The sequence below is a fragment of the Mucilaginibacter sp. 3215 genome, assembly GCF_050433785.1.
Taxonomy (GTDB): domain Bacteria; phylum Bacteroidota; class Bacteroidia; order Sphingobacteriales; family Sphingobacteriaceae; genus Mucilaginibacter.
On record NZ_JBNPWO010000006.1, the window covers coordinates 57,672 to 115,342 of the forward strand.

The 57,671-nt window shown below is 44.9% G+C and carries 38 protein-coding genes (2 of these 38 cut by a window edge); 26 read left to right on the forward strand and 12 right to left on the reverse strand.

From position 1 onward, the window contains the following. The 8 genes from ABIC84_RS12800 to ABIC84_RS12835 all read right to left on the reverse strand — a co-directional run. Window positions 1-9, reverse strand: partial view of a DUF4998 domain-containing protein gene (locus ABIC84_RS12800; RefSeq protein ID WP_429263781.1) — the 5' portion only. 1,221 nt of this gene lie to the left of the window's left edge; 9 of the gene's 1,230 nt are visible here — the first part of the coding sequence; it begins with the start codon at window positions 7-9; its stop codon lies beyond the left edge, outside the window. Window positions 10-36: 27 nt separating this feature from the next. Next, a complete protein-coding gene (locus ABIC84_RS12805; RefSeq protein ID WP_426589520.1) occupies window positions 37-1,275 on the reverse strand; it encodes a DUF5000 domain-containing lipoprotein in 1,239 nt (412 codons plus the stop codon). 48 nt (window positions 1,276-1,323) lie between these two features. Then, window positions 1,324-3,234, reverse strand: a complete 1,911-nt coding sequence (locus ABIC84_RS12810; RefSeq protein ID WP_426589518.1) for a RagB/SusD family nutrient uptake outer membrane protein — start codon at window positions 3,232-3,234, stop codon at window positions 1,324-1,326. A gap of 25 nt (window positions 3,235-3,259) precedes the next feature. Then, window positions 3,260-6,577, reverse strand: a complete 3,318-nt coding sequence (locus ABIC84_RS12815; protein WP_426589516.1) for a SusC/RagA family TonB-linked outer membrane protein — start codon at window positions 6,575-6,577, stop codon at window positions 3,260-3,262. Between the two features lie 193 nt (window positions 6,578-6,770). After that, the gene (locus ABIC84_RS12820; protein WP_429263782.1) at window positions 6,771-8,759 is read right to left on the reverse strand and encodes a GDSL-type esterase/lipase family protein; all 1,989 of its coding nucleotides are present in this window, start codon (window positions 8,757-8,759) and stop codon (window positions 6,771-6,773) included. Window positions 8,760-9,150: 391 nt separating this feature from the next. Further along, window positions 9,151-10,449 carry an L-fucose:H+ symporter permease gene (fucP, locus tag ABIC84_RS12825; RefSeq protein WP_429263783.1) on the reverse strand — a complete coding sequence of 433 codons (1,299 nt, stop codon included), beginning with the start codon at window positions 10,447-10,449 and terminating at the stop codon, window positions 9,151-9,153. Window positions 10,450-10,464: 15 nt separating this feature from the next. Continuing rightward, window positions 10,465-11,229: an SDR family NAD(P)-dependent oxidoreductase gene (locus tag ABIC84_RS12830; RefSeq protein WP_426589512.1), complete on the reverse strand. Its 765-nt coding sequence runs from the start codon at window positions 11,227-11,229 to the stop codon at window positions 10,465-10,467. Between the two features lie 9 nt (window positions 11,230-11,238). Further along, entirely contained in the window at window positions 11,239-12,468 is a 1,230-nt protein-coding gene (locus ABIC84_RS12835; protein ID WP_426589510.1) for an enolase C-terminal domain-like protein, read from the reverse strand. Between the two features lie 219 nt (window positions 12,469-12,687). On the opposite strand from ABIC84_RS12835, the gene ABIC84_RS12840 reads away from it, so the two are divergent. From ABIC84_RS12840 to ABIC84_RS12855, 4 genes are all read left to right on the forward strand, one after another. Continuing rightward, the gene (locus ABIC84_RS12840; protein ID WP_354481593.1) at window positions 12,688-13,563 is read left to right on the forward strand and encodes an AraC family transcriptional regulator; all 876 of its coding nucleotides are present in this window, start codon (window positions 12,688-12,690) and stop codon (window positions 13,561-13,563) included. A gap of 382 nt (window positions 13,564-13,945) precedes the next feature. After that, window positions 13,946-17,386 (forward strand): ThuA domain-containing protein, encoded by a 3,441-nt coding sequence (locus ABIC84_RS12845; protein ID WP_429263784.1) that lies wholly within the window; start codon window positions 13,946-13,948, stop codon window positions 17,384-17,386. A gap of 126 nt (window positions 17,387-17,512) precedes the next feature. Next, window positions 17,513-18,370 (forward strand): sugar phosphate isomerase/epimerase family protein, encoded by an 858-nt coding sequence (locus tag ABIC84_RS12850; protein WP_429263785.1) that lies wholly within the window; start codon window positions 17,513-17,515, stop codon window positions 18,368-18,370. A gap of 3 nt (window positions 18,371-18,373) precedes the next feature. Further along, on the forward strand, window positions 18,374-19,309 hold the full coding sequence (locus tag ABIC84_RS12855; RefSeq protein WP_429263786.1) for a sugar phosphate isomerase/epimerase family protein: 936 nt from the start codon (window positions 18,374-18,376) through the stop codon (window positions 19,307-19,309). 134 nt (window positions 19,310-19,443) lie between these two features. Here the strand turns inward: ABIC84_RS12855 and ABIC84_RS12860 are convergent, their stop codons facing one another. Then, entirely contained in the window at window positions 19,444-19,965 is a 522-nt protein-coding gene (locus ABIC84_RS12860) for a protease (protein WP_429263787.1), read from the reverse strand. Between the two features lie 114 nt (window positions 19,966-20,079). On the opposite strand from ABIC84_RS12860, the gene ABIC84_RS12865 reads away from it, so the two are divergent. Continuing rightward, a complete protein-coding gene (locus ABIC84_RS12865) occupies window positions 20,080-21,222 on the forward strand; it encodes a metallophosphoesterase family protein (protein WP_429263788.1) in 1,143 nt (380 codons plus the stop codon). Between the two features lie 276 nt (window positions 21,223-21,498). Here ABIC84_RS12865 and ABIC84_RS12870 read toward each other — a convergent pair whose 3' ends face one another. Continuing rightward, entirely contained in the window at window positions 21,499-22,095 is a 597-nt protein-coding gene (locus ABIC84_RS12870; RefSeq protein ID WP_426589495.1) for an FMN-dependent NADH-azoreductase, read from the reverse strand. 408 nt (window positions 22,096-22,503) lie between these two features. Here ABIC84_RS12870 and ABIC84_RS12875 point away from each other — a divergent pair, with 408 nt between their 5' ends. The 21 genes from ABIC84_RS12875 to ABIC84_RS12975 all read left to right on the forward strand — a co-directional run bounded on the left by ABIC84_RS12875 (window position 22,504) and on the right by ABIC84_RS12975 (window position 55,268). Beyond that, the gene (locus tag ABIC84_RS12875; protein WP_090524152.1) at window positions 22,504-23,088 is read left to right on the forward strand and encodes a DUF4255 domain-containing protein; all 585 of its coding nucleotides are present in this window, start codon (window positions 22,504-22,506) and stop codon (window positions 23,086-23,088) included. 39 nt (window positions 23,089-23,127) lie between these two features. Further along, window positions 23,128-24,312 carry a hypothetical protein gene (locus ABIC84_RS12880; RefSeq protein WP_429263789.1) on the forward strand — a complete coding sequence of 395 codons (1,185 nt, stop codon included), beginning with the start codon at window positions 23,128-23,130 and terminating at the stop codon, window positions 24,310-24,312. A gap of 18 nt (window positions 24,313-24,330) precedes the next feature. Continuing rightward, window positions 24,331-25,785: a phage tail sheath family protein gene (locus tag ABIC84_RS12885; RefSeq protein ID WP_090524157.1), complete on the forward strand. Its 1,455-nt coding sequence runs from the start codon at window positions 24,331-24,333 to the stop codon at window positions 25,783-25,785. Window positions 25,786-25,796: 11 nt separating this feature from the next. Next, the gene (locus ABIC84_RS12890) at window positions 25,797-27,788 is read left to right on the forward strand and encodes a phage tail sheath C-terminal domain-containing protein (RefSeq protein WP_429263790.1); all 1,992 of its coding nucleotides are present in this window, start codon (window positions 25,797-25,799) and stop codon (window positions 27,786-27,788) included. Between the two features lie 112 nt (window positions 27,789-27,900). Beyond that, window positions 27,901-28,332 carry a phage tail protein gene (locus ABIC84_RS12895; protein ID WP_090524162.1) on the forward strand — a complete coding sequence of 144 codons (432 nt, stop codon included), beginning with the start codon at window positions 27,901-27,903 and terminating at the stop codon, window positions 28,330-28,332. A gap of 2 nt (window positions 28,333-28,334) precedes the next feature. After that, window positions 28,335-28,793 carry a phage tail protein gene (locus ABIC84_RS12900; RefSeq protein WP_091171169.1) on the forward strand — a complete coding sequence of 153 codons (459 nt, stop codon included), beginning with the start codon at window positions 28,335-28,337 and terminating at the stop codon, window positions 28,791-28,793. A gap of 4 nt (window positions 28,794-28,797) precedes the next feature. Continuing rightward, window positions 28,798-28,980, forward strand: coding sequence for a DUF5908 family protein (locus tag ABIC84_RS12905; RefSeq protein ID WP_274989442.1), 183 nt, complete (start codon window positions 28,798-28,800; stop codon window positions 28,978-28,980). Next, window positions 28,980-29,651, forward strand: coding sequence for a CIS tube protein (locus ABIC84_RS12910; protein ID WP_090524172.1), 672 nt, complete (start codon window positions 28,980-28,982; stop codon window positions 29,649-29,651). Before ABIC84_RS12905 ends, ABIC84_RS12910 begins: the two co-directional genes overlap by 1 nt. A 6-nt stretch (window positions 29,652-29,657) precedes the next feature. Next, window positions 29,658-31,409 carry a type VI secretion system tip protein VgrG gene (vgrG, locus tag ABIC84_RS12915; protein ID WP_429263791.1) on the forward strand — a complete coding sequence of 584 codons (1,752 nt, stop codon included), beginning with the start codon at window positions 29,658-29,660 and terminating at the stop codon, window positions 31,407-31,409. Between the two features lie 9 nt (window positions 31,410-31,418). Next, window positions 31,419-31,709 carry a PAAR domain-containing protein gene (locus tag ABIC84_RS12920; RefSeq protein WP_426589481.1) on the forward strand — a complete coding sequence of 97 codons (291 nt, stop codon included), beginning with the start codon at window positions 31,419-31,421 and terminating at the stop codon, window positions 31,707-31,709. 3 nt (window positions 31,710-31,712) lie between these two features. After that, window positions 31,713-32,135, forward strand: a complete 423-nt coding sequence (locus ABIC84_RS12925; RefSeq protein WP_426589479.1) for a GPW/gp25 family protein — start codon at window positions 31,713-31,715, stop codon at window positions 32,133-32,135. Window positions 32,136-32,144: 9 nt separating this feature from the next. After that, complete coding sequence (locus ABIC84_RS12930) at window positions 32,145-35,441, forward strand: baseplate J/gp47 family protein (protein WP_429263792.1); 3,297 nt, start codon at window positions 32,145-32,147, stop codon at window positions 35,439-35,441. Then, window positions 35,438-38,149: a hypothetical protein gene (locus ABIC84_RS12935; protein ID WP_429263793.1), complete on the forward strand. Its 2,712-nt coding sequence runs from the start codon at window positions 35,438-35,440 to the stop codon at window positions 38,147-38,149. The genes ABIC84_RS12930 and ABIC84_RS12935 overlap by 4 nt, the downstream gene beginning before the upstream one ends. A gap of 18 nt (window positions 38,150-38,167) precedes the next feature. Further along, complete coding sequence (locus ABIC84_RS12940) at window positions 38,168-42,358, forward strand: hypothetical protein (protein WP_429263794.1); 4,191 nt, start codon at window positions 38,168-38,170, stop codon at window positions 42,356-42,358. Between the two features lie 9 nt (window positions 42,359-42,367). Further along, window positions 42,368-43,855 (forward strand): contractile injection system tape measure protein, encoded by a 1,488-nt coding sequence (locus ABIC84_RS12945; protein ID WP_429263795.1) that lies wholly within the window; start codon window positions 42,368-42,370, stop codon window positions 43,853-43,855. Next, the gene (locus ABIC84_RS12950; RefSeq protein WP_429263796.1) at window positions 43,852-47,442 is read left to right on the forward strand and encodes a DUF4157 domain-containing protein; all 3,591 of its coding nucleotides are present in this window, start codon (window positions 43,852-43,854) and stop codon (window positions 47,440-47,442) included. The genes ABIC84_RS12945 and ABIC84_RS12950 overlap by 4 nt, the downstream gene beginning before the upstream one ends. Further along, window positions 47,439-48,422 carry a tetratricopeptide repeat protein gene (locus ABIC84_RS12955; RefSeq protein ID WP_112652153.1) on the forward strand — a complete coding sequence of 328 codons (984 nt, stop codon included), beginning with the start codon at window positions 47,439-47,441 and terminating at the stop codon, window positions 48,420-48,422. The genes ABIC84_RS12950 and ABIC84_RS12955 overlap by 4 nt, the downstream gene beginning before the upstream one ends. Window positions 48,423-48,429: 7 nt before the next feature. Next, complete coding sequence (locus tag ABIC84_RS12960) at window positions 48,430-49,383, forward strand: DUF4157 domain-containing protein (protein WP_188833197.1); 954 nt, start codon at window positions 48,430-48,432, stop codon at window positions 49,381-49,383. Between the two features lies 1 nt (window position 49,384). Further along, window positions 49,385-50,713, forward strand: a complete 1,329-nt coding sequence (locus ABIC84_RS12965; RefSeq protein ID WP_112652171.1) for an ATP-binding protein — start codon at window positions 49,385-49,387, stop codon at window positions 50,711-50,713. A gap of 289 nt (window positions 50,714-51,002) precedes the next feature. Continuing rightward, the gene (locus ABIC84_RS12970; RefSeq protein WP_429263797.1) at window positions 51,003-53,315 is read left to right on the forward strand and encodes a tetratricopeptide repeat-containing sensor histidine kinase; all 2,313 of its coding nucleotides are present in this window, start codon (window positions 51,003-51,005) and stop codon (window positions 53,313-53,315) included. A gap of 3 nt (window positions 53,316-53,318) precedes the next feature. Continuing rightward, window positions 53,319-55,268, forward strand: a complete 1,950-nt coding sequence (locus ABIC84_RS12975) for a sigma 54-interacting transcriptional regulator (protein WP_176623602.1) — start codon at window positions 53,319-53,321, stop codon at window positions 55,266-55,268. Between the two features lie 64 nt (window positions 55,269-55,332). Here the strand turns inward: ABIC84_RS12975 and ABIC84_RS12980 are convergent, their stop codons facing one another. Together ABIC84_RS12980 and ABIC84_RS12985 are read right to left on the reverse strand one after the other, a co-directional pair. Further along, a complete protein-coding gene (locus ABIC84_RS12980; RefSeq protein ID WP_426589457.1) occupies window positions 55,333-56,490 on the reverse strand; it encodes a trans-sulfuration enzyme family protein in 1,158 nt (385 codons plus the stop codon). A 2-nt stretch (window positions 56,491-56,492) separates the two neighbouring features. Further along, window positions 56,493-57,671 carry the 3' portion of an APC family permease gene (locus ABIC84_RS12985; protein ID WP_426589455.1) on the reverse strand. 150 nt of this gene lie beyond the right edge of the window, so the window shows 1,179 of its 1,329 coding nt (coding positions 151-1,329); its start codon lies beyond the right edge, outside the window — the gene reads right to left on this strand; the stop codon is at window positions 56,493-56,495.

The window sequence follows — 57,671 nt, forward strand, 5'->3', positions numbered from 1 at the left end:
GTTTTTCATGTTCGTTTAATCTAAATGAGTTAATACCTATTGTGGATTACCATAAATTGAAAGCTCCATCATGTGTGCAAAGTCACCGTTTGACCATGTGTCATGCACCATGAAGCGGAAGTACTTAATAGGTGTTGAACCCGGAGGGATATTAAAGTTAACCCCGGCCGCGACAAAATCAGCATCGGCAGCATTGGTGAAGCCAGGTGTAAGGCCCGATGGCGGGTTTGGATAATGGTAGTTACCGATATTAACCCAGTCGCCAACTACAGTTCCTACAGGAGCATAATCAGGGAGCCTTATATCCTGCGGTGCATTAACGTTGGATCCCCAAATGCTGAAATCTTTAGGGTTACCATGCGCGTAGGCATACTGATTTGGCCTTTCCCATAATACAAAGCGGCTTAACTGTGCCGATACACCCAGGCTAAAGGTAACCTGTATGGGTGCGGGTGCTCCCGGAGCAGTGTGCCAGCCGTTTGAGTAACCGTCGGTTTTGTTATCCCAAAGATATGGTACTTCCCAGCCGTATGCGGTCGGACTGTCGGTAGGGGTTTTATATACGGAGAATTTGCTCTTATCCAATAATGTTTCAAATATTGGGGTGATGTTTACGATGGAAGTATCGGATATATTGCCAAACTTATCCGTTACATATACACCAAATTTTTGCGGTACCGCCGGATATCCTCTGATGGAATAGTTAATGGTATCAACCTTGGTATAATGCTGATCTACAACCTCCAGTGCCTGTGTTGATTTATCAAAGGCCAATAAAATAACACCTATATCTTTTTGATTAGGGTTCATCGCCTTGATGTTTACGCCGCCAAAATCAGACGTGATAGTTAGTGTAGGTTTTATCAGCTTATAAAAAGGAGTATCAGGATGCACCTTAACCACCAGCGGATCAGATTTAACATTGGCCCTGCTTACCGAATAAAGCGTTACCTCGTATTCCTGGCTTTTGGCAAAACCATCAACTGTAACGGTATCTGAGTAATAGCTCGATTTGGTTTGGCGTGTAATTTTATCGTTAATGCGGTACTCGGCCTGCACGTACAGCAGGTTATCTGAGTTTGGCAGATCATAGGTGATATAAGCACCTCCGTTAAAGTTTTTAACTTTTACGTTGGTAACCACGGCAGGCTTGGTCATATCGGTCGAAACCTCCTTAACGTAACCGTCGTTCTTTTTGCATGAATTTAAGCACGCCATAAACAACGCTACTGCAAGCACCAGTGTTGTTATCGTATAATTTTTAATGCGTTTCATAATTCTTATTTATGTTGAATTAATTCATTTTTAAATGGAGGGGGACGCCTACCAGTAGGTGGTTTGTACCAGGTTGTTGTTAACAATCAGGTCATTGTCCTTTATAGGCCAGAAATAATTTTTTAGCCCGAAAACCGGCGTTAACACTGTGTGTGGCCTGTAGTAGTTACCAGCTTCAGACTCATAAATATTCCAACCCTGCAGCGGTACGCTCAATACATTTTGAATTTCTTTCCAGCGGCGAAGGTCCCACCCGCTTTGCGCCTCAAAACATAGTTCAATACGACGCTCACGGTGTATGATATCCCGTAAGCCTTCTTTAGTTGTTGGTTTGCCCGGAGTTTTTGAATAGGCTGACCATGATTCCAACACGCCTTTTAAACCTGCTCTTGCCCTTACTTTATCAATATAGTTGTAGGCGTCGGCAGTTGGGCCGTTCGCTTCGTTCAGGGTTTCGGCATATAAAAGATATAAACCGGCAAGTCTCATCAGCGGCAAGTGAAATTCAATTGGCTGAAAACCATCATCATAAACAGAAAGGTAATTAGCCAGCTTTTTAGGCCAATAGCCGGTGATGTTTAGCGTGTTCAAATCTTTTGGACCTGCCAGTGAACCCGAACCGCGAGCCTCAACATGGTAGGCCTGGTCCTGGTTGTAAATGCCGTTGCCATACCAGATACTACCATCAAAAGCGATATTGGCATAAAAGCGGCTTTCGCGGCCATAGTGCTCATTAATGGTTGTATAACCCTGAGCTATGTAGTATTTATCGGCGTCGCCTGCTGTTTTCAGGGCGAAACGGTTGGCATAATCATAATCTTTATCCTCTGTTAACGGTACGCCGTTAGCAGTATAAAAAAGCTCCTGTGTTGAAATCGGAACAGCGAATGTTGAGGGGTTTGAGAATATATTGACCGCCGATTTTGGCGTTAACCTTGGCGTTGCATAGCCCTGGCATGGGAACGTTGGATTTAAGGCCCAGATCAGTTCGGGGTTTACATCCCATTTTTCGGTAACGGCGTTTTGGATGGTCAATTCATTACGCAACTGATCTGACAGGGACCCCACCGTTGGAGGCGATACAAATGTGTATAATTTAAGGCCGTTAGCTTCGCAGGCATCAATGGCCGCTTTACAGGCGTCAGCGGCACGCTTCCATTTCTGCGGGTCGACGGTGCTGGAAAACAGCGCCTGGCCGTCTTTATTTTTCATGCTGGCATAATCAGGGTTGCCGTTAAATAACGGGCTGGCCTGTGTTGCCAACATTTCGGCTTTAATTGATAAGGCGGTTAATTGGGTAATGCGGCCAAGTTCTTTTGCCTGGTTGGTGATAACCGGCGGCAGATCAGGAATGGCTTCGTCCAGCAACTGGACACAATAATTAAATACCGAATCAACCGGTGAGCGTTTTACCCTTACCTCTTCGGTGCTGGCCGTAATATCGATATTGGTTTTTACCAGCGGTACCGACCCATACAAGCGGCACAGGTAATAATGGTAATATGCTTTAAGGAACTTTACCTCGGCAATCCATCTTGCTTTTTCAGCCGGTGAAAGGTCAACAGGTTTGTCAATGTTTTCAAGCATGATGTTACACCTGCGGATAGAACGGAACAATGCCTGCCCGCCATTTTCACCATCCCACCAGTTTACACCGGGGCTTGCGCTGTTTTGTGTGCCACGGATAAGGCTAAAGCCATTTTCATTAAGCGGGTGGTTGGTGAGGTTGTTGGGATAAATGATCTCCGATGATGTGGTGAAACCTATGTTTGAAGTGGGGTCATAAAACTGCTGTAAGGTTGCGTAGCAGGTAAACAGGTAGTTTTCGGCCTCGTTACGGTTCCTGAATGCGTATTCGAGGGTACCGGTATTATCTGGTGTTACATCAAGATATTTTTTACATGATGCGCCCGAAACCAGAAGCCCTACCAGTAATAAAAGTTTATAATATTGTTTCATAATACTAAGTATTGATCTGTAAAAATTATAGGTTAACGTTTATGCCTAAGTTGAACACCTTTTGTATTGGGTAGGCAAAACCATTACCACCAAGCTCAGGGTCCCAAAGTTTAAAGGCGCTCCAGGTATACAGGTTTAAGCCGTTAAAGTAAATGCGGCATTTGGTTACGTTAAGGCGCTTTAAAATTGATGGCGGCAACGAATAACCTATCTCTACCGATTTAAGTCTCAGGAAACTACCGTCGCGCATCCACCAGGTACTGTTTTGGCGGTTGTTTTCGATCTGGTTCCCGGTTACACCTAACCTTGGATAGGTTGCATATAAATCCTGGTTTTCCTCGCTCCAGTGACTGTCGGCAAAAGCTTTAATTAGCTGGGTATTGCCATATATGTACGGATCGGGGCTTTGAATGAACGGGCTGGTACGGCTGGGGTCAATAAAGAACGATACACGCGCCTGGCCCTGGAAAAAGCAGGAAATGTCAAAGTTTTTAATCCCGGCTGATAAACCGTAGCCATATACAATTTCGGGCACTGTCGGATAGCCGATAAATGTTTGATCGGCGCCATCAATTTTACCATCGCCGTTTAGGTCTCGGTATTTGATATCGCCGCCGCCCGGAGCGATACCATTGGTTGAAAAGATCTGCGAAGGAGAGTTCTTAGCTTCATTATCGTCAACAAATAAACGTTCGGCAATGTAGCCGTACTGCCTGTTTATTTCTTGCCCTTTGTGGTAACGATAAGGTTCTTTATACTGGGGCTCTTCATAGTTGCCATATTTGCTGCTTGCTAAAGTAAAGTTGCCGCGGCCCTGCAGCCAAACATCTTTATTAATAGCCGCCTTATAATCCATTTGCAGGTCGATACCTTTAGTATCTGCCGTGCCAATGTTGGCAGTAACATTAGGAGTTCCATATTGGTTAAGTGCTTCAAGTCCCAATGTAGTAGGGAGCGAACTACGTGTTTGAAGAATATTATAACGGTGATATTTATAAACTTCGGCTACTATATTCAGGTTTTTAAACATAGTAAACTCCAGGCCAAGGTTTAGCTGGCGCGAAGTTTCCCAGGTTACATTAGGATTTTCGTAGTTGTTGATGTAAACACCGTTACGGCTATAACCATTGTAAGTGCCGAACGAAGCAGGGTTTCCGCCATTAAGGTTAACATCCGAAAGGAAAAAGAAACGTTGCGAACCGATAGCGTCATTACCAACCAAACCATAGCTGGCCCTTAACTTCATGCGGGTGACAACATCGTAAAGGCCCTGACCCCAGAATTTTTCGTCAGATACGATCCATGAACCGCCAATGGTAGGGAAGAAACCATACCTGTGATTGGCCGAAAAGCGCTCGGTACCGTTATAACCAAAGTTAAACTCCAGGAAATAACGGCTTTTAAATGAATAAGTAGCACGGCCTGCAAGGGTTAAGTTGCGGTAAGGCAACGAATATTGAAGGGTTGGCCTGTCAAGTACCGGATCTTTAGCTGCTGAATAAACTGTTTGCTGGCGCGTACCAATCAATGATGCGCTCACATTATGATCGCCAAAGGCGTGATTATAATCCAATACACCCTGAAAATAGATGTAGGTATTCAAGTTATCAGTGCTTGGGTCGCGGTAATAGCTCAAATACTCGGTGGCTACGTTATTGCCGGTTGGCTGTGGGTTAAGCCACGTTAAGGTGTACTGGTTAGTAGCTTTATCATAAGTATTCACATTATAGTAAAATGGCGAATACCCCATTTGCGACTGAAAGTATGAATACCTGTTGGTATGAAATAAGCCATGAAAGTTAAGCCCGTCGGTTATGAAATTCAGTTTCTGATTTAACTCTAACTGGGCAGATAACCTTGATTCTGAATAATTTTTATGGCCACGTAGCAATGCAGCATATGGGTTGTTATATGCAATGGCGTTTGATGCTGAGCCTGCGTTGGCAGGTGCTGCGTTACCAAACAGGATGTGCTTAACATTGCGGTTGGCCGAATCGGCAGGGAAATATGCCGGGAACAATACAGGGCTGGTATGCACAGCAACATTATAAAGATCTGTCGAGAATGAAGCGTCGGCTGTAAGGGGCCCGTTATACTCATTGAACGAACCTGCAAGCCTTACAATAAGCTCGGTGCTTTTGCTTAAATTAATATTGATGTTTGAACGCAGCTGGTAATTTTCAAACTTTACGTTGTTGTTATTATTATTGGCAATATCCTGCCTCAGGATGCCATGGTCAACATTATATGAGCCTGATACATAGTAACGGGCTACATCACCGCCGCCGCTTACGCTCATGTCGGCACGCTGCGTAGCTGTGCGTTTTTTGAAAAGCATATCCAGCCAATCGACAGCGGGATAAACATACTTGTTGCTGCCTGCGTCGCCTCGTATGGTGGCTTCTGTATTTAATATTTTATTTTGAGAGAAAGGGAGCGGACTTAACGGATCACGGGTGATGGTAGCTTCGTTAAACAACTTCATGTAGGTGATTGGGTCGGCAAGCTGCAGTGTTTTGGCAGACTGTGATATGGAATTTTCCACACGTGCGTTGATCTTGGCCTTACCAACCTTACCTTCTTTGGTGCTTACCAAAATTACACCGTTGGCACCGCGGGCGCCATAAAGCGCGGTGGCACTCGCGTCTTTCAGGATCGAGAAGCTGGCGATATCATCAACCTGTAAGCGGGCAAGGTCGGTTGTAGAAAGCTCAACATTATCTATCAAAATAAGCGGGTCTTTTTTATAGCCGAAGGTGGTTACCCCGCGGATAAAGAAGCTGGAATTATCCTGCCCGGGCTGGCCGCTTGGCTGAAACGCGATGATCCCCGCCACCTGGCCGGCAAGCGCGTTGGTTAAGTTACTGGCAGGTATTTTCAGGTCGGCGGGTTTAACGGTGGTTACCGAACCTACCACGGCTTCCTTTCGTTCTTTTTTGCCGTAGGCCAATACCACAACCTCATCGAGGCCGCGTTTTGATTCTTTAAGTACAATGTTTACTACCAGTTTGCCGGCCGAAACGGTGAAGGTTTGATCAATAAAAGTTACGTACGATACTTTAAGGATAGTACCGGGCTCGGCATCTATCACAAACTTGCCGTTAATGTCGGTAGTAGTGCCCAGGTTTTTGCGGTTGATAGCCACAATGTTGGCGCCTGCAATTTTACCGCCCAGTGTGTCGGTCACGAGGCCGGTAATGGTTACTTTACTTTGCGCGTGTGTAAATTGCGCCGAGCAAATAAAGCTCAGCAATAATAATACAAAGCAATAAAAACCCGGTGCAGACTTATGAGACCGTCTAAGCTCCCGCCGGGTTTTGATCCGTAGGTAAAATTCTTTCATAAAATTGGTTTGATAATGGTTTTTTGTTTTTGAGATTTGGTTGATGGGTTTATTTGTTTTAAGTGCCATTTAAATGCGCAGATGGTAAAAGGTTTTTCCAGTGGTAAAAGGTTTAATCATTTTTTAAATATGTTAAGTTGACAATTAAAAGTTTTGAGCTGCGTTTACAGCGTATTGCTGTTTTTTAAAAAAATTAATTGGTTAAGAAATAGAGTACCTGGCACGTGTTCCCCTTGCTGTTTTTATTCTTATCGGTGTCAATTTTCAGGCTGAGCGTGTGCTGGCCTTTTTTGAGGTCGGTACTAAAGGTTACATACCAGGGCAGATAAATCCATGAACTGAACTCTGTGTACAAGTCCATCGTTTTCTCGGTGCTTCCGTCAATGCTGTAGTTGATAATACCTGCATCCGGTCCGGATACAATGGCCATCCCAATAGCCGTGCCGGTAAAGGGCAATGTTAATGATGAGCCTGGTTTGGTAGCGATAAGCATCGGTTTGTGTACAAAGCCAGGGCGGGTGCTCAGGTTATTGTTTGGTGCCCAATCGGGGTTGATGGCCCAGCCGTTTAAATTTTTTGCATTTTGAATGCTGTAATAGCGGCCATTGTTGAGGTTAAGCGCGTTAAGCGGTTTGGGTAATGGATTGGCTTTAATAGCAGCAATCTGCTGTTTGTCAAAACATGAATTAAGCAGGCTTTTTATGGTTGCGAAATAAAGCTCCTGCCCGTAAATGGCCGGGTGGAGGTCTTTAAAATCATATTGCCATGAAAATTCCTGGTTATTAAGTTTATCAGTAACTTCTTTGGCCAGGTTAATGGACGGCAAGCCGTAATGTTCTGCAATTAATTCATGATTTTTGATTTGCAGCGGGGTTTTGCCATTGTTGTAACCCCTGATCTTATCCGGATCAACAAATGACATCATGACGATGTCCATCAGCGGATTTGCTTTTTTTGCATGCCTTACGATGCCTTCCAGTGCACGTACCTCGGTAAGGCTGTCCAGTCCGTTCACGTTATCGTTTACTGCGGCTTCAACAAACATCAAATCAACCTTGCCCGAATCAAGTACGTCCCGCTGTAAGCGGAAGGCATGCGGTACACTACCCAACGAGGGAATCCCCGCCTGTATAAAATGAAAACTGGTTAAAGGAAAGCGTTCGATAAGGTAGCGGCTTATCTTTTCGCGCCAACCGGGGTTATAGGTAATTGATCCGCCTAAAAAAGCTACTGTAGCTTTCTTGCCTGCACTGAATACACTGAGACTGTTGGCCAAGCCGCTACGGGTTATAAAGTAATCGGTATATGGCAGCACTTTTTTTACCGGATAACTGTAGCCCATGATCATATCAGCCCAGCGTTCAGGATGTTCAATAGGGAAGTGGTGCCCGTTCAACTCCTGCGGACCGGCAGTTACCGGGTATATCATCATCGGCCCGCCTAACGCGTTATAGCGTTGAGCAAGGATATTGGTGTTTTCGGCATTAGGTACCAACTTGTCGTTTATACCTATGATGTGCATAACGGGTACTTTAAAAGCAGCAAGGCCATCAAGGTTATCAATAGGATTGTCTTTGTAATCAAGCGCTTGTTGTTCGGTAATGTGATACACCTGTTGCAGCTGTTTCCACAAAGCGGCATCGCCCGGGGCACTTAGTTTACCTCCCGGCCAGCTTTGAATATTGCAAACAGGGGCTTCATTATAAATGCAACTAATTTTATCAGGATTGCGTTTGGCCCAGCCATATACATATAAACCGCCACGACTAACGCCTCCAAGGGCAACTTTGGCAGCGAAAGCTTGTTTAGTTGTTAAATACTGATAAAAAGCATCCCAAACCTGCAAAGCATAAGGGCTGCCATATTGATCATTAACATTTACGAAAGCGACATGAAAGCCTTTGGTTAGCAGGATGCTGTCGATATCGGTATGCCAATCAGGAAATGAAGCCCGCCAAACCCATGGATTACCTTCGAGCGCCTTTTCAGGTTTTACATAGTAGGCTTTGTGAGCGCCTATGGTAATATTGACACGTTCAAAACCTTTCCAGCTATCATTAGCTGTATGTTGAATAGTATATAAGGCAGGGGCATTGCCTGTGTCGTCAATTTGTTGGTTTTGAGCTAAGACAGTACCAGCTGTGAACCCCAATAATAGCGTAATTAGTAAAGCTTTAATCATTCAATTTTGGATATAAAAATTCCATTTCAAAAACTTCGTCCTTTTTTTGGATTGTGGTTTTTGATTAAAAATGTTTTGTAAACTTTTAGTAGCTGGTGTTTATAATCAGGGTAAAAATATGGAGGGTATTAACAATAAATTGCACTTAAATTGATTTGTTTCGATACTATTTTGACATCGATTTTTTGATTTTGGGAAAAAGGCGACTTGCTGAAACAATTTAGTTGTATTAAGTGTAGTTTTCACAACAAAATAATATTGAAATGCAAAAAGTTGCGTAATATGGTATTAGTTGCTTTTTTAGTTCATGGTTCATTGATGATGGTTCATGGCATCAAGAGGGATGAAGGTTCAGAAACTCACGAAGTAAAACTTCGTAAGTTTGGTAAAGTTAATGTCCAATTACTGTCAACAGAGGTTCTTCCGGCTCGTCGGAATAAAGCTTGTTTTTTACAACATAACCCTTCAGTCCGTAATATAATACGTATACATAGCACACCAGCGGCGCAATGAATGCCATCCTGATGCCTGAATGGTCTGATATCAAGCCCATTATTGGCGGGATAATAGCACCGCCTACCACTCCCATAATAAGTAATGACGAAGCAACCTTTGTATAATCGCCTATATTTTTGATGCTGAGCGTAAATATGATAGGATACATCACGGAGGTAAATAGCCCTACTATCGACAGAGAAATTATGGATACATAACCACCAGTAAGTACCGATACCAATATCAGCGTAAACGCACCTATGCTGCATAGGGTAAGCACTTTATTGGGTTTAACCTGCTTAAGCAAAAACGCTCCCAGCAAGCGCCCGGTTAAAACCAACGCCATATAAAGTGTAATAAACAAGGCCGATTTTTGCTCGGTAATACCTGTAATATTTAAGGACTTTGTATACCGAATAATAAAACTCACCACGCCAACTTCCGCGCCTAAATAGGCAAAAACTGCTAATACGCCCAATATGGTATGCCTGCATTTAAATACTCCGGAGAGTTTTTGCCTGCTGTTGCCTTCATGAATTACTGGCAACTTCAAAAAATAAAGTACCACGCAAAGGGCAATAAACAACCCCGCCAGTGTTAGGTAAGGAGGAATCACAAGGTGCGCCTCGCTGTTTAAAAACGACTTAAGTTGCTCTGAGGTAAATGACTGGATGAGACTTGCCGGGATATCCTTTTCATGCAATAAAAACTTAGAGCCGATGAAGGGCCCTATTGTAGCGCCCATTGAACCAACGGCTGCAGCCAGGCTTAACCGGCTGGATGCATGATCCGGGTCGCCAAGTTTTGAAATATAGGGAGTAGCCGTAACCTCCAGTATGGCAAAGCCTGATGCCATGGTAAACAATGCCAGCAGGAACACAGGATAATACCTGGTGGTTGCTGCCGGATAAAATATGGCGGCGCCAATAGCCGCCAAAATCAAACCGGTAAGCATCCCTGCTCTGTAACCCATTTTTTCGATAAAGCGACCGGCAGGCAAAGCCATCAAAAAATAAGCGCCAAAAAATGCCGACTGGATCAGTGACGATTGCAGATCAGTTAGCTGGCAGGCCCGTTTCAGATGGGGGATGAGTACATCATTAATATTGCGGCTCAAATTCCAGAAAAACATCAGGCTCATCACTATCAGCAGCGGAGCCAGGTATTTTGATGCGTTACTGTTGGTTTTGTTCATGGTTAAGATCTTGTTTTATCGTCTGTATCCAAGTTCGGCGCCGCCGCTTACGGGCATAATGCAGCCGGTTACAAACCGCGCCGCGTCCGAAAGCAGGAAAACTGCGGCATCGGCCACTACATCGCCCTCTGGGCAGTAACCTAATGCATGAATTTCATTAAGGTATTTTTCTATTGATCCGGGATCGGGCTGTTCGGCAGCCCATTGTTTAAGCAATGGTGTCCATACGCCGGCCGGCGAAACAGCATTTACCCTGATACCATATCGCGCGTAATCGAGCGCCATTGATTTGGTAAGAGCATTGATGCCGCCTTTGGTTGCGGTATAAGCAGCATGCAGGCTTTGACCAATATCGCCGGCCATACTGCTGGTATTTAAAATGCAGCCTTTTGAGGCTTTAAGTAAATCAATGCCATATTTGGTTGTCCAAAACAGGCTTTTGAGGTTAATGCTCATAAGGGCATCCCATTCATCCTCTTCGGTTTCATCAACCGGTTTTGATGGATGCGCTATAGCTGCATTGTTATGGATAGCATCGAGTTTGCCATAATGTTTCCTTATTGCATCGAAAGCTGCTTTTACGTCGGCCGCCTTTGATACATCGCCCGGAATACCTTCATGATTACCTCCAAAACGGTCGAGCGCTTTATAAAGGGTACGCTCATTTACATCCATTATAAAAATGGTTGCTCCCTCGCAGATATAAGCTTCGGCGCAGGCCAAACCAATGCCCGATGCCCCTCCGGTAATAAATATTATTTTGTTTAATAATTGGTTCATTTTTGGTTTTTAGCTGGTTACAAGGTCGCTGCTGTTGCCCGCTTCGGCAGGTACGGCGTAATAGCCCCCGCTAATATTAGCCGGATTTTTAAAGTATTTGGCCAAATGCGGTATATGTTCCAAAAATAAGTTTTCGTGACCAATAGCCACATGGTTAAACAGCACTAAGTGCTGATGGATCTGCCCCATGTCGCCAACGTGCGGAACTACCGGTATGTTGAATTTTTTTGCCAGCAGGCTTATCGTCAAAAACTCAGATACACCGCCCACCCGCACACAGTCAACCTGGCAAAAATCCATGGCGCCGGCCTGCAGAAAGTTTTTAAATATGATTTTATTAGGGATATGCTCGCCCGCAGCGATTTTAAGGGGCGCAATTTCTTTAGCTAATGTTTGATGCGCCAAAACATCATCAGGGTGGGTGGGTTCCTCTATCCAGTAAGGGTTTATGCTGCTCAGTTCTTTACAAATAGAAATAGCCTGAGGCAGGTTCCATTTTTGGTTGGCATCAAGCATAATGGTTGTTTTGTCGCCGGCTTCGGCTCTAACCAGCTTTGCCCTGCGGATATCACGTTGCGGATCATCTGAGCCAACTTTTAACTTCATGGCGGTAAATCCCCGGTCAATGGCGCGTGCTACGTTCTCTTTGATCTTCTCATCCGAATAATTAAACCAGCCTACTGATGTATCATACGCCTTATAACCTGTTTGTAAAACACCATTGCGTAATGTGCGGCCTGTAAAATTGCCCTTTAAAATGTTTTCTGCTTCATCAACGGTCAATACATCTTCCAGATAGTTCAGGTCGAGCGTGGCTACCAGTTCTTTCGGGCTTAAATCAAGCAAAAGTTTCCAGAGCGGTACCTGCCGGCTTTTGGCCCAAAGATCGAAACAAGCATTTACTATGGCTGCCAGCGCCAGCTGCATTACACCTTTGTGCGGACCCAACCAGCGGTAGGTGGGCGAATCCAGTATCGAACGGTAAACTGAACCAAAATCGGCCATAAGTTCCTCAATTTCTCGCCCCTTTAATGTTTCGGAAAGATATTGTATGGCTTTGCATACCAGGTCATTACCGGCACCAAGGGTAAAGGCCAGGCCAATGCCTTTTACGCTACTATCGGTATGCAGTTCGCAAATGGCATAAGCATACTGGGTTGAATCGTTTACTGCATCAGAACCGGCGCCATTGCCTAAATTAAAACGCTTGTCGGTAACTTCAATTTTATTGATGTACATGTAGGTAAATATATTTTGCAAATAGTTTCAGGCCGTTCTATGCCGAAAAGCCGTAATGAAATCTTGTTCCTTGTGTTTATAAATCGGTTTATTATACCTTTCCGGATAAGGTATGATGCTGTAAAATTAGCGCGGTTTGATTTTTTACTTTCACTTTAATTGGCAACTTTCGATAGTATTTTTGCTTATATTTAGCTTTTCTCTTCATGTTTTGTTAAAATGAAACCAATTTTAGCCGTATTGTCTGACGGGGTACAGTCAGAAGACCTGTTTGTTGCCAGGGAAGTAAAGCTTCCTTTTTTCTCAAGTGAGTTCCATTTTCATGAAGAATGCCAGTTGGTACACATTGTAAAAGGCTCGGGCAAGCGCATCATCGGCGATCTGGTTGATTATTTTGAAAGCGGGGAGCTTATTTTTCTTGGTTCAAATATTCCGCATGTTTGGCATAATACCCAGGAACAACCCAACGAGGATGACCCTGAACATTATGCGCATTCATTATCTATTCACTTCAATCCGTCAAAATTGCTCATGAATCTTTCGGCATTTGGTAACATACGCAAAGTGGAGTTGTTTTTAAGTAAGGCGCAAAGAGGGATGGAGCTAAAGGGTAAAAGCCGTGATATGGTAATAAAACTGATGTACCAGATAGTACAGCAGGAAGGGTTGCAAAGGATCATCACCCTGCTCGAGATCCTCAATATCATGAGTGCAGACCCGGAGCATAACCTGTTGGCCAGTATCAACTATATCAACTATTATCAATACCATGATAGTAAGCGCATGGATCAGGTATTTAAGTACATCTTTGATAATTTCAGGGAGGATATTTCACTAAATACCATTGCCGATGTGGCTAACATGAACACATTTGCCTTTTGCCGGTTTTTTAAGGCGCGTACCCAAAAGTCGTTTACCCAGTTTGTAAATGAAACAAGAATTGGTTATGCCTGCAAACTGCTAAGTAATAAAGATAACAGTATTACAGATATAGCCTATGAGTGCGGTTTTAATAATGTATCAAACTTTAACCGCTTTTTTAAAGTGATTAAAAAGGTAAGCCCGCGCCAGTACCGGAACCAGATTTTGTCTTAGTATCTGGTTATTGCTTGCCGCTTGCCGCGAAGTGAGCTTTCGCTGTAAGGTAATTTATTCCCTTAAAAATATCCCTTACCGTATCTTCAGAACGAAGCCGTGAAGCCTCACCTATGCGCCGCCGCACCCGGCAGATCCCCTCTTGTATTGATGGTAGTAACAATTCAATTACAAACCCATTCTTGCCAAAAATAAAAGTGTAATTAATACACAGTGAGTTTTTTAAATAGTAATATTGTGTTAGCCAATTGTTGAACAGCCTTTTTAGCGATACTGTATTTCATATTTTTTTGCCTTGTACATAAATCCTTTTAGCAAGGCGATGGGATTAATGCTGCTTTTATGGCTGTTCATTAAATGTAAACCAATAATAACCTCAAACATGTCATTAAAAACAAAACTCACCTTCGTTTTTTTGACAGGATTAACTTTCCTGCTCTATTCCTTTAAAAAGCCGTCTGACAAGCCGCGTGTGCTGGTGTTTTCAAAAACTTTAGGCTGGCACCATTCATGCATCCCGTTTGGGATAGCGGCCATTCAAAAATTAGGTAACGAGAATGGCTTTGATGTGGATACCACCACCAACTCTGCTAATTTTAATGACGATATTCTGAAGAAATACCGGGCAGTAATATTTAACTGCACTACAGGCAATGTGCTTAATGCGGTTGAGCAGGCAGCTTTTGAACGTTATATACAGGCAGGCGGTGGTTTTATGGGTGTACACTCTGCGGCTGATACCGAGTACGACTGGCCATGGTACGGCAAGCTGGTTGGGGCTTATTTTTCAAGCCATCCCAATAATTCCAACATTCGCAAGGCAACAATAGATGTAACCGATAAAAGCCAGCCGGCTACTGCTAACCTGCCCACAAGGTGGGAGCGTACTGATGAATGGTACAATTACAAATCTATTTACAGCGGTATCCATGTGCTGGCAAGCCTCGATGAAAACACTTACGATGGGGGTACCAATGGCGCCAATCATCCCATAACCTGGTATCATGAATTTGATGGCGGCCGGGCATTTTATACAGGCTGTGGCCATACCGACGAAAGCTACAGTGACCCCCTGTTTTTGGGGCAATTGCTCGGCGGGATCAAATACGCTATGGGCAGTGGCAAACCGCTTGATTATGGTAAATCATATTCTAAAGTAGCGCCCGATCAAACCAGGTTTATCAAAACTGTGCTGGTGAGTAACATTGCCTCGCCTATGGAACTGGCGGCGGCAAAGGATGGCCGTGTGTTTTTCACCCAGTTATTGGGCAGTTTGTCGGTTTATAATACCAAAACCAATAAATTTAAATTAATCCATAAATTCCCGATCACCTATGAAGGCGGTACGGGTGTTATCGGCCTCACGCTCGACCCTGATTTTGACAGGAACCAGTTTGTGTATATTTATTACATGCCCGCCGGGCAAACCATCGAACCGCTTAATTTCCAGCTTTCGCGCTTCAAGTTAAGTCCGGCGGATGTGCTCGACCTTAAATCAGAAAAAATCCTGCTTAAAGTACCGGTACAAAAGGTGAGCGGCGCTCACCATGGTGGCTCGTTGGCCTGGGATAAGGATAAAAACCTGTACTTGTCAACAGGTGATAGCTCAAGCCCCTTTCCTTCTGATGGTTATGCACCGCTGGATGAGCGCCCCGGAACAGAGCATTACAGTCTTGACGCGCAGCGGAGCGCCGGCAATACCAACGATTTTAAAGGCAAGATCCTGCGGATCCACCCCGAGGCTGACGGCACGTACACCATCCCCGAAGGAAACCTTTTCCCGAAAGGTACGGCTAAAACCAAGCCCGAAATTTATGTTATGGGCTGCCGTAATCCATACCGGATTGCGGTAAATCCCAAAACCTCGGTTTTATACTGGGGTGAGATTGGGCCCGATGCAGGTAAAGATTCACCGCGCGGGCCACGCGGGTACGATGAGTTTAACCAGGCGCGCAAAGCAGGCAACTTTGGCTGGCCATATTTTGTGGGCAACAACTTTGCTTACTCGCACTGGGATTTTGTGAATGCCAGGCCAGGGCCAAATTTTGATCCTAAAGCACCGGTAAACAATTCGCCGAATAACACCGGCTTAAACATACTACCTCCTGCTACCCCGGCCATGATCTGGTATCCGTATGCTGCTTCCGATGAGTTTCCCGAGTTGGGTATGGGTGGCCGCTGTGCCATTGGCGGCGATTTTTATGAGTTTGATAAGCATATTAAAAACCCGAACAAATTCCCTGAATATTATGACGGCGCCTTGTTTGTGGCCGATTGGATGCGCAACTGGGTGATAGACCTGAGGTTTGATAAGGATGAGAATTATTTACGTAACGAAGCCTTCATGCCAGCTAACGGCGATTTCCGCCGGCCTATCGATATGGAATTTGGGCCGGATGGTGCCTTGTATATGCTGGAGTATGGCTCGGTTTACGGTGCTCAAAATGAAGATGCCCGGTTGGTTAAGATTGAGTACAATACCGGCAACCGTGCGCCGATTGCCAAAGCCAGTATTTCGGATACAGCGGCATTTAATAAATTCGCCAAAACCAGGTTTTTAACCGCGGAGTTAAAAGAGTTTCCTGTTAAAAAGGAAATAGCCGGCCAGGCCCCGCTTAAGGTAAGCTTTAGCAGCCAGAACAGTAAAGATTTAGATGACGATGATAGGATCACTTACCAGTGGTTGTTTGATGGTAAAACTGTTGGGGCTGCCACACCATCGGCAAGTTATACTTTTACTAAGCCGGGCGTTTATAAAACCATTTTAAAAGTAACGGATAAGGGGGGCTTAACCGGTAGGGATACGGTAATTGTAAGGGTTGGCAATACCAAACCCGAAGTGGCCATAGCCAGTGCTGATAATAAATCATTCATCTGGAAAGGCAAACCTTTCCGCTACCATGTAGTGGTTAGTGATAAGGAGGACGGTAAAATAGATTCCAAAAGGGTAAAATTATTTTATATCTATAACCCGCAGCCCTCGGCCAATAGCACCACACAAAACTTAACGGCTTTGTCAACTACCGAGGTCAGCTATCCAGGTAAGGGGCTGATGGCTAATAGTGATTGCAAATCTTGCCATACTATTAACAAAACTGCCGTTGGGCCAAGCTTTTTAGCTATTGCAAAACGGTACAAAACACAAAAGGGAGCTATTGATCAGCTCTCTAAAAAGATAATTGCGGGCGGCGCGGGTAGCTGGGGTACCGAGCATGTAATGAGTGCGCATCCGCAACTATCAAATGCCGATACGCGAGAAATTGTGAAATACATTTTCTCGCTTACGGATAAAAAGAGCCCGGTATTGCCTTTGCCCTTAACCGGAACACTCAATCTGAAATTTAATGATGCCGAACCGCGCGGAGAATACACACTGCTGGCATCTTATACCGATAAGGGCGGTAAAGTTGTTGGTCCGCTGAAAGCTACGGATATGGTGGTGTTGCGGAATGCTGCAGAGAAGGCTGTTTATGCCGATGAGTTGAAAGGCTTTAATAGATTTAAAGATGACCTGTCGGCAGGTAACCATAAATCATATGTACTGTTTAGGAATATTGACCTGACCAACATTAGCAAGTTTGCTTATAAATATGCCTCGAAGGATTATGACGGGGAGATAGAGGTGAGGCTCGATTCGCAGGCCGGGCCGGTGATCAGTTCTGTGGCTTATTCAACCACGGGTTCCTGGGATAAAACCGGCGAAGTAACCGGGACTTTAAGTAAGCCCGTGAGCGGAAAGCACGATGTGTATTTCTTCGCGATAAAACATTCTAAGCCGAGTGACGGTATTTTAAATTTGAAGGATATTCAGTTTGTTGAGTAACGATTTCGAAGCGCAAAAATATGCAACCTCTGAAAGTGAAATGACAAAGCAGCTAAAGACTTACGAAGTTTTAAAAACTTCGTGAGTCTGGATTCTGCAATTATTAATCGTTAACCAATTTTAACCATGAAAAAATCAACCATTTTTATAGCCCTCGTAGCCGTCATGGCTTTGGGACAAAACAAAGCTTCAGCACAAGGCAAACCATTATTTACCGGCCCGATAGGGGTGCAGGCTTACACATTTCGCAGTAGTATGCCAAAAGCTACCTCTGCCGTACTGGATACTATAAAATCATTGGGCATCACTGAAATTGAAGGCGAAGGGCCGAAAGGGATGCCACCCGAAGAGTTCAGGAAAATGTGCGATGACCGCGGTATCAGCATCCCATCAACCGGGGCGGGGTATGACGCAATTGTTAATGATCCGGGTAGTGTGATCAAGCTGGCTAAAATATTGGGCGCTAAATATGTGATGGTTGCCTGGATCCCACATGGTAAAGAGTTTACTTTGGATGATGCCAAGAAAGCCGCTGCCGATTTTAATCGGGTGGGTAAGATTCTGAGTGAAGCGGGTTTAACCTTCTGTTACCATAATCACGGTTACGAGTTTGGAACTTATAACGATGGTACATTGTTTGATTATATCGCCCAAAATACCGATCCGAAATATGTCTCGTTCGAGATAGATATCCTGTGGTCGTTCCATGGTGGGCAGGACCCGGCTGCATTGATCAATAAGTATCCGTCGAGAATGAAACTGATGCATCTGAAAGATATCCGTAAAGACGTAGCTAACGACCTTACAGGTGGCACCGATACAAAAAATGACGTAGCATTAGGCACCGGGCAAATTGATATCCCAGGGGTGTTGAAAGCTGCAAAAAAGGCAGGGATCAAACATTATTTCATCGAGGATGAAAGTCCCTCATACAGTCAGCAGCTACCCATTACCATTGCTTATATAAAAGGTTTAAAAGATTAATATATGAGTAATTTAAACCGCCGACAAGTGTTAAAGGCTATAGGTTTAACAGCTGGGGCTGCCGTATTGAGCGAAACTGGAGCGGTAGCAGCGCCCATAGCTCCAAAAGCTGGCAGCGGCTTTGTTTACTCATTAAATATGAGCACCATCCGCGGGCATAATCTTGGTTTTGTTAAAGAGCTTGAAGTAGCTGCCAAAGCCGGTTTTACCTCAGTAGAGATCTGGATAGATACTCTGCAAACTTATCTGCAAAGCGGCGGGTCATTAACCGAAGCCAAAAAGATCATCAAGGGATTAGGCCTTAAAGTTGAAGATGCTATCGGTTTTGCCCCATGGCTGGCCAATGATGAACCTACCCGTAAAAAAGCGCTGGAGCAGCTTCAACGGGAAATGGAAGTGCTGGCACAGATAGGCTGCCATCGCATTGCAGCCCCTCCGGCGGGCGTGACCAAAGGCCCTGTACTTGATCTGGATGTGGTAACCGAACGATATCTTACCATCCTGAAAATGGGCGAACAAACCGGTGTTATGCCTCAACTGGAAATGTGGGGAGGCTCACAAAATCTGAAACATATAAGCCAGGTACTTTATGTAACTACACAGTGTTGTAACGCGAATGCCCGTATTTTACTCGATGTGTTCCACATTTTTAAAGGCCAGTCGGCAGCGGAAAGCCTCAATTATGTAGGCCATCATGCCCTGGATATTTTTCACGTAAATGATTATCCGGCAGGTATCAGTCCTGAGCTGATCTCCGAACCCGACAGGATCTATTGCGGAGACGGTATTGCCCCGCTTAAACAGATCCTGCAAATAGTTAAAAACCCCGAACAGCCGCTGGTGATCTCGTTCGAGGTTTTTAATAAAAGTTATTATGCACAGGATGCTTTAACGGTGGCCAAAACCGCGTTGAAGAAAATGAAGAAGGTAGCCTCTTGATTTTCGGAGGGATTAAACACCGTATAGACTCATCCCGACATCGCTGCGCTCGTCCCCCCTCTCTACGCGAGCGTAAAGAGGGGGGACGAGCGCAGCGCAGACGGGTTGAGTTGACTGTGCGCGAAGATGGGGGTTTACTTCCCTTCATAAACAAACGTTATACTGTCTTTCGCTATAAGCCCGCTCATATTTTGCCCTACGTAAATAACAGTATATTTTGATGGTTTACTGATATCATAAGCCTTTAGCAGGTCAATAGTAGCCGTTAAGCTATCCTTTGGATTAACTTTAATATAGCCGCTGGGCGGTGGCGGCATAATTCTTTTGGCCATAGCTCCTTTGTACAGCATTTCCTGACCGCTTGCATCTTTAACATCAAGATATTTGCTCATAAGCGGCTCAAACGGGGTGTGCCATTTGCAGAATTGACGAGCTGTATCGACATCGTTGTAAACGGTGAATTTTAGCTCAACGGCGTCTCCAATTTTAATTGTGGGTTTTATTTGCATTTTGGCAAACAGGCTCGGGCTTACAGCAGGGGCAGAACTTTGATTTTTAGCAGAATCAGAACCGGCAGATGTGTTTTTAACATGATTAACACTACATGCCGATAAAGTAAGCAGGGCTGCAGATAAGATTATTTTGTAGTTTTTCATGCCGCAAAGGTAAGCACTTCAGTTGCCATCAGATGATAGAATCTCAAACCACAATATCCATTGAAAATCCTGTTAAATATGTCAAATGCAATTTAATCCTGCCTTAATATTAGGTTGCGTAATTTTGTTGACATCATGGAGCAGATGGCTTTAATTTCCTCGTTAAAACACACAGGCCCGGTCATCAAAAAAGATCAGCCGGATGACAGCTATAAATTTCAGCCGCTGCCCGAACCCTCCGGGAATTATCCCTATCATCTATCCATACATGATGTAGTGCCCGGCATTGCTGATGACAAAATGGTTTTTCATATGGTAGGGGATACCGGCAGCATCCGTAATCCGGGTTCGCAAAGGCGCATAGCAGCTTTAATGGCTGCACAGTATAAAGTGCTTTCCAGCGCCGGTAAACCAAAGTTTTTGTACCATTTAGGTGATGTTGTTTACAACTACGGAGAGGCTCAAAACTATTATGAACAGTTTTTTGAACCCTATAGCCTTTATCCGGGACCGATATTCGCGATAGCCGGTAACCATGATAGTGATGTAAATCCTGCTGCTGCGATGCCGTATCAAAGCCTTGATGCTTTTACAACCGTTTTTTGTGATATTGTTTCGCGCCCTGTAATGCTGAGCCGACGGATAGACCGCAAAAGCATGCCGCAGCCCAATATTTATTGGACAATGGACACCCCGCTGGCAATCATCGTCGGTTTACATACCAATGTACCTAAATACGGCGTTGTTACCCGCGAGCAGCGCGAATGGTTTATGGAGGAACTGCGATCAGCCGATATGCAGCGGCCAGATAAGACAATTATCCTTTGTATGCACCATGCCCCTTATTCGGCAGATATCAATCATGGAGCCAGTTTACCAATGATTGATTTCCTGGAAGGTGTTTTTGAAGAAACCGGCATCAGGCCTGATATGGTTTTTAGCGGGCATGTGCACAATTACCAGCGTTTCAGTAAGCAATATGATGACTTAACCATGATGCCTTACATTGTTGCCGGTACCGGAGGCTTTGATGAATTGCATCCAATTGCCTTGACCGACAATACGGGTTTTACTGCCGAAGATTCCAGGTTTGATGGGGTTAGCCTTGAATACAGTTGCGATACCCGTCATGGTTTTTTAAAGATCGCTGTTGAAAAGATTAACAATGGGCTCACCTTAACCGGTGAATATTACACCGCAGCTGATGAGGACGAAAATACAGCTGTTTTAACGGATAGCTTTGTTGTGAAGATTTGATTGTTGAGACAATGATCACTCTTTCGTCATATCCAATTCGCATCTGGCAAAGCAATGGAGTCGTTCATCTCCAAATCAATTTTATTCATTGCCGTCGACTTTAGTCGACGGAACAAATAATCAGTATGCGAAGGCTTTAGCCGAATATCGCCTTATAATTGGGCTAAAGCCCGTTTGCTCTTTGCTTTCACCGTTGACTAAAGTCAACGGCAATGATAGCTTCATTTATAAGTTTAAACAAAAACGGGAAGCTAAAGCCTCCCGTTTTTGTTTAAATTAAAGCTCAATAGCTTCTATCGCTTTATCCAAAGCTGTTTCCTGCAGACCTGGCACTTTTACCCCTTCAACCCTGAAGGTTTTTACATCTGTCATTCCTAAAAAGCCTAAAACTGTTCTTAAATAAGGCTCGGTAAAGTCGTATGGTTTCATAAAGCCTTCGGAGTATACACCGCCCGATGAGATGGCCAGGTATACCTTTTTATTTTTAACCAAACCCTCGGGTCCTTTTTCGCCGTAGCTGAAAGTTTTGCCCGCGCGGCAAATGTGGTCAATCCACGTTTTTAAGGTTGATGGAATACCGAAGTTGTACATCGGTGTATCAATAACCAAAGCATCTGCGCTCATGAGTTCGGCAATTGCCTCGTCCGAATTTTTTGCTGCTTCAGCAAGCTCCGGTGTCCTTTTTTCTTCAGGAGTATAAAAAGAGGTGAGGTGTGCTTCTTCCAGGTGCGGGAATGGCGTGGCTGTTAAATCGTGTGTGATTAAAGTATGATCCGGGTTGTGCGATTGCAGTTCACTAACAATGGCATTGCCCAACTTTACGCTGAATGATGCTTCGCCCTGGGGGCTGCTGATTAGATGTAATATTTTCATTGCTGTATATTTTGTAGCAGCAAAATTACCTCTCATGACTATCAAAAAGATACTACTATCCTAAATGATACCGGTATCCTTTAGGATAGTAGTACTTGCCTTTCGGAGAATTATCTGAAGTTCAGGAGTACCGGAAATGTTCAGATCCGCGCATCGCCAAAATTCCTTGTTTTTAAACTTAGGCCTGTTTGGCGGCAAATGCTTAAACAAAAAAAGCCCGTTTTAACTATAGATTAAAGGTTTTGTGTTATTTTAACCTATTCATTACCACGTATTTATACGTGTTTTAATTACGTATAAATACGTGGTAATTAACGTGCATACACTTGCATGTTACTAAAGCCTGATGCCCAACTTTGGATTAACATCAGCAGCGGGACTGCAACCACCTATAAACATCTAATTATCATGATTTACCAAACCGTAAGTTTTTTAGCCGAGCAGTTAAATAACTATCTCAAAACAACCGACGGGAACAGCGGGCTCAGCTCAAGCTTCACCCAGCTTAAAAACGTGGCCCACCTGAGCGATGATGAGATCAAAGGACTTGAAAATATCCTGGTAACGCTGGTAAATATATCCGAAGAGTTTACCATGAAAAACATACCCAATTATGTACGCAACGGCGATGATATTAACTATCGCAACGCGCCAATGTACCTTAACCTGTATGTTTTGTTTTCGGCTTGTTTGCATTCTTCTTATGAAAAATCACTGATCTTCCTGTCTCATATCGTCGAATTTTTTCAGGGGAAGAGCACTTTTACCAAACAAAACAGCCCGACCACGAAAGTAGGCCTCGGCGATTTTCGCCTCATACTTGATATCTACTCGCCCACATTTGAGCAGGCCAATTACCTGTGGAGCACACTGGGCGGCAAACAATTTCCATATGTATTGTACCGCGTCAGGCTGATTGAAATACTGCGCGATAATGTGACCGAAACACGAGGCATCATTAAAAAGATAGAATTGAGCGATAAACTGAGCTAACGATTAGTGCCGGCGATTAACCTGTAAATTATAAACCCGATGGTACTGAACCTGAACTACGAAACGCTTTTTGAGGTTGACATCCGTCATCATTATCACCTGGATGACGGGATCACACTCTTTGACACGCTGAGTGCCGACGCGCGCCTGGCCATGCTGGAGCGTTATGATATAGGCAGTTTCATGAGCGTAACGCCTACTAAAGCTACAAGGGCAAAGTTCGCAGGCTTGCACATGGTTTATAAACAGACCGAAACCGGCATTATTACCGGCATTCCGTATACTTTAAACGGCACGAAGGAACAGCCGCAGATAGTACCGCCGGATAACACCGTATTTAGCTTTAGTATGGCTATTAACGACGGGCTTTTTGCGAACTATAGCTCACTGCCTTTAAAGGCGCCGGATGGTATGGTATACTTTTTTACCAACGACCCTTTGTATTCGCCGCGTGTGGCGCCGTTTTTAACGGCGACACCAAATGTGTACAAAGCTGCCACCGACTACTACCCCGGCGATATGTTGGTTGACAACCAGGCTGCGCCAACTAAATTATTTATCGCCCAAAAAAAGAATAACCTTGACCCGGCAGCAGGCGCTACCCCGGCGGGCAATTGGGTAACTGATCCGCTGGTAAGCGGAAAACCGCTGGCCTACGCAAGTAACAACGATTTGATCCGCCAGTTTGGACGCATATTTACTTACCAGGTAACGGTGGCAAATAAAACCCCGCTACTCACTATAAAAGATCGCTTTGGCAATGTGGTAAACGTGCCCAGCAGTGTGGAAACCGGGCCTTTGAATATCATCAAAGCTGATATGGGCAATTTGCCGGAAGGTTTATATACCGCCCATTTGGCAACTACAGGTTATACTGACGATTTTCCTTTTTACTATAGTATGGATGCGTCGGCCTGGGCTTTTATTGATATCTGTGTTAAAACAAGCGGTGCGACTTATAACCTGTTACAGGCGGATACTACGCTTAAATCGCCGGTGTTTAGCTTACGGTTTAAAAACCGGGCAACCTTCTGGCGCTATATAGGTAAAGCTTTTGGGGCGGCTTCGGTGACTGATAACGCGCTGCCCCTTACCCGGCAGGGGTTTATTACTGTAAAAGTGAAGGATAAAAATAATCATCCAACCACTATCGACCTGCCCAATGCAACGGCATCACTTATTAAACCAGAAACCAACCAGATTTTTTCAGACATATTTTTTTAGGAAGTAAAAAACAATAATATGGCAACAACATACAAAACTCCGGGTGTTTACGTGGAAGAAATTCCGCTCCTACCTCCATCGGTAGCCGAGGTTGAAACGGCTATCCCGGCCTTTATAGGCTACACACAAAATATTAGCTATAACGGGGCATCGCTGCAGTACAACCCTGTCAGGATCAAATCGCTTAAAGAGTATGAGCAGATCTTTGGGTTTGCCGAGAATACCTTGTTCACCACTACCGGAACGGCAACCGGTATCAAGATCAAAAAGGCGGCGGGTGTATTTTCATTTGATGCCGCGGTTGACGATCCTTACGCAACCCTGAAATTCAGGATGTACTATTGCCTGCAGCTTTACTTTGCCAATGGCGGCGGCCCTTGTTACATTGTTTCGGCAGGCCAAACTGGTGCAGCTGTTAATGTTGACAAAGCTTTGCTTGGTAACGCGCTTGCCGCGGTTCAAAAGGAAGACGAGCCCACAATCTTGCTGTTTACCGATGCCGTAACCCTTACCGCACCTGCAGATTATTATGGCTTGTTTACCGCGGCATTGGCCCAGGCTGCATTTCTGCAGGATAGGGTGGTACTTATTGACCCCTATGTGGCAGTCGCCGATAAAGGGAAAAAAGCGTTTGGTGATATTGCAACTGCGTTTCGTACGGCTATCGGGGTTAATAACCTTAGTTATGGTGCTGCCTATTATCCATGGCTGCAAACCAGCATCAACTATTTCAGCAATGAAAGCAAACAGTTGATTGTTTCCGGAACAGGCGTTACACCAACGGATTTTCCGGCCACTGCCGTTCTGCGCGACGATGCCAATACAGCCAATTCTATCTATCACTTAAATAGCGATCTGTATAATTATATCAAACAGCAAACCAGCCTGTTCTCGGTTATTTTACCTCCGGCAGCGGCAATAGCAGGCGTATACGCTTCTGTTGATAATACCCGCGGTGTTTGGAAAGCGCCGGCAAATGTAAGTCTCAACATGGTTGTGGCCCCAATGGTTAAAATTGATGACGCCGACCAGGAAGATATGAACGTTACCAGTACCGGTAAATCAGTAAATGCCATCAGGGCATTTTCGGGCAAGGGTGTATTGGTTTGGGGAGCACGTACGCTGGCAGGTAATGACAACGAATGGCGTTACATATCTGTAAGGCGTTTCTTTAACATGGTTGAAGAATCGGTTAAAAATTCGACACAACCATTTGTATTTGAGCCAAATGATGGTAATACCTGGGCGAAAGTACGTGGTATGATAGCCAACTTTTTAATACTGCAATGGCGTGCAGGCGCTTTACAGGGCGCCAAGCCCGAGGATGCCTTCTTTGTACACGTTGGCCTTGGCGAAACCATGACCTCGTTGGATATACTGGAGGGCAGGCTCATTGTTGAGGTGGGCATGGCCGTGGTTCGCCCGGCCGAATTCATCATTCTTCGTTTCAGTCATAAAATGGTTCAATCTTAAATCAATTAGTCATGGCTTATAAAACACCCGGAGTTTACGTGCAGGAAATTGCACTGTTTCCGCCATCAGTTGCCCAGGTTGAAACCGCTATACCCGCCTTTATTGGTTTTACAGCTTTTGCATTAACCCCCGAAGGCAAATCATTGGTAAATGTGCCAACCCGTATAAAATCATTGCTTGAGTTTGAAAGTTTATTTGGCGGCGGCTATGTACCGGCAACCATAAAGGTTACGGTTAACCCGGCTACAAACCAGATCCTGAACGTAGTACCCGATAAACGGTTTCATTTGTATGTATCACTCAGGCAATATTTTGACAATGGCGGCGGGCCATGCTATATCGTTTCGGTGGGAGATTTCTCATCTGCAGTAACAGCGCCGCCTTTATCAGGAGGTATCGATACCCTATCGGCCGAGGATGAGCCTACACTGATCCTGTTTCCCGACGCGGTTGAGCTGGTAAACGGTGGTAACCCCGACCTTGTTGCCTTTAGCGGTTTGCAAACCAAAGCGTTGGGCCTGTGCGCTTCTATGCAGGATAGGTTTTCGATACTTGATGTGCTGCAGGGCGATAAACGCCAGGATGTTAGCAATAAGCCTATTGATGATTTCCGGAGCTCGATAGGGATCAACAATCTCAACTATGGCGCGGCTTATTATCCCTGGATTATAACCACTTATGATGTCAATGTTGATTTCAGGCAGATGGAATTTTGGAACAATGCGGGGGTACCGGCCAAGATCACGAATTATGATGGCTTTTCAAAAAGCACTGATGAAAAGGCGTTGGTCACCAACCTGCAAAATGCTATCAAGGACACTGATAAAGTAATCGGATCTGTATTTAGCAACGCTGCCGATGCAACTGCGTTGAGGGTTGGTGGCATTGATGCCGTTAAAGCAAAGTTAACCGCACTGGCAAATAATATTGCCAAAAACATAACTCCCGATGTACAGCTGACCAGTTACCTCGATTTGTTGGCCGCCATTGTTACCGCGGGTAAAAAGGCTAAAGATGCACCCGCTGTTGGTGCGTTGTACGGCAAAGACATTGATGCATTGAGTAAAGATGCAAAACTTGCCGCTGCCATCACCAATCTTATTGCCTACGAAAAAAATACCAAGGTTGCTGCTAACACAACCGCCGGCCGCAATCCAGCGCCTGTTTATTCGGTATTGGATAATACACCCTGGTTAGCCAACTCAAACTATGCGGCTGTAGCTGCCAATGCAGACAACTTTACCAAGGATGCAGCCGGTGCGCTTTCCATCGTACAGGCACTGCAGGATACCGTTGCCACCATTTTAACTGGTTTTGGCGCATTAATAAACGGTGCCCTGTTTTATGAAAACCTTGCCGAGCAGGCTTTATTCTCAGGGAATGTATTTTTTAGTGCCGCCAACTCGGCAATAACGCTAAAAATGAGCACTATTCCGCCGTCAGGGGCAATAGCAGGGGTGTATGCCAATGTTGACGGTACCCGGGGTGTTTGGAAAGCACCTGCCAACGTAAGCCTTAACAATGTGATAGGCCCCGCTGTGAAAATTGACAACAGCGACCAGGACGATATGAATGTTACTGCCACCGGTAAATCAATCAATGCTATCAGGGCTTTTGCGGGCCGGGGCACTTTGGTTTGGGGCGCGCGTACCTTAGCAGGTAATGATAATGAATGGCGCTATATCCCTGTCAGGCGTTTCTTTATCATGGTTGAAGAATCAGTTAAAAAGGCTACTTATCCTTTTGTATTCGAGAACAATGATGCCAACACCTGGACAAAGGTGCGGGTAATGATCCAGAACTTTTTAACGCTGCAATGGCGTGCCGGTGCCTTACAGGGCGCTAAACCCGAAGACGCATTTTTTGTACACGTTGGCCTTAACGAAACCATGACCGCACTTGACATTTTGGAGGGCCGCATGATAGTTGAAATTGGTATGGCTGTAGTAAGGCCTGCCGAGTTCATCATCCTCCGCTTCTCACACAAAATGCAGGAGAGTTAATTGTATAAAAGCTTAAAGCGGAATGCATAAAGCTTAAAGCTATTAATTACTTGATTTGAAGCTAATTAATAGGTTCTATATAAATCAATGAATTTCATTTAAAACAAATAAAATGGCAAATTATCCTCTACCCAAATTCCATTTCCAGGTTGACTGGGGTGGCACACGCATCGGTTTTACCGAAGTAACTGGCTTACAAATTGAAACCGAAGTGGTTGAATACCGCGAAGGCAGCAGCAAGGAATACAATAAGGTAAAAATGCCCGGCATGCGCAAATACGGTAACATCACCCTAAAACGCGGCACATTTGCTAATGATAACGAGTTCTATGATTGGATGAACACCGTAAAACTAAACCAGATAGATCGGCGCGACCTTACTATTAACCTGCTTAACGAAGAGCATCAGCCGGTAGTTACCTGGTCGGTAAAAAATGCATTCCCGGTTAAGATCCAGTCGGCCGATTTGAAGGCTGATGCCAACGAGGCCGCAATTGAAACGCTTGAGGTTGCACACGAAGGTTTAACCATCAAAAACGGCTAATCATGGCCTTCGACGCTAAATCGGGTTATCCGCCTTTAGGTTTTCACTTTAAGGTGGTGTTTACGGGCATTGGCGATGAGGAAATCGACAGCCGGTTCCAGAACGTATCGGGCCTTTCAATGGAGATGGAAACAGAATCCAAAAAGGAGGGCGGCGAAAACCGTTTTGAACACGCGCTGCCGGTAAGGGCTAAGTTTCCGGCATTGGTGCTGAAACGTGGGCTCATAACCGAATCGAAATTGCTGATGGACTGGTGTAATAATGTGTTCAATAATTTTATTATCGAACCCAAAGACCTGACCGTAAGCCTGCTTAATGAAGAACATGATCCGCTTTTAACCTGGAACGTAGTGCAAGCCTGGCCCAAAAAATGGAGCCTGAGCGATTTGAATGCCGAGCAAAATAGCATCGCAATTGAAAGCTTTGAGCTGCAATACCAGTATTACACCCTTCAAACCTGATGTTATGCCAATTGAGATCAGAGAACTGAACATCCGCGTGAGCGTAAACCAAAGCCCTGCCGAACAGGATTCAAAACCCTCGGGTGGCGGTGGTAGTAGTGGCGGCGGAGGCGGTGATAAAGATGAGATCATTGCCGAATGCGTGGAGCAGATACTGGAGATTTTGAAAAATAAAAACGAACGCTAATGGCCGATAACGTAACCAAAATGAAGATCGTGGCCTGGTCCGATCCGAAGAGCAAAAATGAAGAAGGCTCTATGACGGTACAGGTTAACCCCGAAAGCTACAGCCAGAAGATCGAGATCAAGTATTCTGATAAGCAGGCGCAGGGAACCTCGGGCAAGCTGCCCAAGTTTTCCAAAATTGAGCCCCAGAAGATGGATTTCGAGCTGATGTTCGATCGTACCGGGGTAATCAATGGTGCTACCGCCGGTGAGTTAGGGGTTGACGAGGATATCGATAACCTGCAAAAGCTCATCATCGAATACCAGGGCGATAAGCACCGGCCAAGGTTTGTAAGTATCTATTGGGGAACGCTTCAGTTTGACGGTGCCCTGGAAACAATGGATATCAGCTATAAACTGTTTGATAGCCAGGGCCGCCCGCTCAGGGCCATTGTAAAAGCTTCGTTCATTGGTTCGGTTGAGGACAAAAAGCGGGTAGCTAAAGAAAATGCCCAGTCGCCCGATTTAACAAAAGTCAGGGTAATTAACGAAGGGGACACATTGCCGCTGCTCTGCTACCAGATCTATGGTGATTCAAAGTATTACATAGAAGTAGCCCGGGCAAACAGCCTCAACGATTTCAGGTACCTTAAAACAGGCACAAAGCTCAAATTTCCACCATTAAATCAATAACAGATCATGGCAGATAGCCGCACCATAGAAACCACCCGGCCAAGTACCGTTGTTACCCCGATTGTAAAAATTGAGGGCACCGACATACCCCGCACTATGCAGGTGGAGGCTATGGTGATTGATAAAGGCGTAAACAGAATAGCAGCTGCCAAACTGGTGATCATTGATGGTGATACCTCGGCTCAAAAGTTTGATGCCAGCAACGGCGACTTATTTATACCGGGGAAAAACATCGAGATCCTTTGTGGTTATGAATCAGATAACTACACACTGTTTAAAGGGGTGGTTATCAAACATAGTATCAAGCTGCGCAACAGTGGCTCGCAACTGGTTATCGAATGCCGCGATAAGGCCATTGCCATGACCCTTGCCCGCCATAGCAAGTATTTTGGCGAAAACGTGAAGGACAGCGATGCTATAACTACTATAGCTGGCACTTACAGCGGTTTAAGCACCGATGTTGCCGATATGAACATCACCACCAGCGACCTGGTGCAATACGAAGCCACCGACTGGGATTTCATAACCGGCCGCGCTGAACTGAACGGGATGCTGGTTTATACCGATGATAATACCCTTTCCATCAAAAAGCCGGAAATAAGCGGCCCCGCGGTTGTGGAATTATCATTTGGCGCTACCATGCTAGAGTTGGATGCCGAGATTGATTCAAGGATCCAGTTCCCTTCCATAACCGGCCGCACCTGGAACCCGGCATCGCAGGAAATTGAAAAGGTTGATGCTAACCCGCCATCGGGCGAGCTGAATGGTAACCTGACAGCCGATGACCTGGCAGGGGTGTTTAACGAAAGCAACTATCACCTCAATCATAGCGGTAAGCTTTCGCAGCCCGAATTGCAGGCCTGGGCAACATCGCTCAAGCAAAAACAGGTGCTTTCAAAAGTGAGGGGCAGGGTGAAATTTAAAGGCATCCATACAGTGAAACCGGGGATGATCATCAAACTCAGTAACCTGAGCGATAGGTTTAACGGCAACACCTTTGTAAGCCACATTCAGCATCATATCTCAGCCGGTGACTGGCAACTGGAAGTACAGTTTGGTTTGGATCCGCAGTGGTTTACCGAAAAGTTTGAAACCAGTATAAAGCCCGCTTCGGCTTTGATCCAGGCAGTGCCCGGGTTGCAGATTGGCGTTGTAACCCAATTGGAAAGTGATCCTGATGGTGAATGCCGCATACTGGTACGTATGCCGGTGATCAGCGCTGATGATCAGGGGATTTGGGCGCGTGTAGCAACTCTGGATGCCGGCAAGGAACGCGGAAGTTTCTTTTTGCCCGAAGTTGGGGATGAGGTAATTGTTGGTTTTTTAAACAGCGATCCTCGTAAACCGGTGGTACTGGGCATGCTTAACAGCAGTAATAAAAACGCTCCTTTAACCGCGGCCGACGCCAACAACCAAAAGGGTTTTGTAACCCGCAGCAAAATGAAGCTCATTTTTGATGACGATAAAAAATCGGTAACCATCGAAACACCGGCCGGGAAAAAGATCATCATGGACGAGGATGCCGGGGCGATTGAGTTAAAGGATGAGAACAACAACTCGATAAAAATGAACAGCGATGGCATCACCATCGAAACCCAGGGCAAACTTGTACTTAAGGCTCAGCAGGATTTTAACGCCGAAGGAATGAACCTGGGTCTGAAAGCCAATACCGCCCTTTCGGCCGAAGGATCGGCCAGTGTGGAAGTAAAATCAAGCGGTACGGCGGCACTGAAAGGCTCAATTGTACAAATAAACTAATAACAAAAAATGGCAGCAGCAGCAAGGATAGGCGATATGCACGTATGCCCTATGTTCAACGGGCCTTCACCTCACGTAGGCGGGCCGGTAATAGGGCCGGGGGTACCAACGGTGCTTATTGGCGGTATGCCGGCCGTATGCGTGGGCGATATATGTACTTGCGCCGGTCCGCCCGATTCGATAATCATGGGTTCGGCAACGGTGCTGATAGGGGGGAAACCCGCCGCCCGCATGGGCGATAGCACAGCCCATGGCGGATCAATAGTGTTAGGCTGCCCAACAGTAATAATCGGAGGCTGATCAATGGAACCAAAAATACCTTTTATAGGCAGGGGATGGAGCTTCCCGCCAAGCTTTGACAAGGCTGCCGGTAAAATTGAAATGCTTACCGACGAGGCCGATATTGAGAGCAGTTTGGGCATACTGTTCAGCACCCGGCTCGGCGAGCGCATTATGCAGCCAACTTTCGGGTGCGATTTACAAAAGATAGTTTTTGAAGCTGTGAACCTTACCCTCAAAACCTATATCAAAGATTTGATTGAAACCGCCATACTGTATTTTGAACCCAGGATAACGCTAAACAGCACCGAGGTTGACACCAGTATGGATAACGAAGGGATTTTGCTTATTAAGCTCAATTACACGGTACGTACCACCAATTCAAGGTACAACTACGTGTTCCCTTATTATAAAAATGATGTTACCAGCATAACTACCAACCAATAAGAACTAACCATGGCCTGTAACGATAAAAATCCGCTTCAACGTGATGGCTCAAGCCAGTCACAGCGCTTCCTGAAAGCGCTTGACCCAGCCTACGCCCCAATTGAGGAATTGGGCATGGAAGACTGGCTGACGTTCGCGGCTGCTTATGCCGATAAAATAAACTATTATACCCTGAAAGACAGCAATTACCCCCAGGGCGATTGGAAATCGTTTTTTATCCAGGATAAAAAAGCGCTGCAGGATTTTTTGAAGCAGGTTGAGGTTAAAATGGAGAATGCCAGTCTGGGTTTTCCCGACCCAAGCATTAAAAGCGATGTAGAGCCACACCTGGCGCTGTTCATGTGTTTTATTATGCTGCTGCAACACTCAGAAGACGCATTGAACCAGTTTACCGGCCGGCACCTTGATTTTTACTTTAAGCGGGTATTGCAACTGCGTAACCGCCCCGAAGTACCTGACAAGGTACACGTTATATTTGAACTGGCCCGTAACCTCACCGGTTTCCTGTTGCCGGAAGGCACACCACTTGATGCCGGTAAAGATAAAAGCCCCAAACCCAAACCGGTTGTTTTTAAAACAAACGCAGAGCTGGCTGTAAACAGCGCCACTATAGCGGCCATGAAAAGCTGGTACCAATCGCCGGCGGATAAAAAGGTGGCTTATGCCGATGTTAGTTTCTCGGCCGATGGTCTGGGTACCCCTTTTAAAGACGATGTACCTAAATGGAACCCTTTTGGCAGTAAAAGCTGGCCAACGGCATCAATGGGCTTTGCTTTTGCATCAAAGGTATTGCTCATGAGCGAAGGGGACCGTACTATAACTTTAACACTTAAGTTTACCGGGCTTGTTACTATTGATCCTGCCATATTAACCCAACTGTTTAAGGTTTTTTTAACATCCGAAAAAGAATGGCTGCAGGCCGATTTTCCAACTACAGATGCCTTTAAGGTTAATCAGCAGCAAATTGTTATTACAGTAAATATACCCGCAAAGGCTAAGGCTGTTGTGCCCTATGATCAGGCTATTCATAAAGAAAATTATAAAACCGATTTCCCGGTAATACGCCTGCTGATGAGCGTTCAGGATAATGCCTATCCTGTTTATGTTGCGCTGAGTAAAGCTAAGCTCAATAATGTGCAGATAGATGTGACTGTGAAAGGCATGAAAAATCTGGCCGTTGAAAATGATAACGGTAAAATTGATCCATCAAAGCCCTTTTTTGCCTTTGGCGCACTGCCAAAAGTTGGTTCAACCCTATACATCGGCAGCGCTGAGATCTTTCAAAAAGATTGGACGGAAATTACGCCCAATATTGAATGGAAAGGCGTACCTGCTGATCTGAAAAGTTATTATACGGCTTATCGTACAGATTATCTCAAGTCGACATTAAGCCCCGGTGCATATAATATTAACGCCAGTAATGAGGCTTCAGATACCACGGGGACTTCGAGGGTGATAACGGCCAAAAGTGATTTTAAAGCAAAAGTAGCCTATATTAAAAACGGTGCATGGTTCCCAAGCGATGGCAGTGAGATCAACGTGCTCGATAATACCTTTACACTTAAGCCGGATGGCGTTCAGCAAACGGTAAATCCCGCACCTTATTTTATTAATAAATACCTGTATTTTAATGTGTCGGGCTCTTTTAAACAGGGTAGCTGGCCGCAGGCCGAAAAGGCGCTGGTACAGCAGTACGTGCAACCAATGCAGATGTTTTTCCCGGTGCTGGGTTTTGTTGGGTTTCAGCAAACTGCTACTACAGTTCAAACACAAACCGAAAATTTTTCGGCAGGAGTTAAGGATAATTATATCCGTATAAGCCTTGAAAAGGATTTTCTGCACAGTATATATCCGCAATTGTTTGCCGCTGCCATGACAGATACAACAAGGGCCGCGCTTATCCCTAAAGAACCCTATACTCCCGAAATAGCATCGCTAAAGCTCGATTACAAGGCATCGGCTAAAAATAAGATTGACGATTTGACTGGCAGTAATGATAACCCTGGTTTGCTGAATGACTACGTGAACCATAACGTCCAATTTTTTCACGAAACACCATTTGGCCAGGCCGAGCAGCACGCTTTCCTCAAAAAACAATATCACGGTCTTATTGATGGCAATATCACAGCCATACCGCAAGCTCCTGATCTTGCAGCTTTTTACATAGGTATTGCAGGTATTGAAACGGGGTCTGTAGCCAGTATTCTTTTCCAGGTAGCCGAGGGCAGTGAAGACGCGCTTGCGCCGTCGTTTTCGGATACTATTCAACCTAAATGGTATTATTTATCAGGCAATGAATGGCTTGCTTTGGATAAAAGGAATATCATCAGCGATGATACCAATGATTTTTTACGCTCGGGGATCATCAAATTTTTAATCCCCGAAGGTGCTACAACCAACAACACATTCCTAAACCAAAGCCTCACCTGGCTCGGGGTTGAACTGCCAACTGCAGTAACGATAGATTCGGTTTGTAAATTCATCAACGTACATACGCAGGCCGCCGAAGCCGAATTTGCGGATAATGATAATGAACTTTCGCACCTGGAAACCGGGTTGCCCGCAGGTACCATCAGCAAACTGGTCGACAGGCTGCCGCAAATCAAATCGGTCACCCAGCCATATGCTTCGTTTGGCGGTTTACTGCCGGAAGATGATGGCGCTTTCCGCCTGAGGGTAAGTGAACGCTTAAGGCATAAACACCGGGCTATCACCATTTGGGATTATGAACACCTGGTGATGGCGCAGTTTCCGCAGGTGTTCAGGGTTAAATGCCTTAACCATACCAACGACAATATTGAAGTTGCTCCGGGCAGCGTAAGGGTGGTGGCCATACCCGATATCCGTAACCAGATCAGTTTTGATCCATTTAAGCCCCGCGTGAGCAAAAATACCCTGAGCGAGATTACCAAATACCTGTCGGGCTTAAACTCTATGCATGTTGATCTGCTGGCTATTAATCCTGATTATGAGGAGGTAATCCTTGATTTTAAGGTGAAATTTTACTTCGGGTTGGATGAAAACCTATACGCGGCCAAGTTGAACACCGATGTGATCAACTACCTGTCGCCCTGGGCTTTTAACCGTAATGCCGATATTGATTTTGGCGGCATCCTGTACAAAAGTGTGGTGATCCGCTTTATTGAAGAACTACCTTATGTTGATTATATAGCCGATTTTAAGATGTACTTCACAGCATCGGGGCCCGCAAACCCCGATGTTTTGGAGGCAGACAATTCAAAGGCCATCCTGGTATCGGCAAAGCAACATTTAATTGATACCCAAACCATACCTACATGCCCATGATTGATCAGTTAACCATACCGAAACAAATTGATACCAGCCTTGGGCCCGAGTACAATACCCTGCGCACCGAAGGCATGCAGCACATCCGCGACCTGGCCAGCGCCATCTGGTCGGATTATAACGTGCATGATCCGGGTATTACTACGCTTGAGATGCTTTGCTATGCGCTTACTGATCTTAACTATCGCATTACACTGCCGGTAGAAAATATCCTTGCTGTTGATCATGATAATACCGTCAGTATGCATGAGCAGTTTTTATCTGCTATAAAAATACTGCCAACCTACCCGGTTACTCCCGACGATTACCGGCAGCTGTTTGTGCGAATAGATGGTGTGCGGAATGCCTGGATCAAAAAATCGCCCCATAGTATTATAGCTAACTATAAACAACCTGATAGTAAACCGCTGCTTCGTTATGCCAAACCCGGCGAAAATGCCCTGACCGGTAAAGAAGTTAAATTCGATCTAAAAGGCATCAACGATATCCTAATAGATTTTGAGGATTTTCCTGAATTGGGGGGCGATGCCGCCAAGATCAAAGCCAGGCAGGACGATATCATCAAACAAATAAAATCGGCATATCATTACTTCCGCGAGTTGTGTGAGGATCTTGACCAGGTAAAGGCCGTTGAAAACCAGGAAATAGTTATCTGCGCCGAAATTGAGCTTCAGCCCCAGGCCGATCCTGAAATGATCTGGGCGCAGATCATGTTTAATATTGAACAATACCTTACACCCGATATTAAATTTTACCTGCTTAAAGAATTGCTGGATAAAGGCATGCAGCCCGACGAGATCTTTGAAGGGCCTGTGTTGGATTTTGAAAATCTCCAGGGCATCGACACTAAGTTTGCTAAACAGGGATTCATTATCCCTGCCGAACTTGCGGCTTCGCAGCTGCGTACCCAGGTGCGCTTGTCTGACCTGTATCGCATTATCATGGAAATTGACGGTGTACGATTGGTGAAAAGAATTTCTTTTGGTTTTTGCGGCTGTACCGCGCCGCAGAGCGAGGTTGCCGATAAGATCTATAAATCAAACGAATGGCTGCTGTGTGTGCAGGACGGTCATAAGCCTGTTTTGTGTGAAACCAATTCATCATTCACATTTTATAAGGATGTGGTGCCTATCGAACTGAAACAGTCCGAAGCCCAGGCCGATCTTAACCAGCTTCGTAAAGACTGGCAGGATAACGTAGAAGCTAAAAAGATAGTTGATTTGCCGGTACCCGAAGGCGATTACAGGGATATAGGGCACTATGAAACCCTGCAAAACCAGTTTCCTGAAAATTACGGTATCTCGCCGCTGGGCCTGCCAGAAACTGCTACCACCAAGCAACGGTCGTTGGCTTTACAGCTTAAAGGCTACCTGCTGTTTTATGACCAGGTGCTGGCCAATTACTTCGCCCAGCTTTCAAACGCCCGGATTTTGCTCACTGCCGATGACAGCATTCGCAAAACCTATTTCAGTAATGCGGTAAATGGCATCCGCGATGCGGAAAAGCTGTTGGATGGTTATGCCCAATGGGAGAAAACGGTTGATGATGTAATTAAAGAAACCGGGCAGGACAACTATCCCGAACGGAAAAATAAATTCCTCGACCATTTGCTGGCCCGCTTTGCCGAACAGTTTAACGAGTACGTATTTTTAATGTACCGCATTTACGGCGAAGATTACCAGCGCAACATCATCAGGCATAAGGTTAAGTTTTTGAAAGACTATGACCAGATGAGCATTTGTCGCGGCAGCGGGATGGATTTGTACAACGCCAAAACACCGGATCAGCAACTGGTGAACGTATCGGGCATGGAAAAACGGATCTCCATGCTGCTGGGGTTCTCCAATTATAAAATGCAGCAGTTAAGTGTTGAGGATTACCTTTTGTTTAAGGCCGATGCCCTGCATTACAACTGGACAATATCGCAGCTTGGCGTGGTGAAATTTAAGGGTAATGCCAACTTCCTGAAGGAGATTGATGCTTATGAAGACCTGGGCCTGGTATCCGTACTGGCTTGCGACAGGGAAAATTACCGCTTAAGTCCTGGAGCTACCGCGGGTAAGTATGTTTATAATATAGCCAACTCCGCAGGTACTTTGCTTACCCATAATGATATGGAGTTCAGCGCCGCCGCCATCGAAACCGAGATTGCGTTCATCATCAAATTTATGCAAAACGATTTCAAGATGGAGGGCATGTACGTGATAGAAAATATCCTGCTGCGCCCGCCATTTGATTATACCGGCGATGACAGCACTCATCACCAGTTTATGCCGGTATGCCTTGATCCTAATGGCGTGTACTGTGAGCCGCTTGATCCATACTCGTTCCGGGTTTGTGTGATACTGCCGGGATATAGCGTAAGGTTACGTAACACAGCTTTCCGCACCTATGCCGAGCGGCTCATCCGCACCGAAACGCCCGCTCATATTTTGCCGCGGATCTGTTTCATCGGGCATGATCAGATGGTTGGTTTTGAAGCGATTTATAAAGATTGGCTTGCTGCCAAACACATAGCGGTAAGTACCGATACGCCTATAGACCCTGTATTGAACAGCAAATTTATTGATGTACTTGAAAAACTATACACTGTTTATCAGCAGGGCCAGCTAAGCGATTGCGATGATGATACCCAGGAAACCAACCCGATAATATTGAACAAAACCAGCCTTGGCACCTTGCAGGGCGGCATAAATAATAACAGTTAAAACCTAAATGAAAAAGCCATGCCACCAGTAACCAACATAAAGCTCACCGATATAACTTTAGAGTATAACTCCTTTGTTGACAGCCAGGTGCTTACAGCCAAACAGCTGAATGATATTGTAGATTTTTTTGAAGATCAGCAGCGCCTTACCCGTACCTGTTTAATTGGTGTTGGCCTGGTATGCGGCTTAAGTTTCAAAGGCGATGCCAACGGCATAACCATAGGCAAGGGCTGCGGCGTAACTACCGACGGCGATTTGCTTTATATGCCCGAAACAACCTATAAAAACTTCAGGGCCTATGATAATTCGCTGATCAAATATCCGCCGTTTTATCCCATGGGCACCGATGCCGCGCAAATGGCTTTATGGGAGCTGGTAACACCCGATGATAAGGGCGCTTTCCCGGTTGATAGTTTTGCCCTTACCAATTTTAAATCAAAGGCCGGTAAGGAAATTACCGAAATGTACGGCCTGCTTTACCTGGAGTATTATTCTAAAGATCCTGATGCCTGTACGGCTATTGATTGTGATAACCAGGGCCGCAAGCAGGTAGCCAAGCCAAAAGTACTGCTCATTGCCCAGGCAGATATGAACCAGATCATTGAGCAAACCGGTTCGGAGGTTATTTATGACGATATCTACAAAAAGTATTTCAACGCTTATAACGCGTACTTTGATGCTCCCGTGCTTGCGGCAAAACGGGTGTTTTTTAATAAACAGACTACCTCCTCCTCATCGGCGCTTACCGCTGCCTTTTCAAAAATTGCAAATGATGGTGCCGGTGGTTTATCAACCGCTGTGCAAACGCTTTACAATACATTCAAATTCGCGCTCGATCCGCAGTCTGTTTACCCTATTACCGGCATTGTTGCCAACATCAATACTACGTTAAGCAAAGCTACAGCCCCAATGCAGGCACAGTACCTGTATGATTTTTATAAAGATTTGCTGACCGGCTACAATGAATTGCGTGCCTTGCTTTCAGACATTATTTACCAGTGCTGTCCCAATATTTACGCCTTCCCCAAACATATTATGCTTGGAGCTTTAAATACTACACCAACAGCAAAGCCAACGCCGTATCGCCATAAATTTTATGCCTCGCCGGCTATCAGCGCCAATAAAGACAAGCTGAATATAGCCATCAACCTGCTCGACAGGCTGAATATTATGAGCAGCGGGTTTACACTGCCTCCGAGCCCGGTGGTGAAAATAACACCATCTACCGATAACAGTAAACCTTTAGAGGCAAGGGCTATCCCTTTTTATTACGGCAAACCGATTGACCTGGCTCAAAAATGGAGTTATAGCCGGTGGCTGCAGGGTACAGATAAGCTGATCCTTGGTTATAATGCCGGAGCTTATTCGCCTGCAAATGATATGGTGGTAAACCCACTGGCCTATTCAATCGACTCCAATAATTTTTTCAGGATTGAAGGGCATATCGGTAAAAAATATACCGAGGCTATTGCCGCGGTTGATAAGATCAGGCAGGACAGTAACCTGCCATTTGATGTGGTTGCCATTCGTTTGGGCGATGTAACGCTTAGCGATATCAATATAGATGATTATGCCTGCCAGTTTAATGACCTTGAAGCTACATTAAAAGCTTTTCAGGCCGAGCAGAATTGCCTTTATGGTGATGTAAGCAAGTTTTTTTCAAGCTTTAATACCAAAACAGGTTATTCGGTGGCGAATGAGATCCGGTATCAGGCGGCCCAGCAGAAACTGGAATTGTCCAATGAGGAGGAAGCAGCCGCTCCTAAAATGCGAATGGCTGCTGCCAAAACAGCGGATACCGGCGAAATACAGGCAACTGCACGTGAGCAGGTAAGCAGCGGATTTGCGATCAATAAAAGCACCGATAAATATGTAATAGACGGCGGCATCGACGCGGTTGACAATAATATCAATATAGCACAAGGTAGTATAGGTTATTATGTAGATCAGATCCGCAGGCAGGGTGGGGCCATCAGTATTTCTGACTATGCAGAAGCCGCAGGTAAAACTGTGGATACCTCGGCAACAGGCTCATATGAGCAAGCTATTGCAGTTGATATCCCCGTGCGTATGATAGCCGGTACCCGTAACATAAGCCAGTGGCTACCCGACAGGCTGGTGGATATTGACGAAGACACCATTGATAATTTTACAGCACGCCTGGATGAACTTTGCAATGAAGTAAAGTCGGCTGCTCAAAAAAGCCGCCAGATTTTTGCTAAAAGCGACTATGTACGCAAAGGGTACGAAGATGACTATGAACTGCAGTTATGGCGCTTATCTGAAAATTGCTGTGCAGGCCAGGCGCTTGCCGTAATATTAAAGGAAATACAGGACCGCAAAACCAAGTTGCTGCAACAGCTTACCTTCTCGGCCTATGCCGCCAATCATACCGGGTTAGAACACCTGGCAGGTGTGCCGGCGGGTGGTACCTTTGTAATGGTGTATGCTACCGCGGTAGCTGCACCCAGTCCAACTACCCCTTCAACCAAATCTCCGCTCGAAGACAGGTTAAAGGCGCTTGAAAGCGAACAGCAGTTTGTAAAAGGTTTTGCAAGCGATAGCGACGCGATGGCTTATATCGCCAAAAATACCGAGTATGATGACATTGCCGATGCTGTAAAATATTATGAAAGACGGTCAAAACGTAAATACACCCCGACAAATGAGGCCGAGGTGATCAAGAAAACTCAGGCTTTAGCGCTCGAACAAGGAAAATCAAGGGCCGTAGCTGCAAACCCTGATGTGCCTGCTGATATCGTATTTGCCGATTTTTGCCTGCCATATATGTGCTGTTCCGATTGTCCGCCGGTAGCATTTATCATGCCTAAGCCACAGGTAGGACTCAGTTTGCCTAAAGCCGTAGCATGTTCTGACGAAGGGTTGCTGCAGTTTAAAGTTAGCCCGGCTGATGGCGTTATCAAAGCCTCGGCTGGTTTTGAAACTACAGTTGTAACTAAAGACGCTATAACCTATTTTGATACAACTAAAGTTAAAGACGGTACATTTGGCCAGCAGATTAAATTTACTGTAAATGATCAGCCAACCGATTGCACCATTACCGTATTTAAACATCCGGCTGTTAAACCTGCGGCCAGCATAAGTGACACCACGCAGTTTGCCGTATTTATTCAGCTAACGGCTACAACCAATCAGGCAGCAGGTGATACATTTGCCTACACATGGACAATGCCCGACGGGCAGGTACATGCTAATCTGGCTAAGCCGGATGACAACATTACCTTCCAATATGCTGATCTTCGTGCCAAATTCCCTGATGGTAAACTAACCTTCACCTTGTCTGCCAATAACCATGATTGTACCGATTCTGAACAGGTTACTATTACAGTAGAGATTCCTGAGGAGCCGGTAGACCTACAGTTAGCCGCCAGCGAAGTTTGTTCAGATCAGGGTAATATAAACTTCACCGCTGTACAACCCGCAACAGGTATTATCACCTCAAAAATAGCCGGTGATGCTGTGAAATTGCTGGGCAGCCAGTGGGTTGTTGATCCATCGAAAGGCCCTTATGATGTTAGCATCAACGACTTTATGGTGAACGGCAAACCGGTTCCTGCTTGTACGCTTATGATCCATGAGCATCCACAAGCCTCTTTTGACTATAAGGTAACTATGGATAACGAAAAAGGTGCTGCCACAGTTACTTTAGCAAATAAAACACCTAATCCGGGCAGCTTTAAATTTACATGGACATTTGACGATGGAACTACCAGTAATGAGGTAAACACAGTAAAAGTGTTTGATATGCGCCAGTTTCCGCGTGGCCGTAATACAGTTATTACACTTACAGCAGTGAATGGTAAGTTTGAGAAGTGTCGTGCCGTGTTTACGCCTACGCCGCCTGTTGCTTTGCCTCCTATAACCACCACTCCGGTACTTACCCACTTGCCGCCGGAAACCACTACACCGGTAGTTACTAAGGTTCCGCCTGTGATTACTACACCGCCAACGGGTACTACTGTACCGCCGGTGATTACAGTTAAGGATACACCTGCGGTAACACCATCGGTAACGCCAACACCAACTGTAACACCAAAAGCAGAACCATCTGTGATTAAAACGAGTACAACTGTAACACCGGCGGCTACACCGCCGGCAGATCCGGCTGTAACTCCTGTGACACCAAAAATAGCTCCGAAGATTATCAAAAAAGATCCGGGTACTACAGATCCGGGCACTGTTAAATAATGTTGAGCTATGGCAGGTAGCACACATATCATCCATAAGCTGATACTTGATATTGAAGTATCACACCGAAGCACTGCCCAAAAGGTGCAGGACGAGGCCGTGCGGTACTTTGAACAGGTGCTGCTCAAAAAACTGGAGCAATTGCTGGATGATATGGATCTGCCTGGTCATGTTTTGATAGATAAGATTGATATTGATCTGGGTTCGGGTAAAATGGAAGATGTTTTTGAGCAACTGCAATTTAGGTTATCGAAGGCGCTTGAGCCAGCTTTAAACCCCGGTTTGCTGCCCGACGGAGATGAGCCGGATAATGTCATTGATTATTCACTACTTACCGATGAACAGCAGGCTTTTAATGTATTTGTTTATTTCCTTAACACGGGCAAGCTTCCATGGTATGCTGTTGCTGCAACAGAGTGGCTACAGCAGGAAGATGTTTGGTTAAATAAATTATCGGGGCAGTTGATCAATGATAACGTTTATCAATCAAAACTTATCAATCTTTTTAAGAGCTCACCTCTTGCGGCAGCCAGGTTATTCAGCCAGTTTGGTATGGCTTTTATTAAAAAGCTGGCAATGGTTTTACTTCAGGCCGAGACTTATGGATTTCAAAAAAAGGTCGACGCTGTTGTTGAAGAAATCAGGCGTTTGATAACTGGTGAATCAGCAACAAACATACACGCTAACATTAAAGAGGTTTTACCGGCGGAATTTAATAGCGACTCCGGGCGGCAGATCATTGAAAAGCTCTTGCTGATGATTTGCCTGCGGACAGGCCATAGTGAATTTGCTGGTGATAGTGCAATCCTGAAAAAGCTAACCGCTTTAATAACCGGAGAGTTAAAAGCTTCTGTTTCAATTTCTGCGATGAGCCTCATTCAAATAGCCGAAACAGTTATCCAATCAACAGAAAATAAATCGCTACAGCAAAGTAATAAGCCCATAATCACACCCGATAACACTCCGGAAACAAGCTTGAAAAAAGAAGAAGAAATTGCCGGAACTTATGTAGCCCAGGCCGGTTTGGTGATCCTGCACCCGTTTTTGGAGTATTTCTTTAAAGATTTTGGTTTGCTGCAGAATAACGATTTTGTTGATCTGCCCGCAAGGCAACTGGCCGTTCACCTGCTGCACTATTTAGGTACCGGTAATGTGAATGCCTTTGAATATGACCTTTATTTTGAGAAATTTTTATGCCGGTGGCCACTTGACGAGCCATTGGAACGTGAAGTTGAAATACCCCAACGCATGCTTGATGAAGGCGACAATATGCTCCGAACCGTGATAAAATACTGGAAAGCATTAAAAAATACATCGCCCGGCGGCTTGCGCGAGGCATTCTTAATTCGCAACGGGAAACTGATTGAAGCAGAACAGCCTGCCCGCCTTATTGTAGAGCGGATGGACCTGGATATCTTGCTTTCATCATTGCCATGGGGCATTGGCGTAGTTAAACTGCCCTGGATGAATGAACCTTTTTACGTGGAATGGCAATGAAGACACCGCAAAAGGCAGCACCTGCAAACACCAAACAAAACCAGCCCGCAAACAAGCAGGGGGCAGGGAAAGATCCTTTTTTCTCTGCCGCTCATGATGTTGAACAGGTGCAGGAAGCGCCCTTTTTTGAAGGGAATAAGGTTCAGCGTAAAATGACGGTGAATGAACCTGGCGATCATTTTGAACGGCAGGCCGACCAGGTGGCTGATAAAGTTGTTCAGCATATTAATCAGCCTAAAACTGCAGCTAACACTGCAACTGCTTCTACTACTGCAACTGCTCCTGCCACTGCCACTGCAACTAACTCCGCTGTGCAAAAGAAAGAAGATAAGAAGGAAGATAAACAGGAAAAAGAGCAGAACGGAGCTGATAAAGAATTACAGCGCCGCCCTGTTTTTGAAAGCGATGGCGACCCGAACGAGGGCAATACGCTAAAACGCAGCAGCCAGGCGGCCGCGCCGGATGTATCACCGCAAACCCAGCAAAAAATTGAAGGCAGCAAAGGCGGCGGCGAACCATTGCCTGCCAATACCCGCGAGGAAATGGAAGGAGCAATGGGCAGGGATTTGAGTGGGGTACGCATCCATAACAACAGTGAAGCCGCCGGTTTAAGTAACGACTTACAAGCACAGGCGTTTACCCACGGCAATGATATTTATTTCGGGGCGGGTAAATATGATCTGCAAAGCCAGGCCGGGCAGCACCTGCTGGCGCATGAAGTGGCACATACGGTACAACAGGGGAGTGGAGTAAAAAAGAAAATACAGCGTAAACCAACTAAGGGCGATGTATCGGGTAATGCAGGTCAGGTTGCTACCGCCGAAAATCCGATTGATACAACAGCATCAAAGGAATCGCTTTTTGTACCTAAAATAAACATACCAGGCTTAAAACTTGGCCTTATGCCTGGCTCAACAACTAATTATTCTTTCAAAAAAACTGAGAGGTCGGGCAAACACCTTGCCGATTGGAACGACGCTGCAACCAAAGGAGCTGGTTTTGAAACCGTTTTCAATAATAAAAAAACGGCCGAGATCCCCAAAGAGGCTAACGCCTCCAATTTTTTCATGACGCTTGAGTCGGAAAAAAAACTTACTAACCTGAAGCACCTTTTTACCGGCTCCATTACCCAGCTCAAGACTACTTTTGCACGCCCGTTTTGGAACGATAAAGGTCATGAAATAAATAATGGCTATGATGTTGATCACAAAGTTGAGTTACAATTAGGTGGAAAAGATGGCATCTCCAATCTTTGGATGCTTGAGGCCGCAGCAAACAGGTCGTCTGGTTCAAATATCAATACAGAGATCACCTCAAAAGTTGAAGCAGCATTGAATGCCATTACCACCATGCCCGACGGACAAACCAAGCCGGGTGCAGCCGAGGTAATGAGTAAATATACCATTACTGCCGGAACGCTTGACGGGAGCTTGCCTATTAGCGGCGGTAAAGAGGCCTGGGAGTTAAGTGAAATTGAGGCTGGCGACCATCTTAAAAAATTGGTATTTCTCTCAGATACAGATAAAGCGAGAGCAAAACTTATAGATAGCACTAATCTTTCCCTGATCACGAGCGAAAGATATGGAGCAACACAAAATATTAAATGGGCTCCTGAAGCGGGTAAAACAACCGAGAAAGATGTTAATGTTCAGGTAGGGCATATAAAGCGAAACGGTGCTAATCTGAAAATAAGAAAGATTTCTTATGAAGATAAAGACAACACCACGATACTCAGTGCGGGTTCAAAAGGATCTGCTACTATTGAAGTATTCATGGATAACGCGTTTGTGGCGGGGATATCCACAACACAACCAATAGAACCGGTGCCCGGTATATACGGCGGTAGGTTAAGTGGTGTAGCTGTAAAACAGGCTTTAAGTGCAGGGCTAAAGGCAAAGGGATTAAGCCCCATAACAATAACGGAGTTAGATATCGGTGAGTCTGGTTTGATAGGATTCGGCAAGATCAATACCGATGTTCCGATTATCGGAGGTTCCGCTATCGACATTATTTTTAATGAAGATGGTATCAAAATAAGTAAGGTATTTAATTCGGGAGAGATCAAGGTACCACCGCCTTTTAAAATCACCAATACTTCGCTTGAAGTATACGCAGCTACCTCAGGAATCGGCATAAAGGGAGAAGCTAATTTTGAAATAAAGAAGCTGGGTAAAGGTAAAGTTGGCGCTATGGCCAACACGTCGGGAGAGTTTGCGCTTGAGGGGTCTTTTGATTTTGACTCAAAAACCTTCAATCCGGCACAAATAAAAGCCTCCTATCGTAATGGAGAATTTAGCGCTTCGGGAGATATTGGCATTCCTGCCGGTAAAATAAAAGGTCTTAAATCGGCGCATATCAATATAAATTATGCCAACAACATATTTAATGCTTCCGGAACAGCCGAGCCTGATATCAAAGGCGTAAAAAGCGCCGAGATCCACGTTACTTATGGAAACGAAACATTGGTTATCGGCGGCAGCTTCGTTCTTGACGAAAATATGCCGGGCATCCAAAGCGGCAGCGGGAATGTTGAAGTTACCCGGGGGCCGGATGAAATTTACCATGTAAAAGCCAATGGTAAGGCGATACCTAAAATACCGAAGATCAATACCGAGCTGTCAATCTCTTATGACGATGGCGCGCTGACCATTGAAGGCAAGGCATCTTACGTTGCTGACCGGGTATCAGGCGAAGTCACTGTTGGCGCAACCAATCGAGCTATTGCCGCTGATGGTACACCATCGGGCCCGGCAGGAGATAAGTTTACCGCCTATGGCTCGGGTAAGTTAACGCTTAAAGTTACCGATTGGCTGCAGGCATCAGCAAGTGTGAGGGTAACCCCAGCCGGCGAAATTGAAGTTGTTGGCCGTTTGGACCTGCCTTCGGCGGTTGATGTTTTTCCTAAAAAGAGCATCAATAAAGAGCTGTTCAAAGTACCAACCATCCAGATTCCAATATTCGCCATCCCGCTTGGCCCTAAGAGCATAGGTATCGTAGCCACTATTGATGGCGGCCTTGATTTTGACGCCGCAGTAGGCCCCGGCCAACTCAAAGACGTTTTTGGACAGATAGAATTTAATCCTTCACATCCCGAAAATACCCGGATCAGTGGTGGGGCAAAATTTGTGATCCCTGCACATGCCGGTTTAAAATTAAAAGCCGCGCTTGGTATTGGTTTGAGCATCGGGCCTGCCAGCGTTACCGGTGGTATTCAGATAGTGGGTGGATTAGGGTTGGAAGGTGAGGCAAGTGCCGCTGCCGACCTGGCCTGGTCGCCCACAACCGGGTTTGAGTTTAACGCTTTGGGTGAGATTGAGGTACACCCTAAGTTTACGTTTGATGTAAACGCGTTTATTAAAGCCGAACTTGATCTTTTGGTTACAGATATTTCAAAAGAGTGGACTAAAAACCTGGCGTCATTTAGTTATGGCCCGGATCTGCAGGTTAAAGTTTCGCTGCCAATCCACTATAAGGATGGCGAACCGTTTGATGTGAAAACCGATGATATTAAAGTTACCTATCCTGAAATCAGCATTTCTGATATAGCAGGTGGTATAGCAGATAAAGTAAAAGAAGAAATGTTATGAGCAACCGAAGCCAACTAACCGAACTGATAAACCTCGGTGCTATACAGCAGCTTAACGGCAATTTTGAAGCTGCCGAGGCTTATTATGCCAAAGCTGCCGATTTAAATGAACCCAATGTTACCCTGCTCAATAACCGGGGAATGTTGTTTTACCAGCAAAATAAATTTGCCGAAGCGAAGCCGCTGTTTGAACGTGCTTTAGAAATTGACAGCCAAAATGCTTCGGCATGGCTCAATTTGGCTAATACCGAAGTTTTGCTGGGCCAGTATGATAAGGCTCTAAACGCTTTCAGGCAAACTATTACGCTTAAGGCCGATCAGTTTGAAGCCTGGGAAGGCTTGGCAAAACTGTATATGTTATCGGCAGATATGGAAAGCGCTGAAACATGCTGGCTTAAAGCGGTTGAGCTTAACCCCACAAGTTTAAATTTACTGATGGGACTGGCACAGGTCTATCTTTCAACCGGCAGGTATGATGAGGCTTTTGAAATGGCCGACTATGTTTTATCAGAGAATCCGCAAAACAGCAGGGCATTGCAAACTGCGGGTCTGTCCCAATTAATGATAAAAAACTATGCGTCGGCTACAGGGTACCTGATTAGGTATTTGATGCTGTTTCCTGGCGATATTGCGGTACGTAACCACCTGGCCGTTGCTTATTTGCAAAGCGGTCAGTTAAATGAAGGGGCGGCAGAATACGAGCGGATCCTGGAATATGACCCTGAAAACGAGGAGATAAGGCTAAATACAGGAGTGCTTTGCCTTGGGCTTAACCGTTTTGACGCCGCGTTTGCACACCTGGAACTATTGCTTGAACAACATCCCGAAAACAAAAAAGGAAAACTATACCTGGGCATAGCGTTAGCTAATTTAAATCAGAGAGATAAGGCAAAGATGATTTTTGAAGACCTGCTGCATGACCCCGGCGAATGGGCCGCTCATGCCAAAAAGCAATTGGATCTGTTAAACAATTTAAACTAAACCTCCTATGAAATACATCCAAAATACACGCCAGCCGCTTAGTCAGAAACAGGCGGATAAAGCCGAGAAACCGTTTTTTAATGGCAGCCGCGAAAAAAGCAAGCAGGATAGTGATGCCTTTTTCCAGGCGAGGAAGATTGACGGCAACCAGGACAGTGCCCTTGAACAGGAGGCCGATGCGGTAGCACATAAGGTGACTATGGCACAGCAGGCAACTGCTAATTCATCGCAGCGAATGGGGCAAATGAGCGTTCAAAAAAAGGGGGCGGATGAGGAAAAGGATGCGAAATCGACTCAGAAAAAAGAACAAAAGGACGAGAAGGAGGAAGGCAAGCCGCAGAAAAAAGACGAAAAGAAAGAAGAAGAGAAACCAACTCAGAAGAAAGAGGAGGATAAAAAAGATAAAGAGCCCCAAAAGAAAGAAGAAGATAAAAAGGATAAAGAAGGGGTTCAGAAAAAAGAGGAAGAGAAAAAGGACAAAGAACCGCAAAAGAAGGAAGAAGACAAAAAAGACAAGGAGCCGCAAAAAAAAGGCGAAGAAGATAAAAAGGACGAAGGCAAGCCTCAGAAAAAAGAAAAAGGCGAAGAAAAAGACGATAAGGCTGCTGCACAAAAAAAGGAAGAAAAAGGCGGCGGTGTAGAAAAAACCGAAGGCAGGCCCGAACCCCCGGAAGCAAAGTTCGACAGGTTGCTGAACGAAAGTAAAGGTGGAGGCAGTCCCTTACCTGCCAAAGTACGTACGCAATTGGAGCATCAGATGAACGCCAATTTTGAACAGGTGAAAATCCACACCGGGCAGCAGGCTGTTGAGCTTTGCAACCTTTCAAAAGCGCAGGCGTTTACGCATGGTAACGATATTTATTTTAACGCAGCCAAGTTTGACCCCGAAAGCACGGCAGGTATGAACCTGCTGGCGCACGAGTTAACCCATGTTGTACAGCAAAACGGTCCGCGTAAATAAAATGGATACTAATATTAAGCAATTAAAAGCGCTGATGCAGTATACAGCCGGTTGTGTTGAAGCCAGGTTGCAAACTGTATTTGGTAACGACGCAACTTATTTGCCTCCGCTGCTGCCCCAGTTAGAGCGAAATGGTAGTGTGCTCGAAAAATTAATTGATGATCATGGCTTGAACAGCAATGAGGTTATTATACTAATGATGGCCCTGGTACCTCATTTACAGGTTGAGTTTTTTGATGAAATTATTCAGCCTTACATGCGTGAATCGGGTGATTTTCAGCAGATTGGTGGAGTTAGGAGCCGTAACGGACGCAGCTTTTTGCCAACCGGTCAAACAGCAGTTTTTGTTTTGGCAGGCGATGATCTGGAAAAGCGGCTGGAGATAGCCGATCTGTTTCATCATCATAGCAATCTGGCCAAACAGCATATTTTATACCTGGAGGATGTGCCCGAAGGTGAGCCTGCTTTATCCGGCAGATTATTGTTACAGCCCGAATACGTTGAACTTTTGATCAGCGGCACCGAATCTATTCCCAAACTAAGTATGAACTTTCCGGCACAACACCTGGAAACTACCTATAACTGGGATGACCTTGTACTCAACGATACCACCCGCAGGCAAATTGCCGAGCTGGAAAACTGGGTGAACTACCAGCAGGTATTAATGACCGACTGGGGCATGGAACGGAAACTGAAACCAGGCTATCGGGCATTATTTCACGGCCCGCCGGGAACGGGCAAAACGCTCACTGCATCTCTGCTCGGTAAGTATACAGGCAAGCCCGTTTTCAGGATCGATCTGTCAATGATCGTATCCAAGTTTATAGGCGAAACAGAAAAGAATCTCTCCAAGCTATTTGAAAAGGCCGATAATAAAAACTGGATCCTGTTTTTTGACGAAGCCGATGCGCTTTTTGGCAAACGGACTAACGTTAAAGATGCACACGATAAATATGCCAACCAGGAAGCATCGTACCTGCTGCAGCGTGTGGAGCAGCATAATGGCCTGGTAATACTGGCAACTAATTTTAAAAATAACATTGATGAGGCCTTTATGCGCCGGTTTCAGTCGGTTATTAACTTCCCGCTGCCTAATGCCGATGAACGCTATACTATCTGGCAAAAATCATTTCCGCCTAAAGCCAACCTCAACGGGCACATTAACCTTGAGCAGATCTCGCGTAAATATGAGCTCAGTGGTTCCGGGATCTTGAATGTAGTACAATTTGCCTGCCTGCAAATGCTGGCCCGCAAGGAAAGCCGCATAACCTCTGAACTAATATTGGAAGGTATTGAAAGAGAGTATACTAAAGAGAACCGGGTTTGGTAGGAACCTCCGGGATATAAATCCGAAATTTCCCGTCCATCTATAATCTGTACAATCGAATCCATGATCTGTACATTGACTGGTTGAGCAGGCTTCGGGATTTTTATGCCGGTCCGGATCCTGATTATCTCGGCAATAAAGAAAATTTAGCTTTCTGCTTATTGATGCCGTTTGCATAAAATTGAATAAATTTAGCAAATCATCGCCTATCACTATTCCGTGACTTTCACAGGAGATGACTTCGTTATGGTTTTGTCGGTAATTATCTCTGGGGCAATAAAATACTAAGTATATGTTTAAATATATAGCGACATGTTTTATTGCTTTAATTTTTGCCCCAAGCGTTTCCGGGCAAAAAAAGATGGACATTGCTACCATTAAACTAAAGCTTGATAACCAAAAAAACAAAGCCGACACCAATACTATTAAGCTGCAAATACAATTAGGTAGCTATTATCTCAACAAGCAAGGCGACCACAAAGAGGTGTTGGATAGCGGCATCACCGCTTTCAATAAAGCCATACAAATGAGTGTTGCCATCCATTCGGCAAAGTGGCTTAACGAAGCTATGATGCTTAAAGGGGCGGCGTATCTCAAGCAGGACAACCTGAAGCAGGGTAAAGCTGTTTTTATGGAAGTAGTTGGTTATTACCATAAAACAGGTGATCAGTACCAGGAAGGTAAAACCCTGGCCCGCTTAGGCGATAATATATCTATAGACGATACAGTTGCCATTCCTGATAAAATAAATAGTTATGAGCAGGCCCGGGCCTTATTTCAGCAAACGGGCCATAAACTGGATGAGGCTGATATGAACAAAAACATAGCCGACATCCATCTTAGCCAAAAGAAACTTGATCTGGCCGAAACCGAACTGCGCCAGGTGCTGGCCCAATACAAAGCAATAGGTTACAAAAAACTTCATTATACCTATCATTCCCTTGCCGAGATAAGCAAACAAAAGGTTGATCTGCATAACGAGCTTTTATATCGCCACGAGGTAATAAAAAGTATGAACGCCACGGCTGATACGGCTTTGGCCGATTTTTATTACGCCAAACTTGCATTGGTATACGCCGATCTGAATAAATATGACCAAAGCCTCATCTATATTCTTAAATCGGCAGAGATACTAAAGCATAGAAAACAATACGAAGATTTTTATGGGTACCTGAGCCTCATTATTTATGATTTCATAACAGCTAAAAGACCTAAAGAAGCACTGGCATACTTGAAACAGGCGGTAAAAGATGTACCGCCGAAGATCCTGGCGCAAAAGGTTGATATGTATGAGGCATTTGGCAATATCTACGTTGCACTGAAAGATTACCCGGAAGCCGAGCGATACTATCTGAAAATGATGGACGTATATAAGGTTACTAACTTTAGTAAAGACTTTTATACCACCAACGAGCAAATGGTTACTGATTTTGTTCATTACAACGAAACCATGGCCGGCTTTTACCTGCTTACCCAACAGTATAAAAAGGCGGGCATTTATACAAAACAGATCTTATCGCTGCCGTCAAATACCATAAGGCCTATCACACTCACCAAGATTCATAACATGCAGTTTCGGATTGATTCGACATCCGGCAACTATGTAGCTGCTATAAAACATTTCGAGATCCATAAACGCCTTGATGACTCGTTGTTTAATGCCATTAAAAACAAGCAGATAGAGGAGCTCGATATCAGATATAAGACTAATGAAAACAAGCAGTCGATAAGGTTTTTACAGGAACAGAGCAAGAATCAGAAAGCCGAACTGCAAAAGGTAAACATGCAGCGTAACATTACTTTTGGCGGTGTGGCCATGCTCATCATTATAGCAGGTTTGGCATTTAACGGTTACCGGCACAAGCAAAGGAGTAATCAGCAATTACAGTTAAAACAAACGGAAATTAACAATCAGAACCTATCGTTACAAATCCTGCTTAACGAAAAGGATGGTCTGTTAGATGAAAAGGACTGGCTGTTAAAGGAAGTGCATCACCGGGTAAAAAACAACCTGCAAATTGTAATGAGCCTGCTTAATACGCAATCGGCATTTTTGAAGAACAACGCGGCGCTTGCCGCAATCCGGGAAAGTCAAAACCGGGTACAGGCTATAGCGCTTATTCATCAAAAGCTGTACAGTAATTCGGATGTGGCTTATATCGATATGTCGGTTTATATTAATGAGCTGATCAATTACCTGGCCGATTGTTATGATCCTGGCGATAGGGGAATTCGTTTTGAGCAAATGATAGAGCCTGTTAAGCTTGATGTTGCACAGGCCGTACCTGTAGGCCTGATACTAAACGAGGCCATTACAAACGCCATAAAATATGCCTTTCCCGTGCAGCGGGGCGAAATTAAAGTAGCCTTACAACTGGTCGAGGAAACCATTATACTCACCATAGCTGATAATGGAATAGGCTTGCCTGTTAATTTTGACATCCAAAAAGCAAGCTCATTGGGGATGGAAATGATGAAAGCATTAAGTAAACAACTGGGCGGTTGTTTTAAAATAGAAAATTACGGCGGTGCTATAATTACCGTCGAATTCAGGGCCGAGAAGATGTTAAGTAATATTGAACGAAAAACTTTTGCAGCTAATTAAAATATGAACAAAAAGATATTAATAGTTGAGGATGAGTCGCTGGTGGCGTATGATCTGAAATTAATATTAACCCGTGCCGGTTATAAAGTTTGCGGCATTGCCGATTCTGTACCCGAAGCGTTGGAGATCATTGATGAGCAAAAACCGGAAATGGTATTGCTTGATATATTTTTAAAGGGCAGCCTGAACGGTATCGACCTTGCCAAAGTGCTCACGTCAAAAAATATAGCATTTGTATACCTGTCGGCTAATTTTCAGGAAAGTATCCTGGAACGGGCAAAGGCTACGCAGCCTTACGGTTTTTTGGTAAAACCATTTCGTGAAAAGGAGTTGCTGATAACCCTGGATGTTGCTTTTTACCGGCATCAAAACAGTATCGAATCAAAATTACGCCAGGAGCAGGCCCTGGAGCAAGTATTTAAAAATATTGTTGCTGAGCCCATAAATTGGAAACAAAAGTTATTGAAAATAGCAATGAGTATCCAGCCGCATGTACCGTTTGATTATTTAACTGTTACCATGAAAAATGGTGCGGGTTTTCCTGACAACGCCATTTCATTTTTGCGTACAGGGTTTGATGAATACCAGGTTATAGGCCCAGATGAATTGGTAAACATCACAAAAACAAATAAAAAACAGCTTAACCAGATGCAGGAGGACAGTCCGCGGATAACCAAGGCTGATTTTTATAATGCTGCTAATTTTGTTAAGATTTGGCCGCAGTTTCCCGTTAAAAAGCTTATTGCCCAGGTTTTTAATATGCAATCGTTTTTAGGATTGCCTTTGCTTTCGTCAGGAGGAGATGTTATTCATTTTTCGTTTTACAGCCGCAAAACCGACTGTTATACCCATGATCATTTGATCTTGTTAGATCGGCTGTACAGATCATTACTGACCACGGTGGAGGAGATCATCCCATTTGATGTGCCTGAACCCTCACTAACGAGGGTTGATAAATTAGGCCAAAATCAATTAAGTGAGAAAAGCAAGGCTGCAGGTTTTAAAGATATTATCGGTAAAAGCCATCAGATGCTCACCGTACTCGACCACATTGGCATAGTAGCTCCGCTTGATACATCGGTATTGGTTTTAGGCGAAAGCGGTACAGGTAAAGAGCAGATAGCTAAGAGTATCCACTATTTGTCGCCCCGTAAAAACAAGCCTTTGGTAGTGGTAAACTGTGCCTCCATGCCGGCTACCCTGATTGAGTCCGAACTGTTCGGGCACGAAAAAGGTTCTTTCACCGGGGCTGTGGAAAAACGTACCGGCAAATTTGAACTGGCCGATGGCGGTACTATTTTTCTGGATGAGATAGGAGAAATGCCGGCCGAACTACAGGTTAAGCTATTACGTGTTTTACAGGAGCAGGAGATTGAACGCATTGGCGGCAGAGGCCCGGTGAAGATCAACGTACGCATAGTTGCGGCTACTAACCGCAACCTTGAAAAAGAAGTTGAAGAAGGCCGCTTCCGGCTCGATTTATATTACAGGCTGTTTGTGTTCCCGATCATCATTCCACCTTTAAGGGAACGTAAAGATGATATCCCGGTATTGGCTAATCATTTCCTGGCACGTTACGCGCAAAAGATCGGTAAAGCGGTAACGGGGATATCAGCAAACGTAATGGCCCAACTGCTTGAATACCACTGGCCGGGCAACGTGCGCGAGCTGGAGCATTTTATTGAACGCAGTATCCTGTTAACGGATGGCCCGGTAATAAAAGACGTTTACCTGCCCAAGCTGCAGGGAAAAAAGGAAAGCCCTGTTTATGCCGAAATGCCGACCGACAGATTAAAAACCATTGATGAACACGCCCGCGACCATATTTTAGACGTGCTAAAACGTTGCAATGGCAAAATAAGCGGCAAGGACGGGGCCGCATCTAAATTAGGTTTGCCGCCATCAACCCTGCATTCAAAAATGCAAAAGCTGGGGATTAAGAAGTGGGAGTAAATGTTTGAAGTTAAACAGTCTTTATTTCTAAAAAACAATAAATCCCGGCGCAGGCCGGGACTGTTTACTTTTCTAAAGCCTGTTTAATATCCGCCATTAAATATTGAGGGTCTTCCAAACCAATATACATCCGGATTAATTGATGGTGATCGTTATCCGCCGAATATTCATCCTCGCTAAAAGAGGCAATGGCTGGCACAACAAGACTTTCATGGCCTCCCCACGACACAGCAAGTAAAATATGTTGCAGGCTGTTACAAAACTTTTCAATTTTACTAAATGAACTGTGCTTTAATACGAGGCTAAATAAACCTCCGCAGCCCTGCATTTGTTGGCTAACCAAATCGGCCTGATTGAATTTGGGACTAAAAGGCCAGATCACATCCTGTACAGCCGGATGAGAGACAAGCCATTCTGTAATGATCCGGGTACTTTCAAAGCTGCGCCGCAGCCGCAGCGGGAGCGTTCTTAATCCTCGCAAAAGCAGCCATGCCGAATGGGGCGACAGCGCCGGGCCGGTATTCATGAACTCGTGCTCAAAGATTTTTTTAAGCATAGCCTTGCTGCCGGTAAGCACACCTGCCACAACATCCGAATGACCACCAATATATTTGGTAGCTGATTGCGCCACAAGGTCAACCCCCATAGATATTGGTTGCTGGTAAAGGGGGCTGCAATAGCTGTTATCAATCATGGTTATGATACCTCTTGATTTCGCAAAATCGGTCACTTTCCTGATGTCCTGCAGCTCATAGCAAAATGTGTTAGGGCTTTCGAGGTAAATTAGGCGTGTTTGCGGGGTTGCGGCTTGTCCAAAATTTTCAAAAACTGTTCCGTCAATAAATGTGGTGGTAATGCCAAATTTGGGTAAAAAGTCTTTAAATAATTTAATTGTCCAGCTGTACAGGTTATCCACGGCTATAATATGATCGCCGGATTTTAACAGCGATAAAATGGGGACACTTATAGCACTGATACCGCTGCTGAACAGCAGGGCGTCTTCCGCGCCATCTAACGCGGCAAGTTTTTTTCTGAGTATAGTGAGTGTGGGGTTTTGCCCCCTTGAGTACAGGCTGCTTTCGAATTCATCATTCATTGCCCCCCTAAGTGCCGCAACATCTTTAAAACAAAAGTTGCTTGATTGCATAATTGGCGGCGAAACGGCATTAAAGTAGTTTTCTCTTTCCTCCCCAAGCTCATTTAAAATAAATGACAAATCCATAATTAAAGTATAGTGTTAGGTTTTTGGTTTCGTTTTGTGATATAGTAAATAATGAGGCCGGCAATAAAAGCACAAATGCATATTAAAGCAGCCTGCGGGTTTTCAATAAAAATGCTGATAGTAACAAACCAATAAGTAGTAATAAATATGACAGGTATAACTGGGTACCATTTCATAATATAGATACCGGTATTATTGAGATGTTTGGTTTTGCTCCGTAAAATGAAGATCGTTATAGCTGCAGTTGATAGGCCAATGGTATCAAAAAACATTACATAATTTAATATGGTTTGAAACGAATTAGCAAAAAATAAGACGATAAGCACCGCGCCCACAAAAAAACTCAATCCAAATTCCTGTACCTGGGTTTGGCTGTTTACACGTTTAAAGCGGGCAGGTAATATACCATCTTCGGCCATGGCATAATAAACACGGGGATTGGCCATAATATTTACGTTGACAAAGGCCAATACAGAAACAAACATCAGCAGCGATACTATTTTATATCCGGCAGCACCGAATAAAACCCCTGCAAGTGTTGCCGCAAGCGTTGTTTTATGCTGAAGGCCGCTAATGCCTAAAACTGAGTAATAGGCAAAGTTGATAAGCATGTATAATGATATCACAGTGGCTATTCCAAAAAAAATAGCCTTGGGGATATTGATCTTCGGGTTTATAATATCGCCTCCAAAATTTATAGTTTGCTGGTAACCGCCATAAGTAAAAAATACAGCTACCAAACTTATTCCGAACGCACTTATGTTGTTATTATTATGGTAAGCGATAACTTCTTTGGCGGTATGTATATTGCCTTTGAACACCGCGGCACATAAAATCAGGATCATGCCAATTTTAAAAAGTGTAAGTACGTTTTGAGTACGGGCGCTCATTTTAATGCCCAGGTAGTTGATGATATATAAAACAACTACGGAAGTTATGGTCATGATTTTGATGCCCGCATCGTTTTGCAGGCTTTGTGGCATAATAATGGGGTTAATGTATTCCGCGCCTATAAGCGCTACGGCGGCAACGGAGGCCGCGTTGCTTATTACCAGTACCCAATTGATCATAAAGGCAAAAGCCGGGTGAAAACAGTACGAAAAAACTTTGTAAAAGCCACCGGTGGTAGGGTAGCGGGCACCAATTTCGGCAAAGGTAAGCGCCCCGCACAGGCTTACTGC

Bases quoted from the DNA above. Each gene is read 5' to 3' on its own strand.
- ABIC84_RS12805 (WP_426589520.1), bottom strand. From the start codon at position 1,275: ATGAAACGCATTAAAAATTATACGATAACAACACTGGTGCTTGCAGTA.
- ABIC84_RS12810 (WP_426589518.1), bottom strand. From the start codon at position 3,234: ATGAAACAATATTATAAACTTTTATTACTGGTAGGGCTTCTGGTTTCG.
- ABIC84_RS12815 (WP_426589516.1), bottom strand. From the start codon at position 6,577: ATGAAAGAATTTTACCTACGGATCAAAACCCGGCGGGAGCTTAGACGG.
- ABIC84_RS12820 (WP_429263782.1), bottom strand. From the start codon at position 8,759: ATGATTAAAGCTTTACTAATTACGCTATTATTGGGGTTCACAGCTGGT.
- fucP (WP_429263783.1), bottom strand. From the start codon at position 10,449: ATGAACAAAACCAACAGTAACGCATCAAAATACCTGGCTCCGCTGCTG.
- ABIC84_RS12830 (WP_426589512.1), bottom strand. From the start codon at position 11,229: ATGAACCAATTATTAAACAAAATAATATTTATTACCGGAGGGGCATCG.
- ABIC84_RS12835 (WP_426589510.1), bottom strand. From the start codon at position 12,468: ATGTACATCAATAAAATTGAAGTTACCGACAAGCGTTTTAATTTAGGC.
- ABIC84_RS12840 (WP_354481593.1), top strand. From the start codon at position 12,688: ATGAAACCAATTTTAGCCGTATTGTCTGACGGGGTACAGTCAGAAGAC.
- ABIC84_RS12845 (WP_429263784.1), top strand. From the start codon at position 13,946: ATGTCATTAAAAACAAAACTCACCTTCGTTTTTTTGACAGGATTAACT.
- ABIC84_RS12850 (WP_429263785.1), top strand. From the start codon at position 17,513: ATGAAAAAATCAACCATTTTTATAGCCCTCGTAGCCGTCATGGCTTTG.
- ABIC84_RS12855 (WP_429263786.1), top strand. From the start codon at position 18,374: ATGAGTAATTTAAACCGCCGACAAGTGTTAAAGGCTATAGGTTTAACA.
- ABIC84_RS12860 (WP_429263787.1), bottom strand. From the start codon at position 19,965: ATGAAAAACTACAAAATAATCTTATCTGCAGCCCTGCTTACTTTATCG.
- ABIC84_RS12870 (WP_426589495.1), bottom strand. From the start codon at position 22,095: ATGAAAATATTACATCTAATCAGCAGCCCCCAGGGCGAAGCATCATTC.
- ABIC84_RS12875 (WP_090524152.1), top strand. From the start codon at position 22,504: ATGATTTACCAAACCGTAAGTTTTTTAGCCGAGCAGTTAAATAACTAT.
- ABIC84_RS12880 (WP_429263789.1), top strand. From the start codon at position 23,128: ATGGTACTGAACCTGAACTACGAAACGCTTTTTGAGGTTGACATCCGT.
- ABIC84_RS12885 (WP_090524157.1), top strand. From the start codon at position 24,331: ATGGCAACAACATACAAAACTCCGGGTGTTTACGTGGAAGAAATTCCG.
- ABIC84_RS12890 (WP_429263790.1), top strand. From the start codon at position 25,797: ATGGCTTATAAAACACCCGGAGTTTACGTGCAGGAAATTGCACTGTTT.
- ABIC84_RS12895 (WP_090524162.1), top strand. From the start codon at position 27,901: ATGGCAAATTATCCTCTACCCAAATTCCATTTCCAGGTTGACTGGGGT.
- ABIC84_RS12900 (WP_091171169.1), top strand. From the start codon at position 28,335: ATGGCCTTCGACGCTAAATCGGGTTATCCGCCTTTAGGTTTTCACTTT.
- ABIC84_RS12905 (WP_274989442.1), top strand. From the start codon at position 28,798: ATGCCAATTGAGATCAGAGAACTGAACATCCGCGTGAGCGTAAACCAA.
- ABIC84_RS12910 (WP_090524172.1), top strand. From the start codon at position 28,980: ATGGCCGATAACGTAACCAAAATGAAGATCGTGGCCTGGTCCGATCCG.
- vgrG (WP_429263791.1), top strand. From the start codon at position 29,658: ATGGCAGATAGCCGCACCATAGAAACCACCCGGCCAAGTACCGTTGTT.
- ABIC84_RS12920 (WP_426589481.1), top strand. From the start codon at position 31,419: ATGGCAGCAGCAGCAAGGATAGGCGATATGCACGTATGCCCTATGTTC.
- ABIC84_RS12925 (WP_426589479.1), top strand. From the start codon at position 31,713: ATGGAACCAAAAATACCTTTTATAGGCAGGGGATGGAGCTTCCCGCCA.
- ABIC84_RS12930 (WP_429263792.1), top strand. From the start codon at position 32,145: ATGGCCTGTAACGATAAAAATCCGCTTCAACGTGATGGCTCAAGCCAG.
- ABIC84_RS12935 (WP_429263793.1), top strand. From the start codon at position 35,438: ATGATTGATCAGTTAACCATACCGAAACAAATTGATACCAGCCTTGGG.
- ABIC84_RS12940 (WP_429263794.1), top strand. From the start codon at position 38,168: ATGCCACCAGTAACCAACATAAAGCTCACCGATATAACTTTAGAGTAT.
- ABIC84_RS12945 (WP_429263795.1), top strand. From the start codon at position 42,368: ATGGCAGGTAGCACACATATCATCCATAAGCTGATACTTGATATTGAA.
- ABIC84_RS12950 (WP_429263796.1), top strand. From the start codon at position 43,852: ATGAAGACACCGCAAAAGGCAGCACCTGCAAACACCAAACAAAACCAG.
- ABIC84_RS12955 (WP_112652153.1), top strand. From the start codon at position 47,439: ATGAGCAACCGAAGCCAACTAACCGAACTGATAAACCTCGGTGCTATA.
- ABIC84_RS12960 (WP_188833197.1), top strand. From the start codon at position 48,430: ATGAAATACATCCAAAATACACGCCAGCCGCTTAGTCAGAAACAGGCG.
- ABIC84_RS12965 (WP_112652171.1), top strand. From the start codon at position 49,385: ATGGATACTAATATTAAGCAATTAAAAGCGCTGATGCAGTATACAGCC.
- ABIC84_RS12970 (WP_429263797.1), top strand. From the start codon at position 51,003: ATGTTTAAATATATAGCGACATGTTTTATTGCTTTAATTTTTGCCCCA.
- ABIC84_RS12975 (WP_176623602.1), top strand. From the start codon at position 53,319: ATGAACAAAAAGATATTAATAGTTGAGGATGAGTCGCTGGTGGCGTAT.
- ABIC84_RS12980 (WP_426589457.1), bottom strand. From the start codon at position 56,490: ATGGATTTGTCATTTATTTTAAATGAGCTTGGGGAGGAAAGAGAAAAC.